We start from the raw sequence: 57,671 nt of genomic DNA on the forward strand, positions 1-57,671 counted from the left end.
GCCCTCCCGCCCCTACACAGGAGAGGGGGATAGGGGGTGAGGGGAGAGTTGAGACCCAGGCCAGCACCCTTTCCTGGGTCGGGAAGGGGGTAAAGGGGTTGGTGAGAAAAAACCCACCCTTGAAAGCCTCTGAGGGAGGGGTGGAGGAAATCCTTTATACTACCTTCCCATACGGACCTGGTATAGAATAAACTTTGTCTCCTCTGGAGTCGAATCCCTATCCTTAACCTGCTGCCCTGGTTACCTGAATGATGGCTTCTTCAGCGGCAGCAATTTGGGCACCTTGAATTTCGTCTACCTGCCTTAACAGATAAATACCTATCAAGAAGAAAACCGAGATGGAAATGACACTTACCCGGGGGTTGTGGGTTAATTCCCCAACGATACTATAGAGTAAAGGTCCTAAAATCCCGGCAAATTTCTCACTCAAACTGTACAGTCCAAAAAACTCTCCGGATTTGGCACGCGGAGACAGACGGGTGTAGATGGTTCGACTAAGGGCCTGAATACCACCCTGCAAGGTACCTACCAGCCAGCCCAGCATAAAGAATTCGGCCGGGTTGTGAAGAAAAAACCCCCAAACCGGGATAAGGATATAGAGGGTCAGTCCCAGGATAACAGCTCGTTTTGTATCCAGTTGGTGGGTAAAGCCTGCCAGTAGATGGCGCCCGACCAAAACAGAAAATAATGCCCCCAGGGCTTGATTACCTATCATGAGTGCAAAGGTGAAAGGAAGGGAGACAGGATCTTTTCTATTTACATAAATGCCCATGAGGGGGAAGGTAATACCTGTCCAAATCAGCATTGAAACGAAAGTACTCCTCCATTTACTGGCTGGATCGGGAATGCGCCCATACATCAGCGCATAGGGAAAGGCCACAAATTGCGTAAGTAGTAGGGTACTAATAAGAATGGTGGTGTCAAGTCCCAGGGCTGCACCATACGCGGTTGCTAAGAGGATAATCGCACCAATCCCTTCCATATAGAACCAGAATGCGATCAGCATCTTGAATAGCTCACGATAATGTCGGATGTCCCGCAAAGTATGGGAGAGCCGAATCAGGGTATCGTGGAAAGGATAACCCTTATTACTGGAGATTAAAGGTGTAGCCGGCGGCTCAGGTACCCCGCGCAGGATGGGAATCATAAATATCATCCACCAAATACCTACCGATAGAAATGCCAGACGTATGGCTAATCCCTGGCTGATTCCCCAATGATCTGAAAACAAGAAAAGCACCGTGCAGAGGGCCAGGGATGTACCACCACCCATATACCCCATGGCATATCCCAAACTAGAGGCTCGATTCATGTCATCCGGGTGCGCTATATGGGGAAGTAAACTACTATTTAAACCCAATGCAATGTTTAAGGCGACCTGCGTGGTAAAGTACAATATCAACCCTAAGTACCACAAATTCGCGGTTATTGTAAACATCGCAGATGCTAACACGCCGCCCACCAGGGTAATTATAATCAAAAGCCGCTTCCGTTGTCCGGTGATGTCGGCATAGGTACCTGCCAGGGGAGCAAGGAGGGCGGCTACCAGGAGGGAAACCGATACGGTAAAGGCATAAAGGTTAGAAGCAGTACTTCGAGCTATGGCCTTAGCCGTTTCTTCCTTCACAGTCGGATCTGTGACCATAAAAGCTGGAGCGGCAATGGTAACAAAATAGGGTGGAAAAAAAGTCGAAGCAATGGTGGTAATATAGGCATGATCAGCCCAATCATACCATGACCAGGCAAGCACACGCCATCGGTAGAAGGAATCAAGCTGCAGATTCGACCTATCTGGAATAGACATCGTTATAACCTTACCTTCTTTACTTTATAAAATATAAGACTTCTCAACTCTCCAAAAGGTTCCCTGAAGAACTCCTAAAAAAGAGATATTCTGCTTTTTCAAGTTAAACAGGTCCTGACCAGTGGCTATGAAAGCGAAGCCATCTCGTACGATGAGGGAGGTGGTTTTGTCCTCTTCGCTCTGTTTCAGGCTTTGGTCCCCATTGCCGGGAGTAAGGATAAGCCCAAGGTTCGCCTGAAAAGATCCTTCTTCCTGCTTCGGCTCCGGTAAAAAAATTTTATAAAATTATTCATTTTTTTCTTGACTTTTGTTAATTCATAACCCACTAATTAACTAACGTTAGTAAAAATCCCTGGACTATTCTTCGGATTCTTAATGTAAACAGAGGTCCTCAGGGAAGGGTTGAATGCCTATCCAGACAGGAGGTTTTCTCCATGAAACCTAAAACAAACAAGAATCAGAAAACAGTTTTCTCCACGGCTACGTTAAAATCTAAAAAAGAAATAAAGGCCTCTTCAAAGGTCTCACAGGGGGTAAAGCCGGAGAAATCCGACTCCCGTAAAGAGGTCAGGCCCATGGCCCGATCTGCTTCCGGATCGTCTTCCCATAAAACTTCCCCGTCGATTAAAACTCCCCAGGGGGAGGCCGGGAAGAAAGTTGTTAAAAAGCGTGAGGCCGTTTCTGGATTGAATCTTCCCAAAGGAGTTTTAAGGGTTTATGATGCCCTTCAATATCCATCTAACCATCCCCATGCCTTTATAGATGCAAACGGACGGGCCGTTCGTGCAACCACGATTCCCGGGTTTTTGATTTTCGGTCAGTACGAAAAGAACTTTCCCGTCCAGGATTTAGCGGCTGTATTCAGTGTCACGGTGGATAACAACACCTTTGATGATGCCTATGTCTGCAGCTTAGATGTAACCCAGGATGCCAGTCGGGTCATCGCCAAACGGGTTATGACCCGAAAAGATTTTGCCGAAGCCCAGAAGCATATCCGTTTGGTCCTTCCCTTTCGACCTCCTTCAACCGAATCTCAACTGGAATTTCGGTTGCTTTATATGGGTTATACCTATATGGCCATCAAACTGATCTGTATCATTGACCCGGCCATTATTACCGATGTAAATAGGGATCTTCCCTCCGATGAGGAACTCCTGAAGATGGTTCGTCCCTCTACCCGGAGCACCTATATTTACGATCTTAAGACCCAGGGGACTTCACTTTATAATGGTTCACAAAAATTAACGGTGACCGGTTGGTCTACGTATATGTGGACCAACATGCAAATCCATCCCTGGAATCCCTGTAAAGGAAAAAGTTGTCAGGAGTTCGCCGATTTACTGGTCCAATATAATGCCAATCTTACCCGGACCTTTTGTATCGATACCTGGACCAGTTCTCTTTTTCCCTGGAAAAGGGTAGGGAGTAAATTTGATCTCAATCAGTTTGATTCAACTTACATGGACAATCTCAGGAACCTGATAAGTACCTTTGGTAGCCGTGGAATTATCGTTCAACTGGATCTGTTTGATAATGTAGCCCTCTACGATTTTGGGGATGGAATGACCTGGACAAAGCATCCCTGGCATCCCAACAATGCCTTGAAAGCACCTATTTCGAATCCTAAAGATGGGCGACCCGAATTTTACAATCCGAATCTGACGGTCAAAACCCTCCAAGAGAAGTACCTGCGATATATGGTCAATTCCCTTCGGGACCTGAAAAATATTATCTTTGAGGTTTGCAATGAGTATAACGGATGGGGTGGGGCCAGCTGGCATAATTGGGTTGTGGACGTAATCAAGTCTGAAAATCCTTCGGTTCTTGTATCGGCCAGCACCGATGTGAATGTTCCGGTCTCAGATCAGATCTTCAGGTATTCCGGGGTAGACATCACGACCAGTCATGCCAACGAATGGACCACGGGAGATTTCAAAATCCTCAATCAGAGTGCCCTGGACCGACTAAAGGCTTATGGTAAGCCTGCTATTTTATCTACCGATGGATGTAAAGAGAATTACGATGCTCAAAAAAATTCCATGTTTAATGTGGCCAACGCGGTCATTTCCCAGGGGTTTGGAATTGAATTTAAAGATTTGTATGAGCCTTTAGCCAACATGCTGAAGCCTCTGGCAATCCCCATTCAACCGGTTACCCTGAGTCTTTTCGTTTAATCTTTTAACCGGACTGAAGGATACGGGCAGGCCAGGGGTGAAAAGTTACAGTCTCTTGGCCGCTATTTACGGCTCATTGTCCACCGCCCACTGCCCATCGCCTGTTATGAGTTTTTCGTCGACTATGATTTTAAAAATTTGCTCTGCAATGAGGGCATGGGCTTCTTTATTGGGGTGGGCATCGAAGGGTGTAGCCCAATAACGCTTGGCTTTCCCGCTTTTTAAAGTATCCCGGAAAAAGGGATACATATCCAGGAAAAAAGCTCCCTGATGCAAGCAGGTGGTTTGGACAATGCGCCGGGCTTGAGCGAATCGCTCTTCTTCCCGAGGGTCCGGGCTAAAAATAGGAAATAAAACGACCAATACCTGACCATTTTGTTGTTTAACCAACTGGATCATTTGAGCCAGAGCTTTTTTGACATCGTGTAAATAGGGATTGGTCTCTTCTGAATAGAGGGATGCTAAATAACCATCGCGGTCTAGATCCCTTCCTTTGATTCCCCAGAAATAGAGAAAGTAAACGTAGCGATAAAATTCAGAGATTTCCCTCAATTTCTTAGAGTAATCAGGCTCCGTCGCCACCAGTGCCTGAACCTTTTTCTTATAAAGATGTTCCGACAGGGGATGCTCCGCATCGTTTAAGACATATCCCACGATCACAAGATCAGGATGATAGAGAAGACCTTTCTTCTGGAGTAGACGCAATTCTTCCACCGTACCATAGCCGGGTACTCCCAGGTTGATGACCTCATAGCGTCTCGAAGGATACTGCTCGTTCAATATGCGTTCTAATCGGGTCAAATAAATATCCTCAAAATTCACCCGAACCCCGAAAGTATAGGAATCTCCTATTCCCAGGATTCGAAAGGTTCCGGGTGGCTTTTCCTCAGTATGTTCATAATCTCGAAACCCTTTGGAGTTGAGTTGAACATGCTGGTTGTACCAGTCTCGATCCGAGTAAGGTTCCACCCGGGCAATTCCCAGAAGTCGGAAGATGCCTTCTACGCTTAGAAGAAAGACTACAATACTACCCAGCAAGAGTAACATATTCTGGACAGGTCTTTTGAGAGAAAAGAGAAAAGATTTCATAAAAAAAGTATCCTCGACCATCCGCATTCAGGAAAGTACAGGAACAAGTAAAGAAAAGAATAGGATCCTTCCCGGAAAGTGTCAATGAAAAAAATAAATTTTACCTAAAATTTTTCTTTTTAAAATTTTTTTATATTTCTTTAAGTTGCCTTATTATAAGGTCTTATACAAAATAAGATTGTTTCAGGTTTTAGAATTCTTCCTGAAATGATCTCTAAAGAGGAAGGCTTTTGAAAGGAAAGGGTAGACCGAAATTATCTGAAAGGAACCAGAAGGCGGCTAGTTATTTTCAACCTCGACGGCCAGAAGGGCTTTGAGACCCACTAAATAAATCATACCGGCCAGCATCAGCACGAATTTAAAGCCCAATAAGAGGGCAAGAATTACACACAGGACGGAACCGATAACCGTCGAATAACCGTTAATCCCCCAAACCCAGGGAATCAGTTTCGGAGCTACCTGATCTACCAACCGGATTCCCAGTGGAAATGGCATTCCCATCAACACTCCTAAGGGGGCAATCAATACCATCGAAATCAGAATTCGAATACTCAAAGACTGCCCAAGAAAAGTACTGAAAATCAGCGGGGTGAACAGAAGCTCAAGAAGGACCCCTACACTCAGACCCAGGATAATAAAAACCATAGCCTGACGGAGGTTTGTAACAAATTTTTTGGAAAGATAACTCCCGGTCCCTGCAGAAGCAAGAATAGAGAACAACACCACTGTGATGGAATAAGCAGGATAACCGATAAACAAGGTAAACTTCTGAATCAGGCTTATTTCTATCAGAATAAAACCTAAACCCAATGAAAAAAAGTAGATAAGAAACTTACCCTTGTCTTTGGTTCTAAGTCCAGTTCTATGGAACAAATAAAGAGGTAAAATAATAAAAACCGTAGATAAACCGGCTGCTTCAGCCAGAATGACCAAAAGTATCTTATCGGAATCGATATAATTTCCAGACGGACGGATATCCTCGAACTGGGGAGGAATATTTTCCAGCGACTTAAAGAAAGCAAACCTCTTAAAGTGATTAAAAAAAGGCCTGTCATCCGTTGAAGGGGAGAGGTTAAAACCCAGATCCCAATAGTCTTGCCATCCCTTTTCCCTGGATAGAACGTGATAATAAATATTCTCCTCATTTTTAGTTTCAGGGCTGTAGAGGAAGCGATAGGTGGGTAAGTTTGAGAGATACCAGCGGAATACTTCCAGCTCCTCGGAGGTAATAGGGCTTTTCTTCAGGTAGAAACCCTGGCTGATGGGAGCCCCTTCATAAAGGACGACCACATAATCCTCCGGATTTTGGATACCCCTTTCTCGAAGAGCCTGGGCAGCCACTGCAGCCAATCGGATCGTACCGTGACGACGGATGTAAATCCACCCCTCCTCTTTAAGGTGATCCAGGTATTGGTGGAAGGCTTCCACGGTAATCAGATAACTCTCCGAGAGATTTAAAGCCCCTGAAGCAATGGCGATGGGAGAAGCATTATTCACCTGTTGGACGATATCGAACTTCTCCTTGCTCCGACTGACATAACTCCTTCCTTCATCGTTAATAAGGGTTACCTGGGGCAGGTTAAAGATACCCCCGATGAATTGTTTATATTCATTTTGCACGATATGGGTGATAATAGGATCCAATTCTACGCCGATAATAGAATGGGGAGAATAAGAAAGGGCCTGTAATACCTCAACGCCTCCGGCAGGTCCCACGATAAGAATATCAAAGTTTTTCTTAAGGCGGTAAACCACCGGGGCCCATATGGAGGGGGGAGGTAAAGGAGCACCCATACGGAAAGGAGCCATGAAAGCCGTGTTGGCCCCCCCGTTAATCCATATAATTTTGTAGGGAGACATATCGGCCACATCTATCCGGGATACGGCACTCCATCGGGTAAATTCAATTCTACCGGCCTCTACATCGAATTTGAAGGTTCTTTTACCTTCATGGATTTGAATTTTAAAATAAGTATCCGCCCGAAGAAGGGCGATCCCGCCAATCATCAAGAAAAAAAGGCAGACATAAAAAAACCTTGGATGAGTATAAAAACTGAAAAAAATAGCACTTACAAAACCCATGATGGCGGCAAAAATAGCCGTCCCAGATCCTCCCAGTTTCGGGATCAGGAGTACAATTATAAAACATCCTAAACCGGCTCCCAACAGATCATAAAAATACAGGGCATTGACCTGTTTAGGTAGGCTGGAAAGGAGTAAAGCCATGACCATGCCTGAGAAAAAGAAAGGAATTCCCAGAGCCACATAATAAACCGTTAAGTAGAAAAACTGAATCGGTTCATTGAAAAGAGCGCCGAATTTTAAAGGAACGGTAACGATGATTTTTAAGGTCAAGAGGGTACTTATTCCAAATGCTAAGGATAAGCCGGTCAGGGATTTACCCAGATGGCGGGTGTAGACAAAGGGAAAGATAGATAAAAATACTCCGCTGAGGCCAAAGCCAAACAGAGCGGTACTGATAATCAGAAAGGCAAAGTGATTAAAAAAAAGCACCGTAAAGATGCGCGTCATGGTAATTTCCAGCAGAAGGGTCGCCGCCGAAAGGATCCCTATTCCCGCGTAATAATTAAACGGCCGGTTAGAGACTATTTTCTGAAGTCCTGGGAAAGAAAAATGGGTGATAATCTGTTTGAGGAGCCACAGCCCGGTAATTATCAAAAGAGGTCTGTCGTAGTGGGACAACTTAAGCTTAAACCAGGCAAATTTAAAATTGATAGGACCGATAAAACAGAGGATCAGTAAGCCCAGGAATTCGAGAATAATAAGGACGTTAATAAGTTTCAAAAAAATTGTACGGGAAAAAAGTTTCATTTCTCCTCTCTACCTTTTGAGCCGTTTATTTTCTGTTAAAGTTATTGGCTCCGGAGTTTCCGGCCTTACTTTTCGGAAATATCCAGGGGAACCAGTTTATGTTCTATCAGAAAATGATAGAGGGCTTCGGCGTCGATTTTATGGGCAACAGCATTGGGATGATGATCTTGACTGGAGACCCAAAAGAGCCCAGGGAGTTGATCCAGATGTGTTTTAGCATATTCCACATAATAGGGATAGGTATTTAAAAAGAAAAAGCCGTTTTCCTGACTTAAACGGGTAATTAAGTTTAATTGAAGTTCTTTAAAAGAATTAGGCCGGTAAAGGGGATCTTCCGGCAAACCGGGATAAGAAATCACGGCAAACTGAACCACCGGAATTTTATGAGCTCTGGCCACCTCTCCTAATTTGTTCATAGCCCTTATATATCCTTTGGTACCGACCATAGATCGATATTCTTCGGGTAAAGCCGGATCCTCATCCAGATGGTCTGCTTCCTCCCGGGAAAGGGTTCTCCCTTCATAGACAAAGGGAAGAAGTTCTTTTTCTGGATTCCCCCGCAAAATCTGATATCGGGAATAGATAAAGTCGAACAGGTAAGATTTTCTTAGCCTGGAGTAATCCTCGGGGAGCTTCATGAAGTTTGGAATATCATAATCATTAGTATTGAAATTCATGAGGACCAGATCCGGGGAATATTTTAAGCATTTTTGGATAAACACTTCCACTTCCATAGCCGTATTGTAGCCCGGAACGGAAAAGTTAATGACCTCATACCGGACGGAAGAAGAATTTTGATTCAGGTATCGCTCCAGGACCTTCAAGGAAGTATCTTCAAGTTTTACTCCCCAGCCGAAGAGGGAAGAATCCCCGAGTCCCACGATTCTGAAAGTATTCTCCTTTTTTTGCTCACTATATTCGAAATCCCTCAATCCTTGTGAGTTGGTAGTCAGGGGGACTTGCATGAAGTAACCCGATAGCAAAGGCTTTAATTCGTAAATGATACCTTCATAGGGACTGGCCTGGACGATGCCTTTCAAGTTATAGGTCTGGGAATTAGTATTAAAATCAGCTTCTTTGGACTCCTTCAGGCGCAGTTGGAGGTCCTTTCTATTTTCCCGAAGATATAAAATCAATCGAATGGTTCCTTCCGCTACGAGGACAAAAACTAGAATCGCCGCCAGGGAAAGGGAAATGTTCTGGACATACCTTTTTAAAACCTGAGCCTTCCTTCCCCTCTCCCTGACGACTTCCCTGTGTATCACGACCCCGAGAAAACACAACCAGGCCAGGGCATAGAGACCCTTTAAATTTCGGACCAAAAATTCTATTCCTTCGGGTAGAGGTCGGGGATAGAGAAGATCCGGAGGGAGGTGGGTTTCCACCCCTTCCTTCCCGGCCCAGAGTACAAATAATTCATATTCTCCACCACCCTGAAAATAGCCAATTTTAATTTGATGCAGCCCCCGGGTTAGAAAGATTTTTCCTGAGGCTTTCCTGGCAACGTGATATCCCCCATTCTCTACAACGTGGCTATCATCGATGTAAAGGAAAGAGCCATCATCGGATATGGTGGAAAAGGTATATTCACCTTCCCGATCTATTTCGATCCATCCCTCCCAGAGGATACTGAAGTTTCGGGAGGGGAGGATTCCCTGTAGAGAATCCATTTTTTCCAGGTTGATGGATTTTTCACGTCTGGAAAAGACCGGTTGGCCCCTCCATTCTGGGTTATCATAATAACTGGCCGTTAAGCCTCGCGGAGGCCAAAACCAGAAAACGGGAAGAATCAAAATCGGCACAAGGGTTAAAACCAGGCGCCCTTTCTCCCCCAGGACTTCCCTGTCTGTAATCATCCAGAGAAGAAAAAACCAGGAGAGGGTATAAAGAACGCCTAAGTGACGGAGCAGAAACCCGGCTCCTTGAAAGGGGGGACGAGAATAGAGAATATCCGGGGGAATTTCCATCTCCCTTCCCCCGGGCTCTGTCCAGTGTACCAGCAGCTTATAGTCTCCCCTTTCCTGAAAATACTTAATATCGATGCGATGAAAGCCTCGATTTAAAGAGATTTTTCCAGAGGCTACTTTGGGCGGATGAACCCCTCCGTTATCGACTACCAGAGTATTATCAATAAAAATAAAAGAGCCATCATCGGATCGTGTAGAAAAGGTATACTCTCCTTCCCGATCTATCCGGATCCATCCAGTCCAGACGATGCTAAAACCGGTTTGAGGGAAAGTTTCCTGCCTTTGTCGGACTGTAGTTAAGCCGATATGATCCTCACGTTGAGAAAAGATGGGTTCTCCTTTCCATCCCGAATTGCTATAATAGCAGGCCGTTAAGCCTCGAGGGGGCAGAAACCAGAAAAAAGACAAAATCAGGGTCATGGAAAAGGCCAGGGCCAGAAGTCCTCGGTTTCTTAGAAGAAAAAAAACTTTTTGGACATTAAAAGGCATAGATTTTCTTCTTTTCCCCCCAATTTTTTAAAGATTCACCCATTTTTCGGTGACAAGGGTTTTAAAAATTTCTTCGGCAAAGACCCTATGACCTTCCTGGTTCGGATGGAAATCAATAGGATTTACCCCAATGACTCTCAACAACAGTCTTTGATTTATCTCCGATCCGAACCTTTAAAAAGGCTTTAAGTCCTTGCAGATACCGGACCAGTCTATATACGCCTTCAACGGCAAACATAAATAAAAGCGCATCGATGGGAAGCCGATATCTATCTTCTGGACTATTAAAAACCGATGGCATCAGGGTAAAGTAACCTACAGTCATCAACAACAGAATTGCATAAGTCCTGGAATCCGGTCTACGGGAAAAGTAAAAAATAATCCCCAGTAAACAAAATATCAAAACTACCTTCATGCTCATAGCCCCTTTTGTAAAAAAATAATGAATCCCCCACTTTATAGAGGGGAAATGATCAGTAGGGGTATTGGGAAAAGCACCCACGGAGAATCCCCTTGTCCATTTACAACACAAATTAGGAACATGGTTGGCCAGACAGATATGGATACTGTACTCTGGAACTGTAAGCATTTCATAGAATTGCTTGAAAGTATTAAGGATAAATTGGTAAGGATGTGCCCGGAGGGTTTCTAACGCAAAGGAGAACAGAGCTTTATCGGCCTCAAGTTCTGAGTATCCGAGTTTGAAAGTTAATCGATTTTTTACCTCATAATAAACAACCTTGTTTCTTAAACGTTCTTCTTCATAGATTCGTTTTATAAGGGGGTAACGCGTGTTCTCTACAGGTCGCAGGCCATCCAGATCCAGCACCCTGTAAAAAAGCCCCAGACCCTGACCTCTACTGAGACCCCAAAACCCATAAGTCCTATGATTGATGAACATCCAGGGAGAAATAACGGCAAGATAGGTGGCGAAAGCCAGAACAGACGGGAATATTATCCTTCTAATTCTTCCGGCTTTAAACCAGAGGACCAGCGGCAAACTTAAGATAAAAAACTGAGCTACGGGTCGGGTCAAAGCAAGTAGACCGTATAAAATCCCCATGAGAAAATATCCTTTCCAGGAGTTTTTCTCCAGAATCTTTAAAGTGGCATACAGCCATAAACTTAAGAAAAAAATAAACAGTACTTCGGTTTGAACAACGGTTTCATAATATAACAGGAGGGTATACAGGCTGAAGAGCAGGCTGCTATAAAAAGCGACGGTGGAATCAAAGATTTTTTTTGCAATTTTATAAAAGAAAATGATCGAAAGGAGCCCCAAGATGCGCTGGGCTATGATAACGAGGGTCCCTATTTTCGGGGTCTCACCGAAATATAAAAACAGCGCCAAAAATAACGGGTACAGGGGAGTGTGGTAAATCAGATGAGGAGAAAGACTGAACTGACTCAGGATGGCACGGGCCGTATTATAATAGATAATGGAATCCGGCCATAGAATCCCGTAAGTACCCAGGGTCATAGTAAACCGGGCGGTTATTCCAACCCCTATAATTATACCTAAAGCCGACGTTTTTTGCCGGGCCAGGTGGAGGACATACAGGAAGACTCCTGACCAGATCAACACAAGAAGGTTTATAGCAGCGTCTAATCTCTGTTTGAAGAGATAATCTCGGGGACGGACCGAGGGGGGTAATAGGAAGGAGGAAGGAAGAGGTTCCAGAGATTGGTCTCCTCGAGCCCATAGAAGGACCAGCCCATAATTCCCTCCGACTTGAAAATATCGGATTCGAATCGGATAAATTCCGGCCTTCACAGAAATCTGCCCTCTGGCCATTTTTAATCCATGAACCCCTCCATTATCTACAACGGGCCGGTCGTTTATATAAAGTGAAGAACCATCATCGGACTGGGTTGCAAAACTATATTCTCCGGTCTCCTGGATGGCTATAAACCCTCTCCACTCGATACTGAATTGATTCCCTGGAAATCTTGTCTGACGCTCTCGGAGTACATCTTGAGAAATTTCCGGGTCAAGGGCTACAAACTCAGGATCTCCCTCCCAATTCGGGTTAGCGTAGTACTTTCCCTCCAGTCCATGGGGAATTTGAAAATATCGATTCAACCCATAGGCCCCCAAAGACAGAATCATCAAACAGCCTAGGAGGAAGATCCCAGGTTTCCCTGGCTTTATGGAAGGAGGAAAAATTGTCATCGGTTTCGGTATTTATCATCTGGTCATGAACCCCAGAGACTTTTCCCGGCCAGATCCGGTTGAATTTAAATCCATTAAAAAAAGGGGAACCGATAAAACGGTAAATTACGTAGACCCTGGAAATTCCACCCCAAAATTACACGTTTTAAGTAAAAAACTCACTGTGAGAGGGTCATTTCCTGCTTTTTTAGGGTATAATCCGGTTGCCCATTCCAGTAAGTTCGCTTTATTCTAATAATATCTATAGCACCGAAGATATTATCGAAAGAAATCGGGATGTCAACAGAAAATGGAATCTTATCTAAAACCCGGATACCGGATAGGGGAGCGGTAAAATAAGTTTTATGAAAAAAGGAAGTTTTTGGAGGAAAACGGGCGAGATGGTTTTTTTAACTATGGGGATTCCCTTCGTCTTTTTCGCCCTGCTGGAGGCCCTTATCAGATTTTCAGGAATCAATACCGACGTAGTTAAAAGTAAGAACTTTCAGGTTGAGGTACCCGTTTGGGCCTCCAACGATATCAATTTTTTTGCCGCGGAAGGAATTTACAGACAAATTCTGGATAATACCCTTTCTGTAGAGTCTGCGGACTGGTTGAATTATTTTGAAGAAGCCTCCTACGTCCACTATAAGATGAAGCCCCGGGTCTCTGCTTATGTGACCAACACGGTAAATCGGATAGAACTGGAAAAGGGGATTAAAGTGTTTATGAAATCTAACTCTGAGGGGTTTCGAACTGAAGAGATTCCCATTCACAAGGAGAAAAATGTCTATCGAATTGTTCTCCTGGGAGATTCCAGTACGTTCGGGTGGGGAGTCAATCAAGATGAAAGGTTTTCAAGATTTTTAGAGGATAAGTTAAATTCTGTTCAGAATTCCACCCGATATGAGATTATTAACCTGGGAATACCGGGCTATACCACGGATCATGGGATGGCTGCTTTTCAACACTATGCCTTAAAATATTCTCCCGATATGATGATTCTCAGCTTTGGGGCCAATGATGGAAAGCCTGTCCCTCAAAGGGCCAAGAAGTTTTTGAAGCTTAATCCCTGGATGGAAGATCTGCAGGGATTTTTAAGAAACTTCTCCACGTATAAATTGATGCGGAAAATCCTTCTCTCCTTCTACAATCCCTTCGATGCCCTGCATAGCCAAAACCCAAAGGGTCCTGTGGAGCCCTTTGTGACCTTTCTGGAATACCAAAAAAATTTAGAATACCTGATCGATACAGGAAGGGAAAAAGGTATTGAAACGGTTCTTCTGGGACTTTGCTGCCCAAAGAGTTATCTGGATATTATGCGAAAGGTTGCTCAAAGCAAGAACGTTCCAATGATAGACGGCATGCATGTGTTGATCCAAAGTATTCCCGAGGTTCAGGAAGGAAAGCACTATCCGGAGCTTGCTCGGCACTATAAGGACTTATTCGGGGAGGAATCCCTTAGGAACAGACGTTTGTGGTATGTCACCAGTGATACCTGTCACCCCAATGTTATCGGGCATAGAATCCTGGCAGAAGCTCTCTACGATCGAATTTTTGCAGAGAAAATAAAACCCTAGGCTTTATCAAGGGTTACCAGGCGGGTGTAATCGGTAGAGTACGGTTCCATCTGATCCCGTGGCTACCTGTATGAATTCAGGTCGATGGGCCAGGGTCGCAAGGACTGCTTCTGCCTTGGAGGGATCGTAATAGCGGGTCGGATGGACGACCACATAGGTAACTCCTATCCGTTGTAGCTCTTCAATAGCAGCTTCCGATGGAAAGTCCGGGAGTATTTTAGAATACCGTCTGTAGGAGGAGGGGAAGAAGCTACTATACCCGTTGACAAGGGGTTTCCAGTGCAGGGTTGAAGCTAGCATATAAGGGGCGTTATCCGCGGCCTGCGAGATAGGGTAGAAGGGTATTTCGGCAACTACGGCAGGTCCTGGATCCCGGGCAATATATTGATAAATTTCCGGAATTCCTTCAAAGGAAACATAATTCATGGGGGCGCGAAGAGCTTCTATATTGACCGCGATTACAAGTCCAAAAGCCAGGAAGGTTATCCAGCGACGTCCGGCAAATCGTCGTCTGAGCCGGATAAGGCCGTAACTTGCAAGGGCGGCTAAGGCCAGTAAGAACAGATATCCAAACCGGGAAGTCGCTCGAATTCCCCATAAGGGTGGAAAGAATTGATAAAGCCAGGTATAGACAGGTGTGGCAGGACCAAAAGATAAGAGAAAACCCATTATTCCAATACCTATGAACATACGGACCCGTCCGTTGCGCAGAGCGCATCGTCCATTGACTAGCTTGATAACAGAGAGTCCCACCGCAAGAATACCCGGGAATAACGTTTCCTGAAGGGAAGATAAACGGTGACTCCAGATAGCATAATGCAATCTTCCGACAGCAGCCACATAAGAAGTTAAGGAAGCAGAGGTTACAGCATCGAGCGGGCGGATCATCTCTGGACTCCGATGAACGACCCAGTAGGGTGCCAATAAGGGTAGGACGATTACCGCAGTAATCAGGGTGGCTAGGCCCATACGGGAGAGAACGGGAGCTATAGAACTTCCCCACCATTCGTCGATCCGTATCATCAGCCCAATGCCTACGGCAAAAATGGCAAAGACCCCCAGGTAACCCGAAGTCAGGCACAAAAGGGCCACCAGGCATCCTAACTGGATGGAATCTTTCAGGCGTCGATGGAGGATCAACCGGTCCAGGGTCAAAAGAGCCCATGGAAGCCAAAAGGCATAATGGGCTTGAAGATGTGGTAATCGTGTCAAGGTATGGGCGTTAAAGGCCAGAAGTGAGCCTCCCAAAAGACCTGCTAGGTGATCTCCTGTGAACCTCACTACCAGCCCATACATCGCCAGGGCGGTCAGAAAAAATCCTAAAAGTAAGAGCACGTTATAGGTAAGAACCGGAGAAGCTCCAAATTCCCGTAAGGGTACGGCCAGAAGACCAGGAACGAGAAACGGATCGGAGAAGGCCAGAGCGTAGGGTTCAGGGTAAAAAATGTTTGCATGGAAGAGGTGAAGGGGATCCCGGGTCAGACTATGGGCAATCCAACACAGGGTCCAGGTAATATGTACCGTATCCAGGTTATTGTTACGGGACCATCGGGCCGGATTTGCCACCAAAGGCCAGGTGTGAAAAACCGTCAAAAACAGAAAAAAAACCATGGCAAAGAGTCCCTGACGTAAGGGGATGGGATAATAAGGAGGATAATCGGGATGGGTCCTGGCATAAAATCTTCTCACTTTAATCCCCAGGGATTTAAAAAGCTTTAACCATCGATCCGAAGAGAAGATCAGATAACCTAAGACTCCTGCCCAAACCAGTTTAAGAAGAAACCCAACGGTATTCAGTCTTTGACGGAGCTTGTAATTTCCATAATTCACCGGTTGGGGCGACAAAATCGATGAAGGAAGACGTTTTAAAGGTTGGTTCCCTTGAGCCCAGGAAAGAGCCAGCCCATAGGAACCTCCGGCCTGAAAATATTTCAGCTGAATCGGATAAACTCCGGCTTCCAGATAGATATGTCCGGTAGCCGTTTCCAGGCCATGGGTACCTCCATTATCCACCACGAGTTGGTTATTTATAGACAGGGAAGAACCATCATCCGAGGCAATGGTAAAGGCATACTCCCCGGTCTTCTCAATAATGATAAATCCCGTCCAGAGAACACTGAATCGATTCTCGGGGAATTTTTTCCGGCGCATCCTGAGTAAATCGGTAGAAATTTCTGAATCCAGGGTCACCCACAGAGGTTCTCCCCGCCAGTTTGGATTAGGATAATAGCTACCCTTTAATCCCTGGGAAATTACAAGGTGTCGGTCTAATCCATAGGCTCCCAAGGATAGAAGGACTAGACACCCGAGAAGGAAGGCTGAATGTTTCGTTAGATGCGGAATAGATCTCATAGCAAGGTATCTTTTTCGTAGAAATTCACAACCTTTTTCTTCCTCCCCTATCCTCTCCCATTTTTCATCCAAAAGTCAACTAAATTTGGGAACCCGGTCTTTTTAACGTTGACAAGGGAAAATTTAAGCACTAAACATAAAGTGTTGTTGGCTTTATTTGCTTCAAAATCTCCTCATTTCAGGAGAAAGAAAATTTGCCCGTAATTCTATGTAAGTGTAAACAACTTATGGATAGAATTGCGTGTAAGTTATTTTGGAAATGAAACAGTGTTGGTTCCTTCCGATATTTATTTTAATCTCCCTTCTTATCATAGGATGCCGGGATCAAACCTCATCTCCTCATAAGTCGTCCAAAAAAGGGGCTTCGGTTCAGGAGGCTACTCCTCAGGTTGTCCAGCCTGTATCTAATCAACCCTCTCCGAACAACCAGGGGCATCTGCCAGGTAAGATTGTCTTCCAATCCAATCGAGATGGGGATTTTGAAATCTTTGTCATCAATCCGGATGGAAGCGGATTAAAACAGCTCACCTTTAATAAGGCCGAGGATGAATATCCCACCTGGTCACCGGATCGGAGTAAAATCCTTTTTGTTTCAAACCGGGATGGACATTGGAATGTCTATGTCATGAATGCAGATGGAAGCAATCAGACCCGACTGACTGATAATAAGACCGATTATGCTTCTCCGACCTGGTCTCCCGACGGCAAGCAGATTCTCTTTGATTCCAAGGAGACTTCTCGTTGGGGTATTTATATCATGAACAGTGATGGAACCAATAAGAGACCTTATAAGGTAGAAAGTCCCTGGAAAGAGAATATTTTGGCAAACTGGTCTCCTGACGGCTCTAAAGTTGCTTTCACATCTAAAAGGCTTATGGGATGGCAGGTCCATGTGATGAATGCCGATGGTAGCAATGAAAAACAACTCACCAACGCCAGTGGAAGTTGCAGACCTCATTTTTCTCCGGATAGTAAAAAAATAGCCTATGTCTCCACGGAAGGGGATGGAAAAGGAGACATCTGGATTATGGATCCCGACGGGAGCAATAAAACCCGGGTCACCACCGATCCGAATTATGATTATCATCCTTCTTGGTCTCCAGACGGAACCAAAATTGTTTATGCCAATACAACCGACAAAAAAAACGCCGACTGGAATCTTTTTATCGTCAATGTGGATGGAAGTAACCCCGTTCAACTCACCAACGATAGGAGCGTCAATAACCACCCCGATTGGAAATAGACGAAAAAACTTGACAGAGCGGTCAGGATTTAATAGATTAACTTAAGGGAGACGTTTATACCTCGCAACGTTTTTATATGTAAACGAGAAACGAGGTTTATTATGAAAATCACGGCACAAGAAGAATATGGGTTGCGTTGTATTCTGCAACTGGCCCATTATCCTCCCGGTGAGCCGGTATCGGTCACTGAAATTGCCGAGAAGGAAGGTCTTTCCACAGATTATGTAACGAAACTTCTGATTCTCCTACGACGGGCAGGTTTGGTTGAAAGTATTCGAGGGGTTAACGGGGGTTATACACTGACTAAAAGTCCCGAAAATATCCTGATGATAGATGTCTTACAGGCTCTGGACGAAGACTCTTTTTTCTACCATGAAACCGGCGAATTGGATCTCTGTAAGCAATTCCCCGGAAAGCTTGAGGAATGTACCCACGTGAAACAGTGTGGTATTCGTCCCGTATGGTATTCCCTCATGAAATATATCTACACTGTATTTGGTCATATCACGCTGGCGCACCTCATGAGAGAAGAAAAAGGAAAAGAATTCCTGAATAGGGCAATGGAACCTCAGCAAGAGCTGATTCAGATCAGTGAGGGTTCCGGTTAATACCGAAGATTTTTCACAAAAAGGGCTTGACGAAGAGCTTAAGACCACCCATTTTAATTATTGGGCTATGGAAAATAGCTAAAGTTGCTTGGAAACTGTCTGTGAAGTGGTTTCCAGATTAAAAATGCAAGATTTATTTTTTTTGATTCTATACCTGACAAAATTGTCAGGTATAAGAGGTTCTCTTCCGAGAGAAGACGTCATATTTATTGGATTTGTAAGAATGCCAGTAAGTTTTTCCGGATACTAATCAGTCCGTTGTCCGGGTTTAAGAGCCTACACTTTAAATAAGGTGAAAAAACCGAAAACCACGGGCAACGAAGAAGGGATAAAAAGTTATGAATAATGAGACGAGCACCCTGGAAACTTTAACGAGCCAGGAATATAAATATGGATTTGTAACAGAAATCGAGGAGGAGACTGTTCCTAAGGGATTGAATGAGGACATTATTCGTTTAATCTCTTCCAAAAAGAAGGAACCGGATTTCCTGCTGGAGTGGCGGTTAAAGGCTTATCGACACTGGCTGACCATGAAAGAGCCGAAGTGGGCCAATGTTCACTATCCGCCCATTGATTATCAGGACATTATTTATTATGCGGCTCCGAAACGGAGACCTAAGTGGAACAGCCTCGAAGAAGTAGATCCCGAGCTGTTACGTACCTTTGAGAGGTTAGGTATCCCGCTGGAAGAGCAAAAGCGACTGAGCGGTGTGGCCGTTGATGCGGTTTTTGATAGCGTCTCGGTGGCAACTACCTATAAGGAAAAACTTGCGGAGTTAGGGATTATTTTCTGTTCCTTTTCCGAAGCGGTTCAAAATTATCCGGATCTGGTTCAGAGATATCTCGGCTCTGTAGTGCCGTATACAGATAACTTCTTCGCGGCATTGAATTCGGCTGTTTTCAGTGATGGGTCCTTCTGTTACATCCCCAAGGGAGTACGCTGTCCCATGGAGTTATCGACTTACTTCCGCATCAATGCTTCAGAAACCGGTCAATTTGAGCGTACCCTTATCATTGCCGAGGAAGGAGCGTATGTATCCTATTTAGAGGGTTGTACAGCTCCCATGCGGGATGAGAATCAATTACATGCAGCGGTGGTGGAATTAATTGCCCATAAGAATGCAGAAATCAAATATTCCACCGTCCAGAACTGGTACCCGGGTGATAAAGACGGTAAGGGAGGAATTTATAATTTTGTAACCAAACGGGGTCTATGCCTGGGAGACAACTCTAAAATTTCCTGGACGCAGGTGGAGACCGGTTCGGCCATTACCTGGAAGTACCCCAGTGTAATCTTAAAGGGAGATAATTCCGTAGGTGAATTCTACTCGGTGGCCCTCACCAATAATTATCAGCAGGCGGATACAGGTACCAAGATGATTCACATTGGAAAGAATACCCGCAGTACCGTCATTTCCAAAGGAATCTCGGCGGGTCATGGGAATAACACTTATCGAGGTTTGATTAAAATTATGAAAAATGCTTCAGGAGCCCGGAATTATTCCCAGTGTGACTCTTTATTAATTGGAGACAAGTGCGGGGCCCATACCTTTCCATATATCGAAGTAAGAAATAATTCGGCGCGGTTAGAACATGAAGCGACCACCTCAAAGATTGGGGAAGATCAACTCTTTTACTGTAATCAGCGGGGCCTCTCTACAGAAGATGCAGTGAATTTGATCGTCAACGGATACTGTAAAGAGGTGTTTCGCCATTTACCCATGGAATTTGCAGTGGAAGCCCAGAAACTCCTGGCGTTAAGTCTTGAAGGAAGTGTCGGTTAGCTTTGGAATTCAGAAGTCGGCAGTCAGAAGCCGGATTTTTACTCTTCTAACCTCCGGCTTCTGACCCTTGAACGCTGAGAAAGAATGTTAAAAATACGTGATCTGCGAGTAGCTGTCGAGGATAAAGAAATTCTCAAAGGAATCAATCTGGAAGTCCATGCCGGAGAAGTCCATGCGATTATGGGTCCAAACGGCTCGGGAAAAAGTACCCTGGCCCAGGTCCTGGCAGGACGTGAGACCTACCGGGTAACCCATGGAGAGGTCCTTTATGAAGGAAAAGATTTGCTGAAGATGCCTCCCGAGGAGCGGGCTCGGGAAGGGATTTTCCTTGCATTTCAATATCCTATTGAAATTCCAGGAATTAGCAACAGCTATTTCCTGAAAGCTGCACTCAATGCCATCCGAAAGCATAAAGGCCTCGAAGAGTTGGATGCCATGGAGTTCCTTACCCTGGCAAAACAAAAATTAAAGATTGTTGAAATGGATCCAGGTTTTCTGAATCGCCCGGTTAATGAAGGCTTCTCAGGAGGCGAAAAGAAGCGTAACGAAATATTCCAGATGGCTATATTGGAACCTAAACTGGCTATACTAGATGAAACAGACTCCGGATTGGATATCGATGCCCTCAAAATTGTAGCTAACGGTATCAACAAACTCAGAAGTAAGGATAATGCGATTATTCTGGTAACCCATTATCAGCGATTGTTAAATTATGTGATTCCTGACTATGTCCACGTTCTATTTGATGGACGTATTATTAAATCGGGTGGAAAAGAACTGGCTCTAGAACTTGAAGAAAAGGGATACGATTGGATTAAAGAAGAAGTTGAGACCGTTCGTAGTTAAAAACCTGAAGGGTCTGGAGCGACCTGAATTAACAATTAGTTTGGATCCTTCAGGCGCTTAAAAGACGCTTCAGGCACTTAAAAACTTTAAACACTTCAGGCACTTTTAAAATGCGAGTTACCGAGAATCAACAATGGTACCTTTCAAACTTCCAGGCATTTGAGAAGAATCTCAACGGAGATCAGGCGTCACCGATTCATAAGATTCGTAAGACGGCTATTTCTCGATTTGTTGAACTTGGTTTTCCCACTGTTCACGATGAAGAGTGGAAATACACGGATGTTTCTCCTATTGTCGAGCGTACCTTCAAACCGACCTTTGCAGAGGCAGAAGCGACTCGCGGGTTACCTCCCTTGACTACCCAGGACATTCAACCTTTCACGCTGGAAGAGGCCGGATACCATCGAATTGTTTTTGTAAATGGTTACTATTCCCAGGAGCTTTCGCACCTGCATCCCCTTGCAAAGGGGGTTCAAATAGGAAGCCTGGCTACAGCCATCGAAAAGGATCCCACGACTCTGGCCAGGTATTTATCGGTAGGAGTAGGATTTCCGTACTCTTATGAAGATAATGGATTTACAGCACTCAATACGGCTTTTATTCGAGACGGAGCTTTTGTATATATTCCGGATGGTGTGATTGTTGAAATCCCCATCCATCTGTTATTCATCGGGATCGGCGATTCAGAGGCCACCTCAGGAGATAAAACGGCCCCCCTTTTTCAACCTCGAAATCTCATCATCACAGGTAAAAACAGTCAGGTGGCTTTGATCGAAAGTTATGTAAGTCCTACCTCTGGTTCTTATTTTACCAATACCATTACAGAAGTTGTGATGGGGGAAAACGCGGTGGTAGATTATTATAAGCTTCAAGATGAGAGTCTGGAGGCTTTCCACATTGGGACTATACAGGTGCGTCAGGGAAGGAGTAGTAATTTTTCATCCCATGCGTTATCCTTTGGGGGGAGACTTGTTCGAAACAATATAACTGTTGTGTTCGAAGCAGAAGGTGGTGAATGTACTTTGAATGGCCTTTATGTGGTAACCGGTCGGCAGCATGTGGATAACCATACCATGATCGATCACGCAAGACCTCACTGTACCAGCAATGAATTATACAAAGGCATACTGGATGGAAAGTCGAGGGGGGTATTTAACGGAAAGATCCTGGTTCGACCCGATGCGCAAAAAACTAACGCCCATCAAACAAACAAAAATCTTTTGCTCTCCGATGAAGCTTTAATCGACACAAAACCTCAGTTGGAAATTTTTGCCAATGATGTAAAGTGTAGTCATGGAGCTACCATAGGCCAATTGGAAGAAGATCCCATCTTTTATCTCCGTTCCCGGGGAGTGGATCGAGAGATGGCTCGCACAATTCTGACCTACGCTTTTGCCAGTGATATCATCAGCCGTATTAAGCTCGAAGCAATCCGAACCGATATCGACAGGAGGTTATTATCCCGGTTTGGAAAATAAAAGAATCGTCCGTTGTCCGTTGTCCGTTGTCTCCCTAAGAGTCGCAACGGACAACGGACAACGGACAACGGACAAAAGATGAAAGCCAGTTACAACCTAACCACACCAAACATTACCGAACAGCTAACTCCGCGACCTTCGACTCAGTTCCGAACAGGGTTTGATGTGGAAAAAATCAGGGAAGACTTCCCTATTTTAAAACAGCGAGTCCATGGTAAACCCCTTGTCTATCTCGACAATGCAGCCACCACTCAGAAACCCCGGGTAGTTATAGAGGCCATACAGAAATATTACACGGAAGAAAATGCTAATGTTCATCGAGGTGTTCATTTCCTGAGTGAAAAGGCTACCCAGGCCTATGAAGGGGCCCGGTCCAGGATAAGACGGTTTATAAATGCTTCCAAGGATAGAGAGATTATTTTCGTTCGCGGTGCCACCGAAGGAATCAATCTGGTTGTAAACAGCTACGGGAGAAAGTACCTACAGCCGGGAGATGAAATCATCATTTCGGCCATGGAACACCACTCCAATATTGTTCCCTGGCAGATACTCTGTGAAGAAAAAGGGACTAAACTACGGATTATTCCCATGAATGATGCAGGGGAATTGTTGATCGACGAGTACGAGAAGCTTCTAAACGAAAGAACAAAATTTGTTTCGGTCGTTCAGATATCCAACTCCTTAGGTACCATTAATCCCGTTCGCCAAATTATCCAGATGGCCCATAACTACGGGATTCCGGTTTTAATCGATGGAGCGCAGGCCGTACAACACATTCCGGTAGATGTAAAAGATCTGGATTGTGACTTCTATGTCTTTTCAGGGCATAAAATCTTCGGCCCTACGGGTATTGGTGTCCTGTACGGCAAAGAAAGATTGCTGGAAGCCATGCCCCCCTACCAGGGTGGTGGTGACATGATCCTTTCGGTTACCTTTGAGAAAACGACTTATAACACGTTACCGGCTAAATTTGAAGCAGGTACGCCCCATATCGAGGGGGGTATCGGACTTGGAGTCGCCATTGATTACGTGAGTAAAATTGGATTGGATACCATCGCCGCTTATGAGCACGAATTGCTTCAATATGCCACAGAAGCCCTATCTGAAATCGAAGGTTTACGTATTATCGGAACGGCTAAGGAGAAAGCAAGTGTTTTGTCCTTTGTCCTGGAAGGCGTACACCCCCATGATATGGGTACAATCTTAGATACCGAAGGGATTGCCATCCGCACCGGCCATCACTGTACCCAGCCGGTGATGCAACGCTTTGGGATACCGGCCACTGCCCGAGCATCACTGGCTTTTTACAATACAAAAGAGGATATCGACGCCCTGGTTAGGGGAATTTATAAGGTTAAGGAAATATTCGGATCCTAGAACTCAGGGGTCCAGAGTCAGAAGATCAATCCTTTTGACTCCGGACTCCTGAATTCTTTTTTTAATGGACGAACTGCGCGAACTGTACCAGCAGGTGATATTGGATCATAATAAAAATCCGCGCAATTTTCGTAAAATAGAAGGAGCAAATCGGAAAGTCGAAGGGTATAATCCGCTTTGTGGAGATCACTACTTCATCTACATGCAGCTTGAGGAAGATGTGATTAAAGACCTGAGTTTTGAAGGAGAAGGTTGCGCTATCTCCAAGGCCTCAGCTTCCTTGATGAGCTCGGTGTTAAAGGGAAAAACCAAAGCTGAAGCTGAGAGGCTTTTCCAGAGATTTCATGAAGTGGTTACAGGCCAATTAGACCCAACCGATCACCTGGAAGAGTTGGGGAAACTTGCAGTCTTTGCAGGGGTTTCCGAGTTCCCGGTTCGGGTTAAATGTGCAACCCTTGCCTGGCATACCATGCACGCAGCCTTAAATGGGAGGTGTGAAACGGTATCAACAGAATAATAAGTACTGAGTACTGAGTTTTTAGCTTGCTTTAGTACTCCGTACCCAGTACCGAGTATTATGATGAGTACACCCGTAACTGAAGAACAGGTCGTTGAGGTACTAAAAACCTGTTATGATCCAGAAATTCCGGTGAATATCTACGAATTGGGACTTATTTACGAGGTAAAGATCAATCCCTCCAACGAAGTGTTCATTAAAATGACCCTTACGACACCTCATTGTCCGGCAGCAGCTTCTCTACCCTTTGAAGTTGAAAGCAAGGTGAAATCTATTCCTGGAGTGACCGATGCAAAGGTCGACGTCGTATGGGAACCCATGTGGAACCCAAGTATGATGTCAGAAGCTGCGAAGTTGGAACTGGGAATCTTATGACCTCCGCCAGGGGTCCCCGTTAAAAAATCGGACAACAGTATTTGGATGAACAATTTATAAATAGAAAAGGGAGGTTTGTACACAAGTCCCCTTTCCTGGCCTTCCTTTGCCACAACCCGGGAAAGGTCAGAGAAGGGAGTCTACTTCCTGAATATCTAAAAAACCTATCCTGGTTTATCATGCCACGTACCTTCGAATATTATTCCGGTCCTTCCCGCTCTCCAGATACTGCTTCTCTGTTGGAGGAATTTAAAGTCCGCTTTTTAGATAAAGCTGCCGATGGATATTCTCCTGAAGAAACTCTGGATCGAATGTTGGAAGAAGACAGGCAGCAAGACAAAGGAATCTATGCTGGAAATCGTCGGATCCGACTTAAGGATGTTTTCTCCAGGAGAATTCAAGAGAAGTTATACTCTTCAAAGGGCCTTTCAGAGGAAGGTGGAGCCGGTGGGGAAGGGTTAGAGGGAGGATCAAAACCTTCGACCCTGGCCGATGAATTGGGAAAGCCCGGGGGCGGAAGCTTTATTTCGAAAAAAGGGACCCGACCCAAAGCCCCCTATCCACCTGAGGAGGTGGAATCCGATTTTTATAAACCTGTTCCGGATAAAGGAGAGGAGGTATGGGCTGATCATGCCATTAAATCAAGGGCTTTACAAGAACTGAAAAAGATGCAGTACCTAGATGAAAAAGGCCGGCTGACCTCTAAAGCTTTGCAGGAGATGGGACAACGCTTACTCAGAACCGTTTTTCAAGATTTAAAAAAAGCCGGATTCGGTTTACATGAGACCCCTGAAAAAGGTATGGGACTCATCAAAGCCCATGAAACAAAACCCTATGAATATGGAGATCTTTTTCGGGTTAATATCGTTCAATCTCTCCTTAACGGAGTCCGGCGTAATGCGCAGGTACCTGTCCGACTGAATGTAGAAGATTTTAGAATTGACCTCTTGCAACATCAATCCAACACGGCAACCGTCCTTATTGTAGATCGTAGTGAAAGTATGTCCCACGATAACCGTATCGTTGCGGTCAGGAAAACCAGCCTGGCATTGTTTCAACTCATTACCAGCTTATATCCGGGAGATCAGATTTGGGTAGTTGGAATGGATAGCACGGCAGAGTTGATCCACCCCTCCCAGCTTTACTCTCTGATTCAGGAACGTCTCTGGACCAACATGGAAGCAGCTTTACGCCTCTCCAGGAAGCTTCTCCAGAAATATCCTTACCATCTTAAACAAATTATCATGGTTACCGATGGACATCCCACCATATGCAGCCTGGAGGGAAAATTATATAAAAATCCTTTCCGTCCGATCGATGATATTATTGCAAGAAAAACGCTTCGGGAAGTCGAGTTATGTACCATGAAGGGGATCCGGCTACACATTATCATGCTGGCCCAGGACAAAGACCTGGCCGATTTTGCCAATCGTATGGCAAAGATCAATCGAGGAAACGTTTACTATGTGGAACCGGATCAGTTGAGTAAATTCTTGCTGGTAAGTTACGCTACCGAAAGTCTCTCCCGAGAGAGAAAACTAAAAAATTGAAGGGGAACGCCCTTTAACTTTTTCTTGACATCCTTTTTAATAAAAGATATAAAAGCCTGAAGGTTCTAGATGGATTATGGGCAGTTAAGTTAAAGGAGAGGTTTATATGGATGAAAAAGTTAAAGTAGATGTAAGGAAATTGGAGGATGTGGCCATTATCGATATGAGGGGAGATGTAACTTCCCTTGCGGACGTACCTTTACAGGGTGCCATGGAAAGCGTCTTCGGTGAGGGGATTAAAAAAGTTATTTTTAATTTTACCGATGTAAGTTATATCAACAGCAGTGGGATTGCCATATTAATTGGGATCGTAACGGGTTACAATGCTAAAGGGATTAATTTTAAGGTTTATGGGCTGACTCCGCATTTTAAAAAGATTTTTGGAATGATCGGGCTAACCCAGTATGCTCCTGTTTTGAAGTCGGAGGAAGAAGCCTTAAAAAATTTTGCCTAGCCTCCTTTAGAGTAAAAAGATATTTTCTCCCCTTTCTACCCCCTGTGGGTCCTGTATCTGAAGCAGAGCCACTTTGAGAGTTTAGAATATCTCTAAGTATTCCACCTTAGCCTTTGAATCTCAGGGAGTATCTGTTCAATTGCCTTTCGTCCTGCCTCGATAAGTCTGTCTGCTTTATAAAACTCTGCCCAGGCGATATTTCCCACCTCTGGAGTGATTAAAATACTGGCCGGCATGGCTTTGATATTTGTAATTTCATACTGAAGGCTTTGGAGTGAGCGCATAATGACATCCAAAACTTTGGGCATAAGGGAGAATCCAGAAAAGGAGGGCTTTTCGCTTGTATCCAGGGGAGGGGTTACACTTACCGCCAGGGTAATATCGGCACCCCGATCTAACAAGGGTTTAACGGGAACCGGATCTACCACTGATCCATCAATTAAGTAACGGTCCCGATATTTAACCGGTACAAAAACTCCTGGAATAGAGAAGCTGGCTCGAACGGCATTTCTTACGTTTCCCTTTTCAAACACAACTTCTTCCCCAGTGTTGAGATCCATGGCTACCACCGATAAAGGTATTTTAAGCTCACTGAAATCAGGATCTCCAACCACATCTAGAAATAATTTATCGACCCGATCCCCTCCGAATAGACCGGCTTTAAAGAACTGAACATCGGCCAATCGAAGTAGTCCCAATTTAGAACCCCATTTAAGGACGGAAGTTTTAATTATATCGAGAGGGACTCCCGCAGCATAAGCGGAACCTATCAGTGCCCCGGCACTGGTTCCTGATATCATATCGATGGGGATTCCGTACTCTTCCAAAGCATAGAGAACTCCGATATGGGCCATACCTCTGGCAGAACCACCCCCCAGGGCCAATCCGATTTTTTTTCCTTCGATATCCCGGGCAAGAGCCTCCAGGCTTTTGCTAAGCTCAGAATGGGGGTAATCCAGAATAAAAGGTTTCCCTGTTTTGAAGAAAGCAGTTGAAACTTCATAATCTCTGGGTAATACATGAAATCCTCTTCGAGTCTTGGCGATACCTCCGATTCCCGTATCCGATAAGTTCAAAACCGTTCTAACCTCCTGATGATCTAAAATGATCAACGGATATTCTTCGGAACTGTTGGAGGTAACAAAAAGGACCATATTAGATAAATCCAGGGCCTCAAAGGTACTCCGACTCAATTTCGAGCTTGTATCGATCAAGACGTAATCATAACGATCTTTTAAGATTCCCAGAATAAGAGCAATTGACTCTCGTCCTTTCGATTCCTCCATTAAAAGCTCCGGGGCTATGGAAACCACCTCGAGCCCTCCTTCATGGTTCACGGTGCACTCTTCCAGATAGCCAGGAATGATTTGGGAAGAATTAATCCGCTTTGTAGGCGGGATTTTCAAAACCCGGGTCAGGCTTTCTTCTTTGATTCCCATGTCCACGACCACCACCTTTTTACGGGTTTCTTTTACAAGGCTGGCGGCAAGATTGGCCACAAGCAAGGTTTTACCGATACGTTCTTCGGTGCTATACACGGTAATGATAGGGTATTTGCTTCGCTGCCGGCTTTGGATCGTTTCTCTTTTTTGGCGTAGCTTGAAACTCAAGAGCTCTACCAAATTTTTAAGGATAGGAATATGGGTTTCGATGGCTTTTTCAAACTCGTCTCGGGTTATTTCAAGGACTTCGGCATCGATCACTACCTCCACAGAGGTTAATCGGGGCTCGCTGGCCAGAAGGGGCATATCACCGAAAAAATCTCCCGGGCTCAGGTAGGCAAACTCCAGCTCATCTCCGCTTTCCGTCTTTTTCAAGACCCTTACCTGCCCGGATACCAAGATATAGAATTCATTGCTGATCTCTCCCTCTCGACAAATCCGAATCCCTCGGGGGTAATACTTGCGGCGAAAGAGCGCTGCCAGTTTTTCCAGCTCTTCTAAAGGAACCGATTTGAAGATCCGGTTTTTTTGTAACAGAGGTATGAGACTTTCCATGTTGATCCCCCCTCCTAAGGCCCTCCAGGATTAAAAATCCTGGAGGCTTATAGGGAACTTGTCATTTAAGACCCAACAAATCCGAAATCTGGCCCCAGGCTTGATCTCTATCTTTTGTATAAGCTTCTACATGGGTTTTATTCCCCGTATTGATGAAGGCTTTTACATCGTATGCGGAAGCTATGAGGAGGTCATAGGTGGAAATGATTCTTCTAAGATACCGGGTATCTTCATCACTGAGGGGATGGGAAGTAAGAAGCTTATTCAATCCATCCTTGGTGGATTGAGAGATTTGTATGTAAGCATCCATGATTTGAATTGCTTTCTCTTTATCGTAAGCCTTTGCGGCATACCCATCGACGAGGGTACCGATTGCCATATGGGTAAGGAATAGTCCCTGGGCGGTCGTTGCGCCCAACGTTTCCAGCAGAATTTCTTCTTGAGCCAGGGTAAGGGATGGATTTATAAGGACCAATCCAATAAGGGAAATCAGACCAAGACTTTTAGTAACACCCATGCGTTTATTTCTTTTCATGTTCATCTTTCCTTTTTCCTTTGGACTGATTTTGTTTCTCATCCTGAGAAGCATTCTCTATCCAAAAAATAGGGTAGATTAACCGGGGATCTAAAAAGCAGCAACTAAAGGTGGGGATATTATATTTAAAGAAAGGAAAAATGGTCAAGCAAAAACTATTTCTGAAGTGACCCTTTGAGACCACCCTTTGATCCAGAATCCTCAGAAGTAGAAGCAAGCCCTGGCCGGGTAAATTAATCCCTTTCTGGCCGACTTATGAACTTTTACTCCGCTTCTACTTTTCTTTACGCTTCCCCTGCTTTTTTATTGACAAGTTTAAAGAAGCTATCTAGTTTAATTTAAACACATTAACCTGCACTGCAATAAACATGCAGGAAAAGAGGGTTTCGTAGGTCCATTTTCTCCCGCGGAGGTTCCCACCCCCGCCGAAAATGATTTTTGAGATCTACTATTTTTCCTCAATAAACCGTTATCAATTTTCAATTTTAAACACGTTAACCGAAAGGAGATAAGTATGCCAAAAATAAAAAATATTCAAGGAGATCCTTTACACTTACGTGTAATATCTCTCCTGCTTCTAATCGGGTTGTTGATCTTTATAAGCTTAGGGCCAAAGTTACAGGCCCAGGATAATACCCCTATCAAGATAGGTTTAAATGTGGAATTAACGGGTTTAGCTGCAGATCTGGGAGATTTATCTAAAAAGGCAGCGGATCTGGCCGTTGAGGAGATTAATGCTGCGGGTGGTATTAATGGACGCCCCATCGATTTAATCGCCGAAGATAGTCAATCCAGTAACCAGGGGGCGGTTGCAGCAACCAATAAGCTTATCAATTCCCATAAAGTCGTTGCCATGGTCGGTCCGGTAAAAAGCACCCAGATGCAAGCCGTTAGTGATATTGTAAAAAAAGCTCATTTACCCACCATGTATGGAGGAACCAATCCCAAATTGACCCGAATCGATAATAAGGTCGTGAATCCCTGGGTGTTCCGATGTCGGCCTGCAGATAGTATCGCCGGAGTCGCTGTTGCCCGTTTTATTATCGAAGATTTGAAAATCAACAAAGTAGGAATTCTCCATGATAGCGATACCTTTGGTACAACCGGAGCCGGTATCGTTAGAGATACCCTCAAGAAGCTGGGTGCCGAACCTGTTCTCATCGAGAAATATGCTACGGGAACAGAGAACTATCAACCTCAGCTTTTAAATATGAAAGCGGCAGGGGCCGAAGCCCTGGTTATCTATGGAACCAATGCCAACGATGATGCCAAAATCCTTCGTCAAATTAAAGAACTGGGTCTGGATTTTAAAGTCGTAGGGTCTCCCTCCAATGCCCAAAAAATTACCCTGGATTTGGCTAAAGAAGCCGCCGAGGGTATTTATGCTGTGGTGGACTACGTACCCGGGCAAAGTGAGGTCGCAAAAAGATATCGTGAAGCGTATGTGAAAAAGTACGGTTCTGAACCGGATACGTTAGCTGCCTGGAACTATGATGCTTTATATATCCTCGCCGAAGCCATGAAAAAAGCTGGGACAGATCCAGAAAAGATTCGAGAAGCCATTCTAGCCACCAAAGGTTTTAAAGGAGTCCTGGGTGAATTTAACTTCGATGAGTTTGGGGATGGACTCCATGAAGTAAGTATGATTCAGATTAAGAACGGTCAACCCTCTCTTTTAAGAATCGTAAAAGAAAGTGAATAAATAAGTGAATAAATAGAGGATTGTGGATGGCCCCTTATCCGTTGTCTGTTGTAACGGCTTCGAACAATAGACAACGGATAACGGACAAAAATCTGTGGATTTCATAACTTTCCTGCAACTGGTTATCAGTGGTCTTGCCATGGGGGCAATTTATGCTCTGGTTGCACTGGGATTCGTCCTTATTTACAACGCGGTAGGTATTGTAAACTTTGCCCAGGGGGAGTTTATCATGATACCTGCTTTTTTTGGGATCACCGCCCTGGTTACCTGGCATCTTCCGGTTCCTATCGCTTATTCCCTTGTACTTGCAGCCATGGCCGTCTTTGGGCTCGTTTTTGAATTAATTGCCTATTACCCCCTCCGGAATCGTCCTTTTTTGCCAGTCGTCATCAGTACCATCGGAGCCTCCATTTTGCTAAAAAATCTAGCCCAAAATATCTGGGGGGCTATTCCCCTTCGGTTCCCTGGATTATTCGAAACAGGTACCCTTAACCTCGGGGGCTTGCGGATAGGTTTACAACATCTCCTCATTTTGGGAGTAACAGTTATCCTCCTGATCCTGCAATATCTGCTCTTTGAGAAAACCTTAATTGGGAAAAAGATGCAGGCCACGGCACAGGATAAACAGACGGCCCGATTAATGGGAATTCCTACCAATAAAATGATCGCCCTTACCTTTATCTATAGTGCCCTGTTGGGTGGGGTAGCGGCCCTTCTGGTGGCTCCAATTCTCAATGTAACCAAAGATATGGGAGGGCCTATAGCTTTAAAGGCCTTCTCTTCAAGTATTATCGGTGGTTTCGGAAGCATCCCCGGAGCTATTTTAGGTGGTCTTTTTGTCGGAGTCATCGAAGCCATAGCCGGTAAATACTATTCTGCTTATACCGATGGGGTTGCCTTTTTCGTATTGATCGCAGTTCTGCTCTTTAGACCCCAGGGGATTTTCGGAGAACGTATTGCTGAAAAGGCCTAATTGGTGGACCGTAGATCATGGGTAGTAGTGGTAACAGAAAATAACCGACTACAACCCACAACCTACCCTCCACAGCCTTGTCATGAAATTTATTCTCATATCTTTAATTCTGGCTTTCGCCATCGCAGCTCCTCTCATCTGGACGACCGATTATTGGCATCATCTGATGGTATTGGCAGCAATTTATGCCATCGTGGCCCTCGGTCTTAATTTCACCCTGGGATTAACCGGACAATTATCTCTGGCCCAGGCTGCCTTTTGGGGGATCGGCGCTTATACCTCAGCGTTATTAACGGTACGCCATGAATTATCTTTCTGGATTGGATTACCTGCCGCCGCCGCCGTATCGGCCTTATTTGGTATCCTACTCGGCTTTCCTTCCTTTAAGTTATCGGGACATTATCTGGCCATGACCACCATCGGATTTGGGATTATTGTGCGGCTGGTACTTCAAAATGAAACAGATTTAACAGGAGGTGCCGATGGCATTGCCGGTATTCCGGCACCAACCTTGTTGGGATTTGATATTGATGATAATCGGAAGTTCTATTATTTTGCCCTGGGTTTCCTGATCCTCTTGAGTATCGTGGCTTTGAAAATCCAACACTCCCGGGCAGGACGTGCTTTCCAGGCTATTCGTGAAAATGAAATGGCTGCCAGTGCAACCGGGGTTAATATCAACCGTTATAAACTCATTGCCTTTATGTTTAGTGCCTTATATGCAGGAATTGCAGGTTCTCTCTACGCCCACTCTGCAGGCTATATCAGCCCGGATACCTTCTCTTTTGATCAGTCGGTAATATTTCTGGTCATGCTGGTACTGGGTGGTTCTGGCTCAGTCTACGGCACCCTCATTGGGGCTATCTTAATAACCTTTCTACCCGAATGGTTACGATTTCTTAAAAGCTATTATATGGCCGTCTACGGAGCCGGTGTCCTCCTGATGATGATTTTCCTGCCTACAGGTATCTGGGGGCTTTTGGAAATGATCCAGGAACGAATAATCGGTAGACCAGGCGAAGTCCTTCCACCGCTGGAAAGGCCAGGTGAGCCCAGAAAAGCAGAACTCTCCGTAGGGGCAAAAAAATAAGCCTGTTTATTGTCCGTTGTCAGGAATCACTCCGGGAGACCCTCAACGGACAATGGACTCTGAACAACAAACAGAATGGAAATTCTAAAGACCATCCAATTAAGTAAACACTTCGGCGGACTTAAGGCCGTAGATAAGGTAGATCTGACCATCCAAAAAGGAGAGATCCGAGCTCTGATCGGACCCAACGGATCGGGTAAAACCACCATTCTCAATATACTCAGTGGTATTTATCAACCTACAGAAGGTAAAATTCTATTCAAAAGCACAGATGTAACCGGGAAAAAACCCCATGTTTTGGTAGAGTATGGCATGGCCCGTACCTTCCAAAATATCCGCCTTTTTCCAGAACTGACGGTACTTCAGAATGTTAAAGTAGGTCAACACTGTCGTACAAAATCGGATTTGGTGAGTATTATATTCGGCTTACCGGGAGCAAGAAAAGAAGAACGCCACATTGAAGAAAAAGCCATGCAAGCCCTTGAATTTGTGGGACTCCAGGATAAACGCAACCGACCTGCAAAGAGCCTTCCCTATGGACAACAACGATTGCTGGAATTGGCAAGGGCACTGGCCACTGAACCCGAACTTCTTCTCCTGGATGAACCCGCTGCCGGATTAAACCCCCATGAAACAGAAGTCCTGGATGATTTGTTGATTAAAATACGAAACCAGGGAATAACCCTGCTGTTGGTCGAGCATGATATGAACCTGGTTATGGGGATATCAGACTATATTACCGTACTTAATTTTGGGGCAAAAATAGCCGAAGGCACTCCGGAGGAAATCCAGAATAACCCGGAGGTCATAGAAGCCTACCTGGGTAAGGAAGAAGTTTTGCAGACTTAGTACTTTGTTAAAGTAATTCTGTGGGATTTCCCTCCCCCCCGGCTCCTCTCCCACGCTGTGGGAGAGGGGAGTCAGTGGATTTCCGGGCCAACTCTCCCAAAGCCTCGGGCGAGAGGGGTGGGTTGGTCAATCCCTTTTCTTAATCTCCGGATGCCTGCAATTTCTGTGAATTCTTTAGAGAAAGTTTAGAAGAAAGGAAACTTGAAGAAGAAAGGTTGAGTATGCTTAAAGTTAAAGATATTGAAACCTATTACGGTAGCATTCAGGCCTTAAAAGGGATCTCCCTGGAGGTCAACGAAGGAGAAGTTGTAACCTTACTTGGAAGCAATGGGGCCGGGAAAAGCACAACCCTTAAAACCATCTCCCGTCTTCTCCGTCCGGTCAGGGGAACAATTGAATTTATGGGTGAACGTATCGATCCTTTGAAGCCCGAAGTCATTGTACAGAAGGGAATCGCCCATGTCCCGGAAGGAAGAAAAATCTTCCCCGGTTTGACCGTGCGAGACAATCTCATGTTGGGAGCTTCCGGACGGGTTGGTTTGAGTAAAGCTCAAATAGCCGAAGAAGCAGAGCGAATGCTGGAACTTTTCCCCGCACTTAAACCCTTTGCAGATAAATTGGGTTGGACCCTCAGTGGAGGTCAACAACAAATGCTGGCCATTGCCCGAGGCTTAATGGCCCATCCTAAACTTCTCTTGTTGGATGAGCCTTCCTTGGGTCTGGCTCCTGTACTTGTACAGGAAGTTTTTCATATCATTCGGGATATCAATACACGGGGCACCACCATTCTCCTCGTAGAACAGAATGCTTTTATGGCTCTTAAGGTAGCCCATCGGGGTTATGTGATGGAAACGGGAAAAATTGTCCTCCATGATCTGGCCACAAATCTACTCAATAACGAACAGGTAAAAAGAGCTTACCTGGGTACGACTAAAGCGGCTCGAAGGCAGGTTGTCGGATAGAAATTCTGAGCGGGCGGGTTCCTGTTAATGCTTTACACGGTAAGTGCAGGTAGTTCTTTTAAACTTCGGTAATCCTTTCTCTGTTTAATTCCGGCTAGGTAACCAACCTTCCGAAGTGCGCCGGAAATGTTGGATTGAAACGGCCCCGAAGGCCTCCTTTTCAGGATGCCAGCAGAAGCGTTCAACCATAATTTGCGGATGAGCTATACGAACCCTGTTGAAAGAGGGAGGTTCCCCCCGGCTGCGTGTAGAAGTGGCCGTTCCTGCCTGGATAATCAGAGCAGAATACCTGTTTGTTTTGTAACCTACAATGATATCGCCTACATGGCTTACATGGAGGTGACCGGCAAGAAAAATATCCACTCCGCATTTTGCCAGGATTTCCATAGCCCAACGTGAACGGCCGACCGATCTATATTTGTGATAACCTTCTGGTATCTCAAAAGGATGATGACTGACGAGGATTTTGACGATCTGAGTGCCTAGAGGAGCCAGGCGTTCCAGGATCCGCAGGATCTGTTCTTTGTTGATACGTCCTCTTTGGATCGTTAAGGAGCAGGCCGTGTTGATGCCCAGGATGGCTACCTCCTGGTTTACATAAAAGGGTTCCAGATCGTTGCTAATATAGCGATTATATTTGGAAAGCGGTTGAAAAAAGCGGGCAAAGAGGTTACCTAAAGGTATATCGTGATTCCCGGGAACAATAATCTGGGTAGGGGGAAGGAGGTCTAAAAAAGCCCGGGCCTCTTTGAACTCTTGGGTTCGAGCGCGCTGGGTGAGATCCCCGGATACAACGACCACCTCCGGTCGGATCTCTTCAACGGTTGTCCTGAGAGATTGCACAATAGCCGTATCTACACGACCGAAATGGAGGTCTGAAAGATGAACCAGTGTAAGCATCCTTGTTTTAATTGCTTTAGTTTTCTAGTTCTCCTTTACCTTTCGGTACCATAACTTGTAGCGCACGGGGCCGAATCTGGTAATGAAGTGGCATTTCCATCAAAATAATTTCCCCATCCACAGAAACGTACACATACTTCCGTCTCCGCTTCCTTCGTTGGGTACCGACCCAGACTTCTTTAACCAGGAGCTTATCTAAATCTTTTTCCTGGCGTAACCGTCCCAAAAGCAGCCTTAAAGCCAGGCGCAGAAGGCCCAATCGCCCGGTTTGGTGAGTTACATATAAACACAAATATCCCGCATTGAGACATCTACGGGATCCAATGTTAAGGCTTTCTATTTCATATTCGTTATTACCTACGAAAACAAAGGGGGTTGCTCGCTTGAATTCTTGATCGTCTGCGATCAGGCGGACATTGAAAAAAGGATAGCGATGAAACACCTTGAGTAATGCCCAAAAGAAGGCGACCCCTTTGCTCCATCCCCGTCGCCGATACCACTCCCGGTGACGTACCATATGCGGATAAATCCCTATACTGGAATTATTAACGAAGATATACCCGTTGACCTCCCCCACATCAATGCTGACCCTAGAACCTGAGATGAGGTTATCCACAGCCTGTTCAAGATCCAGCGGTATTTTTAAATCTTTGGCAAAGTGATTAAGTGTCCCCAGCGGAAGGATTCCCAGGATCTTATCGGTGCCGACCAGCATGGAGGCGACTGTATTGACCGTTCCATCACCCCCTCCGGCTACAACCATATCATAACCCTCACGAATTATCCGGTGGGTGATTTCCACCAGCTCTTCCCCGCTTTGGGCCAGGGAGATAGAGGCTTTGATATTTTTTGATTTAAATAGCTCGGTTACCTGTTCTATCTCTTTCCGTTTATCCTTAGAACCGGAAGAGTGATTGATAATGACTGCAATATGGGAAGGTGTCTGATTTGCCCCCATCCAGTTTTTCGAGCATCAAGAGGGTTGAAATTTCCAGAACCCTTTCCTGCGCCCAGACTCCTTAATTTTATCCTGAACCCTCTGGCCGATAAGTCCGAAAAGATTTATGAGATTTTTGATTCTGCATCCATTTTATATCCTGGCAAGACCCTCCTCCTCCTGGGGAAGGCAACGGAGCAAGAATTCTTTTTTCCCCGCACCCAACTGAAAATAATCTACCCTGTGAACCGGTTCAGGTCAAGCAAAAACTATCCCTCGTAACTGTAACAACTTAGAAGGTTAGCTCCAGGGGGTCACCTGGGGATAGCCCTTGGCATAGGCCAGGAGAAACTTATCCATCAAACGGGGACGTTTGACCTACTAAACCCCCATGGGGTGATCTGTTTAACAGGCCGCTCCTCAATTCCCCCCGCCCGTACATGGGGAGAAGGGGGGATATAGAGGAAAGGAGAGCTTCCTTCGGAGCTTGAAGAAAATTCTGAATGACTGAATCCCCCGACTTATGTCGGGGGCTACCCACGGTTCACCCCTGACGAGGCTTTTCATCCTAACCCGGTGTGTATGGGGGCCTGGGGGGTCTTCCACCTACTAAATGGATACAGATACCTATCCCTCATCGACTTGAAGATAGAAACAGATTACTCTTAGAAGACTGAAGAAAGGCAATGGATAGAGTTGGCTTTCTTTAAATAGGCTACTTCCCTGAGGCCTGAACCATTTTCCTTCCTTTGACCATAAGCGTTACTCCTACCGGAAAGCGGATCCATTTGAGTAAAAAGGCTTCCAGGTAAAGGAGAGAGGTCAAAAAAGCATTGAGGTAGGCCGGTGTGAAATGAAAATCCGAAATAGCTTCTTGATCTGTCTTTGCCGGACGTAAGAGGTTAACAGCTTTACGGAACAGGAAAATGGGTAGAACAAGGAAGGTATTGGCATAGGTAGCGTTTTCAACGATAAAACCGGCTTTTTCTAATTTTTGGCACAAATCCGATTCGGTGTATCGTCTTAAGACCTGTCCGGCCCGATCATGCTCGCCCCGGAGCCAGTTGAAGGCGGCTACCGTTAAAAAAACTTTTCCACCGGGTCGGCAAACCCGGTAATATTCCCGAAGGGCTTTCTCATCGTCGGGAACACAAACCAGGACATCATAGGACGTTATAAAATCAAAGGTTTCATCCCGGAAAGGAAGGTCCTCTACCGAGGCCTGAACGAGATTCTCCAGTTTACGAATTTTACAGAATTTAAGGGCCTCGGAAAATAAATCGATCCCAACAGTTTGGGGTTTTAAGCCTGTCTCCCAGGTCTGGCTCCCGATCTCCAAAAGGTGTTGCAATCGAGCACCCGTTCCGCATCCGGCATCGAGAATCTTTGCAGAGGTTTTGCAGTGAAAGAGCTCGGGGATAAGGGTATACGCTATTTTCCTCATTCCCCGGTACCACCAGTAAGTATCCTCCAGCTGGTACATGATTTCGTATTCGCGCAGATTCACGACCTTACCCCGACTTCTGATTCCCGGGTCCTTAGGATCTGGCGATCAAGGCAACTCCCAGGCAGATCAGTAAAACCCCTACCCATCGGATCCAGGATATTGATTCTCCTAAGACCCATTTTGAGGCCAGTACCACCAGGACGTAGCTTAAACTAACCATAGGGTAGGCGTAGCTCAAAGGAACTCTGGATAACACAACCAACCAGAGCAGGACACTTATTGCATATAATCCCAAAGCAAAGAGGACATAGGGATTGGTAAAAAGGGTGATATGAAAAGTCCAGGTAAGTAAGGCTTTGAAAGATATTTCACCGAAGGAGGATATGGCTTTCTTCATGGACAACTCACTAATAGACGCAAATACCACGGGAATCAGAATTAATCCAATAGGTTTCATAGGGTAAACAAAAGGATAATTTCTTGGATTCGCCTTAACGGATCAGATTCTTTCTGGCAAGAAAAGGTTTTAGACAGATTTTCCACCAGAGTTTAAGGACGGTGACACCTCCTTTAATGACCCGGTTTATAACAAAGACCTGAGATCTTCCACAAACCCGGTGATAATGATTGACTGGGACCTCTTTGAAAACAAATCCGGCATTTTGAAGCTTTTTCACCATTTCCACGCAGATAGCCCCATCATCGGATTCCAGTTCGATTTTATCGAATACCTCCCGTCGGATAAGACGAAAGTCGCAATCTACATCTCTGACCTTTAATCGGAAAAGGTTTTTTACTACGATATAATAAATTTTACCCAGGATAATTCGATAAAAAGGATCGTGCCGTTGGATTTTATATCCGTTCACGATATCGACCCCATCGACCATCTCAGGGGCCAAGAGGGCCAATTCTCGAGGATCGTACTGACCGTCTCCATCGGTATAGAAAATAAAATCCTTGGTAGCATGGGCGAAACCAGATCGAAGGGCACCTCCATATCCTTTGTTTTGGGTATGGTAAATGACTTTAAGGTTTTTATAGTGGGTTTTCAGTTCTTCCAAAATTTCCCGACTAAAATCCTTACTGGCATCATCAACGACAATCACTTCATAGTCATCGGTCAGGGAACGAAGGGTTTTAAAAGCAGAAACAACAAGACTTGCGATAGTTCCTGCATCGTTATAGCAGGGGAAGAAAACCGAAATGCTGGAAAGCCGTTTATTTTTGTCCGTCATTGTCCGTTGTCCGTTGTCCGTTGTCCGTTGTCCATGGGTAGAGTTATCCGGTAAGGGAGATCTACCTCTTCGTAACGGACAACGGACAAGAACTACGAACAATTAGAAAAGAGCATAAATAAAAGGAGCTACCGCCGAACCTTCTGTAAGGATAATCAGTAAACCCAATCCAAGGAGCATAAATACAATAGGGCCTAACCACCATTTTTTTCGCTCTCTCAGGAAGAGCCAGAACTCAGAGAGGAGAGATAATTTACTCATCTGTGGATTATCCATTGTCCATTGTCTGTTGGAAATTGCCCGTATGGAGGAGGGAGCAACAGACAGCAGAGAGTGGATTAAAACATTCGTTCATACTTTACCTTATCCTTGGAATTTTTTTCTCTTTTTTTCCAATAAGTCAAACCAGAATCCGACCCGGTTCCGGGTTGGGGAAATTTTTGATCCAGCAGATCTTTTCCCATGAGTCTCAACATCAGTCCAATAGGGGTAAAGATCAGGAAAAAGATGAGACCCAGGATGAGATGGGTGTTAATCCAGCCCAAAATCAAAGCCAGGGCCATCCAGACTTTGTGGATGGGTTTAAGAAGTTCTGGAAGAAGAAGACCCAGAATCAGAAACAGGCCTCCCATTCCCCAAAACCCCAGGTATTTACCGCTTCCCTTGTAAAGGGCCAAACTCCCCAGAAGTCCCAGGACGATGGCAAGGGTTATTCCGAATTTACGGAGATCTTTATGATCTGATCTTATTTTTTTTATTTCTTCTAATAAGACTCTCAATCCAGTTCGAACTCCTTTTTCCAATCGATATCTTTTTCCAGGGGTTTCTGCTCACGTTTGTCCAGCAAGAAACTACCCATGGCAAGGTAATCGATATTAGTCCGCATAAAGCAAGTATAGGCTTCTTCCGGTCGGCATACAATGGGTTCCCCTCGAACATTGAAAGAGGTGTTGATGATAACAGGACAACCGGTCTTTTCATAAAATTTATGAATTAAATCATAGTAGAGGGGATGGTCTTCTCGATTAACCGTTTGGATCCTTGCCGAGTAATCTACATGGGTAATGGCTGGCACCGAAGAACGAACCACATTTAACTTATCGATTCCCCAAAGTTTTTGTTCTTCTTCGGTCATTTTCCTCCGATGGGTTTCCTTGACCGGTGCTACCAACAGCATATAAGGGCTTTCCCGGTCCAGCTCAAAATAATCCGAGACTTTATCCAATAAGACACTGGGGGCAAAGGGTCTAAACCCTTCCCGGAATTTAATCTTGATATTCATCTCCGCCTGCATTTTAGGTGATCGGGCATCACCTAAGATACTTCGGGAGCCTAGGGCCCGGGGTCCAAATTCCATACGTCCTTGGAACCATCCCACGACCTTTTCTTTGGCGATAAGATCCGAAACCACATCGATCAATTCCTCTCGACTCAGGCGTTTGTAGGGTATCTGACGGCTCTTCAGAAACTTCTCAATGGCTTCATCGGAGTAAGCCGGCCCCAGATAAGAGCCTTTCTGGAAGTCTTTTTTCCCATCGGGTTTTCGTTCATTTCCCAGATATTTATACCAGACAAACAGGGCCGCACCCAGAGCCCCTCCGGCATCCCCGGCGGCAGGTTGTATCCAGATATTCTCAAAGGGACCTTCCCGCAAGATAAGCCCGTTACCAACACAGTTTAAGGCGACTCCTCCGGCCAGACAGAGATTTTTCTGCCGGGTAACTTTGTGAACATGTCGGGCCATCCGGAGCATAGTTTCTTCGGTGACCACCTGGATGGACCGGGCCAGATCCATTTCCTTTTGGGTCAACTTTGTCTCCGGTCCCCGCGGAGGTCCTCCAAAAAGCTTGTGAAACTTTTCATTGGTCATGGTCAATCCGGCACAGTAATCAAAATACTCCATATTCAGCTTGAAAGATCCATCTTCTTTCAAATCCATCAACTTGGTTAAAATTAAATCTACATATTTGGGCTCTCCATAAGGAGCCAGTCCCATCACTTTATATTCGCCGGAGTTGACCTTAAAACCTGTATAATAGGTAAAAGCCGAGTATAAAAGTCCTAACGAGTGAGGAAATCGAATTTCATACTCCAATTCAAAATCATTCCCACAACCGACTCCGAAACTGGTTGTGGTCCATTCCCCGACCCCGTCCATGGTCAAAATAGCTGCCTCTCTAAAGGGAGAAGGATAAAAGGTGCTGGCAGCATGGGATTCATGATGCTCGGGAAAGATGATTTTCCCCTCATATCCCAGTTCTTTCTTGATAAGATCGGGAATCCAAAGCTTTTGTTTGATCCAGAGAGGAGCAGCCTTCATAAAAGACCGGATTCCAAAAGGGGCATAAGCCAGATAAGTTTCCAAAATACGCTCAAACTTGAGTAAAGGCTTATCGTAGAAACCGATAAAATCCAGATCTTTTACCGTAATTCCGGCCTCTTCCAGACAATAATCAATAGCATGCCGGGGAAATCTATGATCATGTTTCTTGCGGGTAAAGCGCTCTTCTTGAGCCGCGGCTATAATTTCTCCATCTCGTATTAAACAGGCCGCACTATCGTGATAAAAACAGGATATACCTAGGATATACATAACTGTTTCACATCCTACCTTCCCGTATGGGAATCAAAGGGGTAATAAATCCATACAAAAGAAAAACTCACAAGCTTTGGGCCGTTGATCGTAGATTTTACAGCTCGCGGGCTTTTCCTCGGTTCTCGGAATCAAGTAAGGACAGGGTATCCCTTCCGGTTTGTAGGTTCCATCCGGTAGTTTAACTCGCAGAGCAATGCAACAGATCCCACATCGAATACAGGCTTCATCGGGTACACCCGGTATCATAATCCCCTTTTTTCAAACCCCCTGGGTTTTAAAGAAGTCCAGACTTTCCTTTATCGTTCATATCTGAAAAGAATAGCTTGGGGTCACTTTCCTGTCAAGCTTTAATTCATGGGGATTCAATTTTCAAAAAAAATTTTATAATTGTTAATTTTCACTTTGACTTTTTCTCAAATTGTAATATTTAACAAAACGACGTTCAATATCCATAAATATGGTGGGTTTATGTTTAATTCTTCACTAAATTAGCTTAAAAAATCCCAAAGGGAATGAAAGGAGAAATATCATGAAGACTTTTTTAAATTTAACCCAAAAGAGGAAATGGTTAAATGCAGTAATTTTCATACTTCCGTTTAACTTGAGCTTACTTATTTTCTTTGGTTATCATCCCCCGGCATGGGCTCAACCCTTTCCAACCCACTCCGGCCCCATAGATATTACCCCGAACGGTAATTTTGTATTTATGGTAAATCCGGATAACAACAGTTTTTCCATTTTCAATACCCTCACTAACACAAGGGTTGGGAATCCAATCCCGGTTGGCACAGAGCCCCAAAGCGTTGCCATTCATCCTGGCGGTATCAGAGCTTATATTACCAATATGGTCGATGGAACCGTCTCGGTTTTTCGGATAAATCAAAACACAGGGGCTGTCCAGTTTTGCAAGACGGTGAAAGTAGGTACCGAACCTTATGGAGTGGCCGTTACCCCCAATGGAGCTTTTCTTTATGTGGCCAATGCTTCATCCAATGATGTGACCGTTATTGATACCAGTGCAGATTTTAGTCCTGTCTGTAACGCTGCCAGTAATCCTGTAGTTACCACAATTCCTGTAGAGAACGACCCAAGGGGAATTGCCATTACCGCCGATAGTTTCAAAGTCTATGTCACGCATTTCTTTGCTCAACTCCGACCCGGTAGAACCCCCTATGATGAAGGACGGGATGACAGTAAAGAAGGGCGGGTTACCCTCATTTCGACCCTTTTTCAGAGGGTTGAAAAAACCATTGCCCTGGCTCCTTTACTGGATACCGGGTTTAGGGCAGATGGATCGACCATCAATCGAATTCCTTGTAGTGTGACGGGTTGTATACCTCCGGCTGGAGGAGGGTTACCTACGGGGGCATTTCCCAATTTGATGCAAAGCATTACCATCAATCCTTTCTTCAACAGGGCTTATCTGCCCAATACCGGAGCTTCTCCCGATGGTCCGGTGCGGTTTAATGTCAACGTTCAGAGTTTTCTTTCGGTATTCGATACGGTTTTAGACCAGGATTCGAGTCAGACGATTAACATGAACAGTGGGATCCAGAATGAGAGTGAAACCACCCGATTGTTTCCTACAAATCCCTTTGCCATCGCCTTTAAACGCTCAAACCCAAGCGAAGGTTATGTTACGGCGAAGGCTATTAATCAGATTATACGGGTTAATCTGGACCCAAGCGGAACTCCCACGATTAATGCCCCAAACCCGGTCAGGGTTAATGTGGGAAAGGATCCCCGGGGAATTGTTATCCATCCCGATGATACAAAGGCCTATGTCATGAACTATATCTCCAGGAACCTGACGGTGGTTGATATTTCCGGTGCAACACCTGGTGTGATTACGACCATTGATCAGCCCGATCTCCTCCCAACCCCGGGCTCATTCGAAGAGTTTGTTCATCGCGGAAAGGAGTTATTTAATACCTCTGTTGGACCGGCAGGAACCGCTCCCCAATCGGATCCACCGGCCGGCCGAATGTCCAGTGAAGGATGGGGATCTTGTTTTTCATGCCATGAAGATGGCCGTACCGACAATGTAACCTGGATGTTTGCAGATGGACCTCGCCAGGCCATTTCCATGGATGCTACCTTTGATCCCCATGATTACACCAAACAGCGTGTACTGAACTTCTCGGCCACCCGAGATGAGGTGCAGGATTTTGAGTTGAATATTCGAGGCGTATCGGGAGGACAGGGCCTGATCACGGATGGGCAACCGGTACTTAACTTAACACCTACAGCTAATTCTGGAAGAAGCTTGGATCTGGATGCCATTGCTACCTTCATACAACTGGGAGTCCGATCTCGCATAGCTCCGCCGGTACCCAAGAGCGCCCAAAAGGCTGTGACCAAAGGCCGACAGGTTTTTCAAGATGCAGGCTGTGTAGTCTGTCACAGTGGCGGTGACTGGACCAGTAGTATCCGTGATTTTACACCCCCTCCGTCCGGAGAACCTATCCTCGATACCCAACTTATCCGGTTCCTGAGCAGAGTAGGAACGTTTGATATTGACCTCTTTGGGGATGGTAGAGGGAATGAGATCCGAGCCAATACCGTCGGCTTCAATCAACAGGCACGGGGACTGGATGGTTTTAATCCGCCTTCACTATTGGGGGTTTTTGCTACGGCGCCTTATTTCCATAACGGATCAGCCCGTACCTTGGAACAGGTTATCGTTGGAACTCCCCGACATCCAGGAGATGTGCACGTGGTACCGGATCCCAGGGATCGAATTCCACTTATTGCCTTCCTTAGGACCATTGACGAAAAGACTGCGCCTTTCCAGCAACAGAGTCCTGTACCTCCGGCTCCTACCCCTGCTCCGGTAACAAACTTCAGGGCAACCCTGAGCGGTGGAAACGAGGTACCTCCCGTGACCACCAATGCCACGGCAGCCGCTACCTTTACTTTGCAGGGGACCACGGTTAGCTATCGAATTGATGTAACCAACCTGGGCGGTCCCGGCAATGATATAACTGCCGCGCATATCCACTCCGGTGCAACCGGAGTTAACGGGCCTATTCGGGTGACCTTATTACCGGCACCGGTCACGGGCCTGACAGCTCCTCTCACGGGAGTCCTGGTTCAGGGAACCTTCACCTCGGCAGACGTTCAGGGAATCACCTTCGATCAATTGATAACGGAAATGCGTAACGGAACCGCTTATGTTAATATTCATACCACCGTGAACCCGAACGGTGAAATCCGAGGCCAGGTTCAACTACAGCCATAAAATCATGCTTCCTCACCCCCTCCCACCCCTTCCCTCCCTGTGAGCGGGGAGGGAAGGGGTGGGAGCATAAGCGCCAGGATAAGGATAAAAAGCCTCGTTAGGGGCGAACCGTGGGTAGCCCCCGACGCAAGTTGGGGGTTTCAGTCATAGGGAGGAACAGATAAAAGGAGGGGTATCCTAGATCTCAGAACGGGCTCTGATGCGGAATTCCTCGAGGATGGCCTGAAGTTCCAAGGTTGATTCGGGCCGTATATCAGAAGCCGGAAGCCATAGGTAAAAAGCAGCAGGCCAGAGGCAGTGGATCCGGAACAGGATAACACATAAAGGGATGAGTCCCTGCCTCTTGGTCCTTACCTTGTAAAGGATTAAGTCTCCGGGAAAAGATTAAAGCTGATTGGAAACTCCATCAATCCCCTTAATCCTAATCCGACCGCAATACTCCATAGCGAGTTATCTTCCTCTACTTCTCCCCGGGTTTCGATTTTGTTAAATGGATTCACTTTGATTACAGGTACGTTTAGACGTCTTTCAAGATACTTATCCAGATTCTTTAACCGACTCCCACCCCCCATCAACACAAGAGCTTGAGGAGTGACCAGGTCGGGATGATCGACATAGTAAGAAATCTTGAAAGATCGCTCGGTTTCGATAATCAATTGATCTAGAATAGGTTCTAATGCGTAATAGATCTCCCTGGCCGTCTCATCAGTTTCCCCTGGAGTGAGGGCAATTCCTGGGTTTATTTCCATGGCTGCGGCTCTTTCCCAGTCAAGATCCAGCTTGTCTTTAATGGCAGTCACGACCGTATCTCCCCCGATGGGGATATCCCGGCTAAAGCGAAGGAGTTCTTCCTTCAAAAGAGTTATGGTGGTAGTCGTCGCACCTATATCCATAAGGGCGATAGTCTCCCTGGAACTCGGATTGTAGTTATACAGGTAACAATTTATCTGGGCAATGGGAATGATTTCTAATATCCTGGTACTAAAGTCTCCTGCCTTCAGGATAGAAGTATATTGCTCCAAAAGATCCTTTCTTAAGGCAACCAGAAGTATTTGTGCTTTTTTATTTAGAAGCTTCTTTTGAAGATGGTAAGAGAAGGTAATGTCTTTAGGAGGAAAGGGAAGGAGTTTTCGCACCTCAGATTCTAAAGCTTTGTGAATTTGCTCAGGATCTGAGGTAGCCAGTTGAATATATTTTAAGGTAATTTGACTTTTCGGCATACCTAATACTACGGTAGATGCCGAGAAGGGGTTCTCGGGTTGGGGTAGTCCGGTAAGGTGACCCCGAAGAATCCCTTGAATAAAAGCCGGGATCTCTTCAAATTGTTGGGGAGTCTCAACCTTGAGTTTGCGACCGAGCTCGATTTTCTTACCGGATTTTCGGAGTTCCACCAGCTTGGTATAACGAGAACCGATATCTAAACCAAGGACTGTAGATAAATCTAGTGCCATAGGCATATCCTTTCCGGATGAGTGGTTAAAGGATAAACGGTTATTCTTTTATTAAAGTAGATTCCAGGAAAAAAAGCAATAAAAATTCTCAAACTTCATAAATTTCTTATAAAAGATGCTTTACAAATCGATAAAAATAAATATACTTCCTTGCTGAATCTGATTTTTATACTTTTTTAAGTGATAAAGAATCTGTCCTCGCTCCCCGCAATGGGAACCGAAGCCCACAGGGAGGGAGATGGTTTCATTCCTATTGCCGGTGGCAAGGACCTGTTTAAAGTATCCTTCTCAACTTGAGAAAGTCTTATAGAAGGAGTCCCTGTTGGGTTTTAGGAAAAAGAAAAGGGGAAAGGCTATGAGAAAAGCCACTTTAAGAGAACTTTTAAGCCGGGAGCAAATTTTAGTGGTTCCGGCTTCCTTTGATATGGTTTCCGGCAAGGTCATCGAACAGGCAGGTTTTGAAGCCGTTTACCTCTCAGGGTATGGCCATACGGCATCGCACCTGGGCCTTCCCGATGCAGGCTTGATCTCTTTTGCAGAAATGGTGGAACGGGTCCACAATTTGGCCCGGTCGGTAAATATTCCCGTGGTGGCCGATGGAGATACCGGATTTGGGAATGCCATCAATGTACGCCGGACGGTTCAGGAATATGAATGGGCGGGGGCGCAAGCCATTCAAATCGAAGATCAAGAAATACCTAAAAAATGCGGACATACCTCTGGCAAACGCCTCATCGATGCAAAGGAAATGGCCTTAAAGGTAGAAGCAGCTGTAAACTCAAGGCAAAGCGACGACTTTCTGATTATTGCCCGAACAGATGCCGTTACCGTAACAGGAATTGAGGATGCTATTTACCGTGGACAACTCTATGAGAAGGCGGGAGCCGATATTATTTTTGTCGAATCTCCTACCACGTTAGAGGAATTGAAACGGGCCGGAGGATCTTTTAAAGTTCCCACCATGGCCAATATGGTTGAAGGAGGAAAAACCCCTTTGGTCTCCAACCAGGAATTACAATCCTTCGGATTTAAGTTGGTTGCCTATCCCGTTACACTCCTCCTGGCCTCCATCACAGCCATGAAAAGAGCTCTCGCCGTTCTAAAAGAAAAAGGAACCACGAAAGAGCTGGTTGAAGAAATGATTCGCTTTAAGGAATTAGATGAACTCATAGGATTCCCAGAAGTTCGAGCCTGGGAAGCTCGATATTCTCTTTAATCTATTGTCCATTGTTATACCTCCCACAGGAAGAACAGAGGACAAGGATAATTGAGAACAAAAACCAGATGCAGGTTTCTTTCAAATTGGTAAAGATCGTGATGGGTGTTTGGATTCTCCTTTTAATGGGAATTCCGGGTAGGGAAGGGTTTAAGATCTTCTCCTATTTTAACACCCAGGCTCCGGCGGGAAATGTCTCTGCAGATTATAAACGGCAAACTATGGACAACAGCCAGCAGAGAACAGACAACGAGTTATTGCAACGGTTAGGTAAGGGATGGATCAGTACTATCCAATATGCGCCAGACGGTAAGTATGTTGCCGTAGCGACATCCATAGGAATAGAATTACGGGATCCGATTACTTTGGCAGAAGTTAAGATGCGATTAGGCATGCCCCTACAGGGGCATACCGGACCTATTGGATCCCTCGCTTTCAGCCCCGACGGATCTATTTTAGCTTCTGGAGGATATGATAAAACCATTATTCTTTGGAAAACTGAAACCGGAGAGAAATTAGCAACCCTTCATGGGCATCAGAATTGGGTTACCGCTCTTGCCTTTAGTAAGGATGGAACTTTACTGGCTTCCGGGAGCTATGATGAGACGGTTATTCTTTGGGATTTAAAAGCCGGGGTTAGACAGGCTTCACCCCTTAGAACGCTCCGGGGCCATCGAGGTCATGTACTGTCGGTGGCTTTTAACCCGGCCCGTACTTTGCTGGCTTCCGGCGGTTCAGATCATCAGGTGATTTTATGGGATCTGAAAGCCCTGACCGATTCGAAACCTGCCGTGGCCGATGACCGGCAATTTTCCCACAAAATTCTGTCGGGCCATCAAGAAGCCATTCAGTCCCTGGCTTTTAACCCGGAGGGATCTTTATTAGTCTCTGGAAGCGATGATGCCAGCGTGATTTTATGGGATGTTAAAAAAGGGGAAAAGATCCAGGTGATTCGAGATCATCAAGACGCTGTAAAATCGGTTGCTTTTAATCCCGCCGGAACTTTTTTAGCTTCCGGAAGTTTTGATGGAACCGTGCGGCTTTGGAGTATTTCCCAATTGGGCCGTGAACCTGCCGCTGCATCGAAAACCCTCCAGAGTCCGGCCCATCATATCTGGTGGGTGACTTTCAGCCCGGACGGTCATTTCCTGCTCTCAAGCAGCGCTGAAAATAGGCTCGTCCGATGGGATCTCCAAAATGGAGATGTGGCCCACTCTACCCCTACGGTAGTATGGGATCATACCTCTCCCCTTTGGTCCTCGGCCATAAGCCAGAAGACTTTAGCCCTGGCAGGCGATAATGGGATGTTGGAGCTATGGAACCTGACCTCGGTCCTCCAGCCGGGGGAGAAGAATGGAAAAAGGGAAGAAAAAAGTGAAAGCCTACGTAACTCTGAACCTTCCCGTTCTTCTTTACAGGGTCATCTGGGTGCTGTGAGAACCGTCGCCTTTAACCGAGAAGGTACCCTGCTGGCTTCAGGCGGAGAGGATAAACAGATTATCCTCTGGGATGCCCAAAATGGCGTGAAACAGCGGGTATTGGAGGGACATGGGGGTTCTGTCCTAAGGCTTGCTTTCAGCCCGGATGATGCTTTTCTGGCATCCGGTGGAGACGATCAGATGATCTTCCTGTGGGATCTTCAGACCGGAGAGAAGGTAAAAACCTTATGGAACCAAAGCCAGGATGTTTTGACCCTTGTTTTTAGTCCCGATGGAAAAGTTTTAATATCAGCAGGCTCCGATGGAACCATTATATTTTGGGATATAGAACAGGGAGAGCCTATCCATACCCTGACAAGACCCGGCAACTGGATGAGTTCCCTGGCCTTGAGTCCAGATGGGGAACTTTTGGCTATAGGGAATCTGGATAACTCGGTAACCCTCTGGAGTATTTCCGATAACCGGGAGGTGAGAACCCTCCGGGGGCCTACAGGTCCCATTTGGAGTCTGGCTTTCAGTCCGGACGGATCCCGGTTAGCAGGCGCCGGTTCAGATTCCATCATCTTCCTCTGGACCGTGAACGAAGGCCAGCTCTTCAAAACCTTAAGAGGTCATACCAGTTGGGTTAATTGCCTGAGTTTTAATCAGGATGGCTCTTTGTTAATATCCGGGAGTTTTGATGGAACTGCTCTGATATGGAGAATAGACAGGCCGGAAACACTACAAAGCAAAGGACTGGAAGCTGGATTCGGTAAGCCGAAAGCCGAACGTGGTGAAACGAAAAAACAGAAACCCCTGACTTCCATCCAACGTTCTTCCGGTGAAAAAGTAGAGCTCCGGGATCGGTCCTCCGATTCAACCGAAGTCACCCCGGGCTTACAGAATCCGAAAACGGAACCGGAAGAGAAAAACAAAGACAAAGTAACCCCATCCCCTAAAGATAAAGCAATTTCCCCTCCATCCCCCTCTAAAGTAGAGGAAGTGGATAAAGAAAAGTCCGATAAGGCGGAGAAAATCAAAGCAGACCCTGAAAGTATTTTTCAAAAATGGTATGAGCTTGGCCTTGCGCGGATGGCCCAAAGGAGATGGGAGAGTGCTATTGAGAATTTAAAGCGGGCTTTGGAAGTGAAACAGGTTGAAGAAGTCAAAGAAAAGCTTAAGGAAGCTATCCATCACCGATGGTATGATTTAGGGATGGAGCGGATGAAACAAAAACGATGGGAGGATGCCATAGAAAATTTTAACCTTGCCTTAAGTACCCTGGATACCCCGGAGTCTAGAAAAGGACTTCAGGAAGCCAGTTATCATAAATGGTACGAAGCCGGCCTTAGTCAGGCAGAACGAGGCTTATGGTCCCAGGCAGGAGCCAGCTTTACCCTGGCCTTGGGCTTTTTAGATACCGAAGAAGCCCGTACCCATTTGAGGGAGGTCCGATATGCCCAATGGTACCAGACAGGACTCGAGCAGGTTAGCCGGGAACAATGGGCACGAGCCAGGGAGAGTTTTAGGTTGGCCCTCCAGGAGAAGGATACCGAAGAAGCTCGACGCCAGCTTCAACAGGCCATTATAAATCAAAATTATCAGGAAGGACAGATCCGGCTTCAACAACAAAACTGGAGCCAGGCCATCGCCTACTTTACCCAGGCCCTATCTGAGTTGAAAAATTCCCAATTCCCAATTCCCGATTCTGCCCTTCAAGTCCAGAAGCTCCAGGTAAACCTCTATTATGCTCAGGGCTCTCTTGCCATGGATCAGCAGGATTGGACAGAAGCCAGGAAACTCTTTGAGAAAGCCCTGGAAGTAGATCCCCATCATTCAGATGCCCGCAGGAAGCTGAACCAGATCGTTTCCTTCATAACCCGGCAGAAACAAGAACAGATTCAGCCGCTACTGCGTTTAGGGGAAGAAAAGCTAAAAGAATGGGACTGGGATGCTGCAAGAACTTACTTCTTAAAAGCCTGGGAGATAAATCCTGCCGACCTCGAGATCTCGCAAAAGCTCGAAGAGGTAGCAACAGGCCTTCGATATTGGGAAGAAGATCAGCAACGAGAACGTCAACTCCTACGTGCTCAACAGGAACACCAGATGCGCAGCCTTTTAGAAAAAGAAATCCATCGAAAGAATCTGATCCGATATACCGTCATCGGCTTGGGAATCCTGGGAAGTCTTCTCCTTGTCCTTATCTTAAGAAAGAAGAAATCTTTCGATTCACTTACCCAGAGTAAAATTCTGGAAGCGGCTTTTTATAAAACTTTGGGTCGATATGCTAAAGCGGCCGAGATTTATCAGAGGATGCTGGAAAAGGATCTTTCCACGGACTCCCAGCAGACGGATAAGCTTTGGATTTATCCCCTGTTGGCAGACCTTTATATCAAAATGGGAAGACAGGATGAGGAAGCCGCAAAGGTTTATGATCGTGCTTTATCTTTAGGCTTTACCCATCCGGAAGCCATAATCCCGGTCTCTTACCGTTACCTGAGAAACTTCAAGATCAGCGAGCGGGCCCTCTGGGTTTTTGAAAACGCGCTGAAAATAGATCCTTATAATCGGACCCTGTTAAATGCCATCCTCCTTAAAGCCTGGGTCCTTCTCCCGGAAAATCCCGGCCATTTCAGATTTTTGTCTCTTTTTCTAAAAGCCTGTGAGAAAACAAATACCCTGGCTATGGGGATTGACTTCCTCCGTGAAATCATCCCCATAGATCCTTCTTTTACAGATCTTTACTTGAAGTTAGCGGACCTGTTCTGGGCAAAGGGAAAACCTCTTCTTGCCAAGGAGTATCTGACCCTTGCTTATAAGTTCAACAAGAACGCCCCATCGACTTCCAAGAAAGGGAATGTACCATCCCATACCTTGGGTGTTATCCTCGATAAACTGGAAGCTATCTATCGCCTTCTAACAACAGAAAATGGTCAGGCTCCGGCTGCCCATTATCAATTGGGATTGTTATATATGAAACAGGGAAAGATCCGTAAAGCCATCCGGGAGTTCAGGAAGATTCACAAAATTCCCCAATGGAGAGAGCGATCTCGAAATAAGCTCATGGAATGCTGGAATACTTTAGGGGCAACCCGAATACTCCTTTCCTTAAGACCTTCGAACCTTAAGATTCGCTTCTATACCTCGATGGGGGCCTGGGACAGGGTCATCCGGGTTTATGAGCGACTTCTGAGCAAGAATCCCAAGAAGGTATGGATTTTTCCCCGGTTAAGTGCCCTTTATCTTAAAACAGGTCGTTTTCATGCCAGGGCTTTCTGGGTCCATCATAAGGCCCTTTCCCTGGATCCAGAACTGCGAGACCCTGCCTTACTTTTGGCTAACTATTACCTTCAGAGAAGAATGACCGGTCCAAGGACTATCTGGGTCTATGAAAGGGCACTGGAATTTCAACCTGATAATGTGGAACTTCTTAGTCTTTTGCTGGAAGCTTATTTAAAAGCCGATGAAGCAGAATATAGAATACGGGAGGATCATCTAAGCAAGGAGCAGGCAATGGTAACCATCAGTAAGCGCCTGTATCGCCTGGGCCATCGTAGTAAACGCGTTTATCAGATCTTAAGTCGAAGTTGTCTGAAACATCAACGTATAGATCGAGAAGCCATGCACATCTATCAGAATGCCCTTCAATACGAACCTGATAATCAAAGGCTGAGGGACATGATAGACAGGGTTCGATCCTTGCAAGAAGAAACCCTGGCACTCTGGGAAAGTCATGGATAAATTGTATGGCAGGGGCAGGTTTTTTCTAACCTAACCCCTTTCCCGAGTCGGGAAGGGGGAACTCGGGAATGGCCTGGATCCCCTCGTTCCCCGCCCCACCCCTTACTCCCAACCCCTTCTGAAACTTCAGGAGAAGGGAGGCCTAGGCGCCAGGATAAGCTGAAAAGCCCCGTCAGGGGTGAACTGTGAGTAGCCCCGGACGCAAGTCGGGGGTTTCAGTCATTCAGAATTTTCTTCAAGCCCCCAGGGAAGCCCCCCTTTCCTCTATATTATATCCTCCCCTTTCCCCCCATGCGGGGGGAATTGAGGAGCGGCCTGTGAAACAGGTTGCCCCGCCGAGGCTAACCTTCTTATCCTGGCACGTATGGGAAAGGGGGTTGAGGCAGGCGATGTTTCAAAGTAGAAGCGGTATTATTTCGGGATAATGTGGACTGCTGTTGCTTTAAAGGTAGCCAGGATAGAGCGTCCTTCCTTTAAGTTTAGCGCTTCCACGGACTGTTTGGTTACAAACGAGGTTAACGGAAATCCACAATCCAAAACTACTTTATAATATAGGCCCTGGGGTACTACCCTCAGGATACGCCCTTTTATCCGGTTTCTGGCGCTGGAAGTGATTTTTTCTTGCCGAAGAAGGGTAGACTCTTTCTCCTCCCTATCTTCGGATCTCCAGGTTCCCGGGTCCCTTTCCAGGGTCTCCAGGGTAACCTGCTCAGGTCTCAAACAGACCAGAACATCTTCCCCGACCCGAAGGTTGCCGATAGTTTCAATGGTGTGGCCTTCTGAGATCTTCACCAGAAAAGTTCCTTCCCTTCCTCCTATGACTTTGCCGGGTAGAACCGTCTCGATACCCACAAAAGCGGCTACTGTTTCATTGATGGGATGATTAAAAACCTCATCGGTTCTACCCATCTGGAGGATTTTCCCACGGTCTATAATGGCAACCCGATCTGCCAATCTAAGGACTTCAGAGCGATCATGGGTCACCAGGATCGTGGTTGTATGGGTTTCCCGGAGGATATGTTCAAGATCTTCGATAAGAGCTTCTCGGGAAGGAGAATCTAAAGCTGCAAAGGGTTCGTCCAGGAAGAGGATTTGGGGATTTAGAACGAAGGCGCGTGCCAGGCTGGTTCGTTGTGCTTCACCTCCTGACAGGGTTCTGGCCGAGCGATTCGCCAAATGGGAAATACCCAAACGTTCCAGCCACATAAAAACCTTTTCGTAGATCTCATGCCGGGAGACTCTCCTTAGTTTCAAGCCGGAAGCAACATTCTCGAAGACGGTGGTATCAAATAAAAGCGGCTCTTGAAAAACGACCGCCAGAGATCGCCGTAATGGGAGGAGATTCTTTTTATAATCAACCGGCAAACCTTTAAAGAAGACGGTTCCTTCATGGGGGGATTGGAGGAAGGCCAGAACCTGAAGCAGGGTCGTTTTCCCGGCTCCATTAGGTCCGAGAAAAGCCAGGGTTTCTCCCATCTCTACCTGAAGTTTAGGAACATCCAGAATCGTTTGTTGATCTCCCAGAACTTGTAGATTTCTGACTTCTAGAATAACTTCTTTCACGGAGGAGTCCAGAGTCAGAAGCCCGAAGTTCTCCGAACTTCGGGCTTCCAACGCTTAGGGGCTTATTTGGGTCTGTCTCGCTGTTGGAGGAATGTCAGGGTCAGGTTTACACTAAAGGTTAAGAGGAAAAGCAGAATACTCAAGGCAATAGCCATACCGAATTCGCCTTTACTGGTCTCCAATACCGTAGCCGTTGTCAGTACCCGGGTTTGTCCCTTGATATTTCCTCCTACCATCATCGAAGCGCCAACCTCTGAGATAACCCCTCCAAAACCGGCCATAACGGCTGCCAGTAGGGGGAGCCTGGCTTCCTTTAAGAGAAGCCAGACCATCTGGCAACGGGAGGCCCCGAGGGCAAGGATTTGTAAACGTAGTTTGGGGTTAAGATGCTGGATGGCCGCTATGGTTAATCCGGCCATAATGGGGGTTGCAAGGATAGTCTGGGCTATCACCATTGCCGTAGGGGTATAGAGCAGGTGAAAGAATCCTAAGGGTCCATTTCGCCAAAGTAAAATTGTAACAAACAATCCTACCACCACGGGGGGGAGACCCATACCGGTATTAATCAAGGTAATCCATAAGCGGCGACCGGGGAAGCGACTTAAAGCCAGAAAAGTACCTATAGAAACTCCCAGAATCAAACTACCTATTGTTGCCAATCCAGAAACCCGAAGGGAAAGCCATGTAATCTCCCATACTTCTGGGTCCCGGTGTATTAAAAGCTCGAAGGCTTTCCGAATTCCCTCCCAAATTAAATCCACACGCCTACACCCCCATCCCTCCACACGCCCACCCCTCTATACCCCCACCCTTCCATACTCTACTCCCTAACGAACCTCCATGAAGCTAAAAAGCTCCTTACCCAGACGTCTTTCAACAGAATTAGACGGAACTTCCAGAGTTTTAATTTCAAAAAACGGGGAAAACAAGGCGCGGATTTCTTCGGAATCGGTGGTATAAGGGGGGCCTCCCGGCTGCCCATGGGCATAAAAGAGGGCAATAAATCGTCCACCAGGTCGCAAAAGATTTCTTACAATTTGAACATATTCTCCTCGCCGGGCCGGATCAATGGCACAAAAGCAGGTGTGCTCTAAGACATAGTCAAATTGGTGCGCATACTTTGGAATTAAATCAAACAGATCCTGTTGAACCAGTTTGAGGGATACTCCGGCTTTTTTTGCTATTTGTGCAGCTCCCTGAATGGCCGACGGAGCAAAATCAAACCCAACGACCTGAAAGCCTTTTTGAGCAAAAAAAATCGCATCATGTCCACGTCCGCAACCCAATACGGCCAGAGAGCCTGGGGGAGGCGCAGCAGAAGATTCTAAAAAAGATGCCAAGGGGGGAGCGACCTGTCCAAGATCCCAAAGAGCTTCATTTTGTTGATATAAATTCTCCCAGAAACTGACCGTATTAGCCCGGTGTTTCCAGAACCCATTCGCCCAGGTCGTCATCTGATCATAAAGGTAAGGAGATACTTCTTTAGCCAAAGGGAGGTACTTCTCGCACGTTTCACGATAATATCTCAGTTGCTGTTCCTGGGAAGGCGAAAGATGCAAATACCGAATATGGTCAAGTCGATCTGACAATTTAATGAGTTGGATTTCTCGAGGGGCTTGCCAGATCTTCTCCAGGTAGGCCCGGTCTCTCTCCTCATTGGAGGAATACCGGTTGATAGCTTCTTTGGTCAATATTTTCACCATGCCTGCAATGGGTTCTCCAAAAGCTTCCTCCAAAGCTGCGTAATCGACCTGGCAATCTTCTAAAACATCCTGGAGTAGAGCCGCACAGAGCACGTTGGAATCCGTTATTTTCAACTCATCGAAGAGAATACAGACTACTCGTAAGAGATGAACCCTGTAATCTATTCCTTCATCCCGGTGTTGTCCTCTATGATTTTCCTCGGCAAAATGATAAGCTTTTTCTAGGAGAGCCAGATTAACTTCTGGATTTTTGGACAGAATTCTTTCTTTAAATTCTTGAAAATGGTTTTGAGTCATCCTATCGGTCAAAGGAATCAGGCCCGCTCGAAATAATAATCCCGTCTCTTACAATTAGAACAACGATAGGGACTAATTCGTATAATTGGAAAGATATAGGTATCTATAAAATTTCGTGGCTTTGCTTTTATCAAGGTATCTGTTTTACAATATCGGCAGGTAATGGTCTTTCGTCCATTTTCATTCTTTTTCTCTGGGGTTACAGGGGAGATATCTACCTGGGAATCTGGTTTCTTAGACTTGGCAGTTTTCATTGTTTACCTCCTTTTCTTTCTATTAAAGTTGGCAAACAGGACTTTGAAGTAAAAAAATAGGGTAAGGAAAATCTATCCTCTTTTTTTATTTTAATCTCCCCAAAAGGGGCCTTGTCAATAAAAATATTTCTGTTAAAGCAAAAGAAGACCTGCTTTTCCCTTTTCGAGGGTTGGTCGCACCTTCGATTATCGGTCCCTGTAGTTTTTGTCCCTGTCTTCCAGTATATGTTTTCGGTGATCATTGGGCCCGCCGTTGTTCGGTTTCAGGTATTTTAATTTTCGTATATTTTTTGTAATCGCTTCCCGCTTTTTCACTTCCTTCTTGAACTTCATGAGATCTCTTTCCAGGGCTTCGATTTCCCTCTTGATTTTATCCAGAAAGTTCTCCATACCTTACCCTCCTTGAAGTCAGAGCTTTATCCATAGGTAATCCTTGAGAGTCCCTGATTCCTATAGGGGCAATAAGTATACCAGTCGAGGGATGAAGCTATAAGTTCTTTAATATTAAAGGGTTATAGATATTCTGTAACGGATTTATTTAGAGAAGAGTATGGTCTTTTCTGGATAAAGTGGGATTTTCAGACCCTAGTCGATTAGAATCGCTTTATGATCGTCCAGGTGGATCAATTTAGGCAAGAAGTCCCTGTCTAATTACAAGATAAATGTAGAGTTCACAAAAGTGACCAAATTCTTATTGACAAAACAAAAATCAGCACCCAATATAGAATTGCTGGTCAGACGTAGCCTCTATGGAAGATGTGGATTCTTGCAAGCCGGGCTTGTCCACTCCTATTCGAGTTGCTCGAACAGGGGTTGACAGATTCAAAAGCCTAATGCCTAACTAATTATCAACCAAAAAGGAGGTATGATTATGGATGTACGCGTTAAA

At 45.6% G+C, this 57,671-nt stretch carries 44 protein-coding genes (1 of these 44 running past the window's edge); 21 read left to right on the plus strand and 23 right to left on the minus strand.

Going from position 1 to position 57,671, the window contains the following annotated elements:
- Positions 1-223: 223 nt before the first annotated feature.
- A complete protein-coding gene (locus VNM22_00535) occupies positions 224-1,804 on the minus strand; it encodes an MFS transporter (protein HWP45619.1) in 1,581 nt (526 codons plus the stop codon).
- 434 nt (positions 1,805-2,238) lie between these two features.
- Between VNM22_00535 and VNM22_00540 the strand changes: the two genes are divergently transcribed.
- The gene (locus VNM22_00540) at positions 2,239-3,978 is read left to right on the plus strand and encodes a cellulase family glycosylhydrolase (GenBank protein HWP45620.1); all 1,740 of its coding nucleotides are present in this window, start codon (positions 2,239-2,241) and stop codon (positions 3,976-3,978) included.
- Positions 3,979-4,044: 66 nt separating this feature from the next.
- On the opposite strand, the gene VNM22_00545 is transcribed toward VNM22_00540, so the two are convergent.
- From VNM22_00545 to VNM22_00560, 4 genes are all read right to left on the minus strand, one after another.
- Entirely contained in the window at positions 4,045-5,067 is a 1,023-nt protein-coding gene (locus VNM22_00545; GenBank protein ID HWP45621.1) for an SGNH/GDSL hydrolase family protein, read from the minus strand.
- A gap of 279 nt (positions 5,068-5,346) precedes the next feature.
- Positions 5,347-7,899: a hypothetical protein gene (locus tag VNM22_00550; GenBank protein ID HWP45622.1), complete on the minus strand. Its 2,553-nt coding sequence runs from the start codon at positions 7,897-7,899 to the stop codon at positions 5,347-5,349.
- Positions 7,900-7,964: 65 nt separating this feature from the next.
- Positions 7,965-10,355 carry a PA14 domain-containing protein gene (locus tag VNM22_00555; GenBank protein ID HWP45623.1) on the minus strand — a complete coding sequence of 797 codons (2,391 nt, stop codon included), beginning with the start codon at positions 10,353-10,355 and terminating at the stop codon, positions 7,965-7,967.
- A 112-nt stretch (positions 10,356-10,467) separates the two neighbouring features.
- Positions 10,468-12,465, minus strand: a complete 1,998-nt coding sequence (locus VNM22_00560) for a PA14 domain-containing protein (protein HWP45624.1) — start codon at positions 12,463-12,465, stop codon at positions 10,468-10,470.
- Between the two features lie 443 nt (positions 12,466-12,908).
- Between VNM22_00560 and VNM22_00565 the strand changes: the two genes are divergently transcribed.
- Positions 12,909-14,087, plus strand: a complete 1,179-nt coding sequence (locus VNM22_00565) for a GDSL-type esterase/lipase family protein (protein HWP45625.1) — start codon at positions 12,909-12,911, stop codon at positions 14,085-14,087.
- 6 nt (positions 14,088-14,093) lie between these two features.
- On the opposite strand, the gene VNM22_00570 is transcribed toward VNM22_00565, so the two are convergent.
- Positions 14,094-16,439 carry a PA14 domain-containing protein gene (locus VNM22_00570; GenBank protein HWP45626.1) on the minus strand — a complete coding sequence of 782 codons (2,346 nt, stop codon included), beginning with the start codon at positions 16,437-16,439 and terminating at the stop codon, positions 14,094-14,096.
- Positions 16,440-16,698: 259 nt separating this feature from the next.
- Here VNM22_00570 and VNM22_00575 point away from each other — a divergent pair, with 259 nt between their 5' ends.
- From VNM22_00575 to VNM22_00620, 10 genes are all read left to right on the plus strand, one after another.
- Complete coding sequence (locus VNM22_00575) at positions 16,699-17,682, plus strand: DUF5050 domain-containing protein (GenBank protein ID HWP45627.1); 984 nt, start codon at positions 16,699-16,701, stop codon at positions 17,680-17,682.
- A 102-nt stretch (positions 17,683-17,784) separates the two neighbouring features.
- Positions 17,785-18,291 (plus strand): Rrf2 family transcriptional regulator, encoded by a 507-nt coding sequence (locus VNM22_00580; GenBank protein ID HWP45628.1) that lies wholly within the window; start codon positions 17,785-17,787, stop codon positions 18,289-18,291.
- A 338-nt stretch (positions 18,292-18,629) separates the two neighbouring features.
- Positions 18,630-20,075 carry a Fe-S cluster assembly protein SufB gene (gene sufB, locus VNM22_00585; protein HWP45629.1) on the plus strand — a complete coding sequence of 482 codons (1,446 nt, stop codon included), beginning with the start codon at positions 18,630-18,632 and terminating at the stop codon, positions 20,073-20,075.
- A gap of 84 nt (positions 20,076-20,159) precedes the next feature.
- Entirely contained in the window at positions 20,160-20,921 is a 762-nt protein-coding gene (gene sufC, locus VNM22_00590; GenBank protein HWP45630.1) for a Fe-S cluster assembly ATPase SufC, read from the plus strand.
- 110 nt (positions 20,922-21,031) lie between these two features.
- The gene (sufD, locus tag VNM22_00595; GenBank protein ID HWP45631.1) at positions 21,032-22,399 is read left to right on the plus strand and encodes a Fe-S cluster assembly protein SufD; all 1,368 of its coding nucleotides are present in this window, start codon (positions 21,032-21,034) and stop codon (positions 22,397-22,399) included.
- Between the two features lie 78 nt (positions 22,400-22,477).
- On the plus strand, positions 22,478-23,776 hold the full coding sequence (locus VNM22_00600) for a cysteine desulfurase (GenBank protein ID HWP45632.1): 1,299 nt from the start codon (positions 22,478-22,480) through the stop codon (positions 23,774-23,776).
- Positions 23,777-23,840: 64 nt separating this feature from the next.
- Positions 23,841-24,293 carry an SUF system NifU family Fe-S cluster assembly protein gene (locus VNM22_00605; GenBank protein ID HWP45633.1) on the plus strand — a complete coding sequence of 151 codons (453 nt, stop codon included), beginning with the start codon at positions 23,841-23,843 and terminating at the stop codon, positions 24,291-24,293.
- A gap of 60 nt (positions 24,294-24,353) precedes the next feature.
- Positions 24,354-24,668, plus strand: a complete 315-nt coding sequence (locus tag VNM22_00610) for a DUF59 domain-containing protein (protein HWP45634.1) — start codon at positions 24,354-24,356, stop codon at positions 24,666-24,668.
- 179 nt (positions 24,669-24,847) lie between these two features.
- Positions 24,848-26,218, plus strand: a complete 1,371-nt coding sequence (locus tag VNM22_00615) for a VWA domain-containing protein (protein HWP45635.1) — start codon at positions 24,848-24,850, stop codon at positions 26,216-26,218.
- Between the two features lie 106 nt (positions 26,219-26,324).
- Positions 26,325-26,672, plus strand: coding sequence for an STAS domain-containing protein (locus tag VNM22_00620; GenBank protein ID HWP45636.1), 348 nt, complete (start codon positions 26,325-26,327; stop codon positions 26,670-26,672).
- A gap of 92 nt (positions 26,673-26,764) precedes the next feature.
- Here the strand turns inward: VNM22_00620 and VNM22_00625 are convergent, their stop codons facing one another.
- Positions 26,765-28,669, minus strand: coding sequence for a patatin-like phospholipase family protein (locus tag VNM22_00625; protein HWP45637.1), 1,905 nt, complete (start codon positions 28,667-28,669; stop codon positions 26,765-26,767).
- A gap of 61 nt (positions 28,670-28,730) precedes the next feature.
- The gene (locus VNM22_00630) at positions 28,731-29,204 is read right to left on the minus strand and encodes a hypothetical protein (protein ID HWP45638.1); all 474 of its coding nucleotides are present in this window, start codon (positions 29,202-29,204) and stop codon (positions 28,731-28,733) included.
- A gap of 514 nt (positions 29,205-29,718) precedes the next feature.
- Between VNM22_00630 and VNM22_00635 the strand changes: the two genes are divergently transcribed.
- The 5 genes from VNM22_00635 (at position 29,719) to VNM22_00655 (ending at position 34,780) form a co-directional block, all read left to right on the plus strand.
- Positions 29,719-30,906, plus strand: coding sequence for an ABC transporter substrate-binding protein (locus VNM22_00635; GenBank protein ID HWP45639.1), 1,188 nt, complete (start codon positions 29,719-29,721; stop codon positions 30,904-30,906).
- A gap of 94 nt (positions 30,907-31,000) precedes the next feature.
- Positions 31,001-31,879 (plus strand): branched-chain amino acid ABC transporter permease, encoded by an 879-nt coding sequence (locus VNM22_00640; protein ID HWP45640.1) that lies wholly within the window; start codon positions 31,001-31,003, stop codon positions 31,877-31,879.
- Positions 31,880-31,961: 82 nt separating this feature from the next.
- Positions 31,962-32,969 carry a branched-chain amino acid ABC transporter permease gene (locus VNM22_00645; protein ID HWP45641.1) on the plus strand — a complete coding sequence of 336 codons (1,008 nt, stop codon included), beginning with the start codon at positions 31,962-31,964 and terminating at the stop codon, positions 32,967-32,969.
- Positions 32,970-33,044: 75 nt separating this feature from the next.
- Positions 33,045-33,818, plus strand: a complete 774-nt coding sequence (locus tag VNM22_00650; GenBank protein ID HWP45642.1) for an ABC transporter ATP-binding protein — start codon at positions 33,045-33,047, stop codon at positions 33,816-33,818.
- A 221-nt stretch (positions 33,819-34,039) separates the two neighbouring features.
- Positions 34,040-34,780, plus strand: coding sequence for an ABC transporter ATP-binding protein (locus VNM22_00655; GenBank protein ID HWP45643.1), 741 nt, complete (start codon positions 34,040-34,042; stop codon positions 34,778-34,780).
- Positions 34,781-34,864: 84 nt separating this feature from the next.
- On the opposite strand, the gene VNM22_00660 is transcribed toward VNM22_00655, so the two are convergent.
- The 9 genes from VNM22_00660 to VNM22_00700 form a co-directional block, all read right to left on the minus strand.
- Positions 34,865-35,680, minus strand: a complete 816-nt coding sequence (locus tag VNM22_00660; protein ID HWP45644.1) for a metallophosphoesterase — start codon at positions 35,678-35,680, stop codon at positions 34,865-34,867.
- Positions 35,681-35,696: 16 nt separating this feature from the next.
- Positions 35,697-36,638 (minus strand): diacylglycerol kinase family protein, encoded by a 942-nt coding sequence (locus VNM22_00665; protein HWP45645.1) that lies wholly within the window; start codon positions 36,636-36,638, stop codon positions 35,697-35,699.
- Positions 36,639-37,332: 694 nt separating this feature from the next.
- A complete protein-coding gene (locus tag VNM22_00670; protein HWP45646.1) occupies positions 37,333-38,100 on the minus strand; it encodes a class I SAM-dependent methyltransferase in 768 nt (255 codons plus the stop codon).
- Positions 38,101-38,155: 55 nt separating this feature from the next.
- A complete protein-coding gene (locus tag VNM22_00675; protein ID HWP45647.1) occupies positions 38,156-38,461 on the minus strand; it encodes an EamA family transporter in 306 nt (101 codons plus the stop codon).
- Positions 38,462-38,555: 94 nt separating this feature from the next.
- Complete coding sequence (locus VNM22_00680) at positions 38,556-39,302, minus strand: glycosyltransferase family 2 protein (protein ID HWP45648.1); 747 nt, start codon at positions 39,300-39,302, stop codon at positions 38,556-38,558.
- Positions 39,303-39,404: 102 nt separating this feature from the next.
- A complete protein-coding gene (locus VNM22_00685) occupies positions 39,405-39,563 on the minus strand; it encodes a DUF5989 family protein (protein HWP45649.1) in 159 nt (52 codons plus the stop codon).
- A gap of 77 nt (positions 39,564-39,640) precedes the next feature.
- Positions 39,641-40,081, minus strand: coding sequence for an SxtJ family membrane protein (locus VNM22_00690; GenBank protein ID HWP45650.1), 441 nt, complete (start codon positions 40,079-40,081; stop codon positions 39,641-39,643).
- Positions 40,078-41,895 carry a carbamoyltransferase gene (locus VNM22_00695; protein ID HWP45651.1) on the minus strand — a complete coding sequence of 606 codons (1,818 nt, stop codon included), beginning with the start codon at positions 41,893-41,895 and terminating at the stop codon, positions 40,078-40,080. The genes VNM22_00690 and VNM22_00695 overlap by 4 nt, the downstream gene beginning before the upstream one ends.
- Positions 41,896-41,928: 33 nt before the next feature.
- Positions 41,929-42,144 (minus strand): hypothetical protein, encoded by a 216-nt coding sequence (locus VNM22_00700; protein ID HWP45652.1) that lies wholly within the window; start codon positions 42,142-42,144, stop codon positions 41,929-41,931.
- A gap of 283 nt (positions 42,145-42,427) precedes the next feature.
- Between VNM22_00700 and VNM22_00705 the strand changes: the two genes are divergently transcribed.
- A complete protein-coding gene (locus tag VNM22_00705; GenBank protein ID HWP45653.1) occupies positions 42,428-45,139 on the plus strand; it encodes a CHRD domain-containing protein in 2,712 nt (903 codons plus the stop codon).
- A gap of 365 nt (positions 45,140-45,504) precedes the next feature.
- Here the strand turns inward: VNM22_00705 and pilM are convergent, their stop codons facing one another.
- The gene (gene pilM / locus VNM22_00710; GenBank protein HWP45654.1) at positions 45,505-46,590 is read right to left on the minus strand and encodes a type IV pilus assembly protein PilM; all 1,086 of its coding nucleotides are present in this window, start codon (positions 46,588-46,590) and stop codon (positions 45,505-45,507) included.
- Between the two features lie 355 nt (positions 46,591-46,945).
- Here pilM and VNM22_00715 point away from each other — a divergent pair, with 355 nt between their 5' ends.
- Both VNM22_00715 and VNM22_00720 read left to right on the plus strand, forming a co-directional pair.
- Entirely contained in the window at positions 46,946-47,806 is an 861-nt protein-coding gene (locus VNM22_00715; GenBank protein ID HWP45655.1) for an isocitrate lyase/phosphoenolpyruvate mutase family protein, read from the plus strand.
- Between the two features lie 68 nt (positions 47,807-47,874).
- Positions 47,875-52,965 (plus strand): tetratricopeptide repeat protein, encoded by a 5,091-nt coding sequence (locus VNM22_00720; protein ID HWP45656.1) that lies wholly within the window; start codon positions 47,875-47,877, stop codon positions 52,963-52,965.
- A gap of 411 nt (positions 52,966-53,376) precedes the next feature.
- Here the strand turns inward: VNM22_00720 and VNM22_00725 are convergent, their stop codons facing one another.
- From VNM22_00725 to VNM22_00745, 5 genes are all read right to left on the minus strand, one after another.
- Positions 53,377-54,528, minus strand: coding sequence for an ABC transporter ATP-binding protein (locus VNM22_00725; GenBank protein ID HWP45657.1), 1,152 nt, complete (start codon positions 54,526-54,528; stop codon positions 53,377-53,379).
- 62 nt (positions 54,529-54,590) lie between these two features.
- Positions 54,591-55,289, minus strand: coding sequence for an ABC transporter permease (locus VNM22_00730; protein HWP45658.1), 699 nt, complete (start codon positions 55,287-55,289; stop codon positions 54,591-54,593).
- Between the two features lie 66 nt (positions 55,290-55,355).
- Positions 55,356-56,540, minus strand: coding sequence for an HD domain-containing protein (locus tag VNM22_00735; protein ID HWP45659.1), 1,185 nt, complete (start codon positions 56,538-56,540; stop codon positions 55,356-55,358).
- Positions 56,541-56,545: 5 nt separating this feature from the next.
- Entirely contained in the window at positions 56,546-56,782 is a 237-nt protein-coding gene (locus tag VNM22_00740; GenBank protein ID HWP45660.1) for a hypothetical protein, read from the minus strand.
- Between the two features lie 186 nt (positions 56,783-56,968).
- A complete protein-coding gene (locus VNM22_00745; protein ID HWP45661.1) occupies positions 56,969-57,172 on the minus strand; it encodes a hypothetical protein in 204 nt (67 codons plus the stop codon).
- 481 nt (positions 57,173-57,653) lie between these two features.
- On the opposite strand from VNM22_00745, the gene VNM22_00750 reads away from it, so the two are divergent.
- Positions 57,654-57,671 carry the beginning of a hypothetical protein gene (locus VNM22_00750; GenBank protein HWP45662.1) on the plus strand. 1,185 nt of this gene lie beyond the right edge of the window, so 18 of the gene's 1,203 nt are visible here — the first part of the coding sequence; the start codon lies at positions 57,654-57,656; the stop codon falls past the right edge of the window.

The organism is Candidatus Limnocylindrales bacterium (genome assembly GCA_035559535.1).
Taxonomy (GTDB): Bacteria; Moduliflexota; Moduliflexia; order Moduliflexales; family JAUQPW01; genus JAUQPW01.

What these genes read in the sequence shown, in the direction of transcription:
- VNM22_00665 (HWP45645.1), bottom strand. Translation starts at nt 36,638, where the DNA reads ATGGGGGCAAATCAGACACCTTCCCATATTGCAGTCATTATCAATCAC.
- VNM22_00630 (HWP45638.1), bottom strand. Translation starts at nt 29,204, where the DNA reads ATGAAAAGAAATAAACGCATGGGTGTTACTAAAAGTCTTGGTCTGATT.
- VNM22_00600 (HWP45632.1), top strand. Translation starts at nt 22,478, where the DNA reads ATGAAAGCCAGTTACAACCTAACCACACCAAACATTACCGAACAGCTA.
- VNM22_00575 (HWP45627.1), top strand. Translation starts at nt 16,699, where the DNA reads ATGAAACAGTGTTGGTTCCTTCCGATATTTATTTTAATCTCCCTTCTT.
- VNM22_00615 (HWP45635.1), top strand. Translation starts at nt 24,848, where the DNA reads ATGCCACGTACCTTCGAATATTATTCCGGTCCTTCCCGCTCTCCAGAT.
- VNM22_00645 (HWP45641.1), top strand. Translation starts at nt 31,962, where the DNA reads ATGAAATTTATTCTCATATCTTTAATTCTGGCTTTCGCCATCGCAGCT.
- VNM22_00715 (HWP45655.1), top strand. Translation starts at nt 46,946, where the DNA reads ATGAGAAAAGCCACTTTAAGAGAACTTTTAAGCCGGGAGCAAATTTTA.
- VNM22_00550 (HWP45622.1), bottom strand. Translation starts at nt 7,899, where the DNA reads ATGAAACTTTTTTCCCGTACAATTTTTTTGAAACTTATTAACGTCCTT.
- VNM22_00535 (HWP45619.1), bottom strand. Translation starts at nt 1,804, where the DNA reads ATGTCTATTCCAGATAGGTCGAATCTGCAGCTTGATTCCTTCTACCGA.
- sufC (HWP45630.1), top strand. Translation starts at nt 20,160, where the DNA reads ATGTTAAAAATACGTGATCTGCGAGTAGCTGTCGAGGATAAAGAAATT.
- VNM22_00680 (HWP45648.1), bottom strand. Translation starts at nt 39,302, where the DNA reads ATGACGGACAAAAATAAACGGCTTTCCAGCATTTCGGTTTTCTTCCCC.
- VNM22_00700 (HWP45652.1), bottom strand. Translation starts at nt 42,144, where the DNA reads ATGATACCGGGTGTACCCGATGAAGCCTGTATTCGATGTGGGATCTGT.
- VNM22_00540 (HWP45620.1), top strand. Translation starts at nt 2,239, where the DNA reads ATGAAACCTAAAACAAACAAGAATCAGAAAACAGTTTTCTCCACGGCT.
- VNM22_00545 (HWP45621.1), bottom strand. Translation starts at nt 5,067, where the DNA reads ATGAAATCTTTTCTCTTTTCTCTCAAAAGACCTGTCCAGAATATGTTA.
- VNM22_00635 (HWP45639.1), top strand. Translation starts at nt 29,719, where the DNA reads ATGCCAAAAATAAAAAATATTCAAGGAGATCCTTTACACTTACGTGTA.
- VNM22_00685 (HWP45649.1), bottom strand. Translation starts at nt 39,563, where the DNA reads ATGAGTAAATTATCTCTCCTCTCTGAGTTCTGGCTCTTCCTGAGAGAG.
- VNM22_00720 (HWP45656.1), top strand. Translation starts at nt 47,875, where the DNA reads ATGCAGGTTTCTTTCAAATTGGTAAAGATCGTGATGGGTGTTTGGATT.
- VNM22_00560 (HWP45624.1), bottom strand. Translation starts at nt 12,465, where the DNA reads ATGATTCTGTCTTTGGGGGCCTATGGGTTGAATCGATATTTTCAAATT.
- VNM22_00740 (HWP45660.1), bottom strand. Translation starts at nt 56,782, where the DNA reads ATGAAAACTGCCAAGTCTAAGAAACCAGATTCCCAGGTAGATATCTCC.
- sufD (HWP45631.1), top strand. Translation starts at nt 21,032, where the DNA reads ATGCGAGTTACCGAGAATCAACAATGGTACCTTTCAAACTTCCAGGCA.
- VNM22_00620 (HWP45636.1), top strand. Translation starts at nt 26,325, where the DNA reads ATGGATGAAAAAGTTAAAGTAGATGTAAGGAAATTGGAGGATGTGGCC.
- sufB (HWP45629.1), top strand. Translation starts at nt 18,630, where the DNA reads ATGAATAATGAGACGAGCACCCTGGAAACTTTAACGAGCCAGGAATAT.
- VNM22_00570 (HWP45626.1), bottom strand. Translation starts at nt 16,439, where the DNA reads ATGAGATCTATTCCGCATCTAACGAAACATTCAGCCTTCCTTCTCGGG.
- VNM22_00660 (HWP45644.1), bottom strand. Translation starts at nt 35,680, where the DNA reads ATGCTTACACTGGTTCATCTTTCAGACCTCCATTTCGGTCGTGTAGAT.
- VNM22_00650 (HWP45642.1), top strand. Translation starts at nt 33,045, where the DNA reads ATGGAAATTCTAAAGACCATCCAATTAAGTAAACACTTCGGCGGACTT.
- VNM22_00565 (HWP45625.1), top strand. Translation starts at nt 12,909, where the DNA reads ATGGTTTTTTTAACTATGGGGATTCCCTTCGTCTTTTTCGCCCTGCTG.
- VNM22_00555 (HWP45623.1), bottom strand. Translation starts at nt 10,355, where the DNA reads ATGCCTTTTAATGTCCAAAAAGTTTTTTTTCTTCTAAGAAACCGAGGA.
- VNM22_00670 (HWP45646.1), bottom strand. Translation starts at nt 38,100, where the DNA reads ATGTACCAGCTGGAGGATACTTACTGGTGGTACCGGGGAATGAGGAAA.
- VNM22_00625 (HWP45637.1), bottom strand. Translation starts at nt 28,669, where the DNA reads ATGGAAAGTCTCATACCTCTGTTACAAAAAAACCGGATCTTCAAATCG.
- VNM22_00675 (HWP45647.1), bottom strand. Translation starts at nt 38,461, where the DNA reads ATGAAGAAAGCCATATCCTCCTTCGGTGAAATATCTTTCAAAGCCTTA.
- VNM22_00705 (HWP45653.1), top strand. Translation starts at nt 42,428, where the DNA reads ATGAAGACTTTTTTAAATTTAACCCAAAAGAGGAAATGGTTAAATGCA.
- VNM22_00655 (HWP45643.1), top strand. Translation starts at nt 34,040, where the DNA reads ATGCTTAAAGTTAAAGATATTGAAACCTATTACGGTAGCATTCAGGCC.
- pilM (HWP45654.1), bottom strand. Translation starts at nt 46,590, where the DNA reads ATGGCACTAGATTTATCTACAGTCCTTGGTTTAGATATCGGTTCTCGT.
- VNM22_00695 (HWP45651.1), bottom strand. Translation starts at nt 41,895, where the DNA reads ATGTATATCCTAGGTATATCCTGTTTTTATCACGATAGTGCGGCCTGT.
- VNM22_00610 (HWP45634.1), top strand. Translation starts at nt 24,354, where the DNA reads ATGATGAGTACACCCGTAACTGAAGAACAGGTCGTTGAGGTACTAAAA.
- VNM22_00745 (HWP45661.1), bottom strand. Translation starts at nt 57,172, where the DNA reads ATGGAGAACTTTCTGGATAAAATCAAGAGGGAAATCGAAGCCCTGGAA.
- VNM22_00580 (HWP45628.1), top strand. Translation starts at nt 17,785, where the DNA reads ATGAAAATCACGGCACAAGAAGAATATGGGTTGCGTTGTATTCTGCAA.
- VNM22_00605 (HWP45633.1), top strand. Translation starts at nt 23,841, where the DNA reads ATGGACGAACTGCGCGAACTGTACCAGCAGGTGATATTGGATCATAAT.